This is a genomic window from Myxococcus sp. CA005 (assembly GCF_006518205.1).
Classification (GTDB): domain Bacteria; phylum Myxococcota; class Myxococcia; order Myxococcales; family Myxococcaceae; genus Myxococcus; species Myxococcus xanthus.
Map to the genome: position 1 here is coordinate 1 of NZ_SRLV01000002.1, position 57671 is coordinate 57671.

At 69.2% G+C, this 57671-nt stretch carries 47 protein-coding genes and 1 pseudogene (1 of these 48 running past the window's edge); 18 read left to right on the plus strand and 30 right to left on the minus strand.

The genetic code is table 11. The features are described from left to right. The 3 genes from FMQ63_RS00905 to thiL all read right to left on the minus strand — a co-directional run. On the minus strand, positions 1–522 hold a 522-nt coding region (locus FMQ63_RS00905; RefSeq protein WP_141276532.1), incomplete at its 3' end, for an MmcQ/YjbR family DNA-binding protein. After that, positions 519–1904, minus strand: coding sequence for a methyl-accepting chemotaxis protein (locus FMQ63_RS00910; RefSeq protein WP_020478209.1), 1386 nt, complete (start codon positions 1902–1904; stop codon positions 519–521). The genes FMQ63_RS00905 and FMQ63_RS00910, both read right to left, overlap by 4 nt. Before the next feature lie 56 nt (positions 1905–1960). Continuing rightward, on the minus strand, positions 1961–2908 hold the full coding sequence (gene thiL, locus FMQ63_RS00915; RefSeq protein WP_011556622.1) for a thiamine-phosphate kinase: 948 nt from the start codon (positions 2906–2908) through the stop codon (positions 1961–1963). Between the two features lie 129 nt (positions 2909–3037). Between thiL and FMQ63_RS00920 the strand changes: the two genes are divergently transcribed. Further along, a complete protein-coding gene (locus FMQ63_RS00920; RefSeq protein WP_011556623.1) occupies positions 3038–4567 on the plus strand; it encodes a hypothetical protein in 1530 nt (509 codons plus the stop codon). A 23-nt stretch (positions 4568–4590) separates the two neighbouring features. Here FMQ63_RS00920 and FMQ63_RS00925 read toward each other — a convergent pair whose 3' ends face one another. The 5 genes from FMQ63_RS00925 to FMQ63_RS00945 all read right to left on the minus strand — a co-directional run bounded on the left by FMQ63_RS00925 (position 4591) and on the right by FMQ63_RS00945 (position 9941). Continuing rightward, entirely contained in the window at positions 4591–5988 is a 1398-nt protein-coding gene (locus FMQ63_RS00925; RefSeq protein ID WP_011556624.1) for a di-heme oxidoredictase family protein, read from the minus strand. Between the two features lie 97 nt (positions 5989–6085). Continuing rightward, complete coding sequence (locus tag FMQ63_RS00930) at positions 6086–6916, minus strand: hypothetical protein (RefSeq protein WP_225909581.1); 831 nt, start codon at positions 6914–6916, stop codon at positions 6086–6088. A 143-nt stretch (positions 6917–7059) separates the two neighbouring features. Next, a complete protein-coding gene (locus FMQ63_RS00935) occupies positions 7060–7647 on the minus strand; it encodes an NYN domain-containing protein (RefSeq protein WP_011556626.1) in 588 nt (195 codons plus the stop codon). A 69-nt stretch (positions 7648–7716) separates the two neighbouring features. Continuing rightward, positions 7717–9225 carry an ATP-binding protein gene (locus tag FMQ63_RS00940; protein WP_011556627.1) on the minus strand — a complete coding sequence of 503 codons (1509 nt, stop codon included), beginning with the start codon at positions 9223–9225 and terminating at the stop codon, positions 7717–7719. Then, a complete protein-coding gene (locus FMQ63_RS00945) occupies positions 9222–9941 on the minus strand; it encodes an ATP/GTP-binding protein (protein ID WP_026113868.1) in 720 nt (239 codons plus the stop codon). The genes FMQ63_RS00940 and FMQ63_RS00945 overlap by 4 nt, the downstream gene beginning before the upstream one ends. Before the next feature lie 288 nt (positions 9942–10229). Here FMQ63_RS00945 and FMQ63_RS00950 point away from each other — a divergent pair, with 288 nt between their 5' ends. The 5 genes from FMQ63_RS00950 (at position 10230) to FMQ63_RS00970 (ending at position 14909) form a co-directional block, all read left to right on the plus strand. Then, positions 10230–10766, plus strand: a complete 537-nt coding sequence (locus FMQ63_RS00950; protein WP_011556629.1) for an N-acetyltransferase — start codon at positions 10230–10232, stop codon at positions 10764–10766. A 251-nt stretch (positions 10767–11017) separates the two neighbouring features. Continuing rightward, positions 11018–12742 carry a type IV pilus twitching motility protein PilT gene (locus tag FMQ63_RS00955; RefSeq protein ID WP_011556630.1) on the plus strand — a complete coding sequence of 575 codons (1725 nt, stop codon included), beginning with the start codon at positions 11018–11020 and terminating at the stop codon, positions 12740–12742. 1 nt (position 12743) lies between these two features. Then, a complete protein-coding gene (locus FMQ63_RS00960) occupies positions 12744–13853 on the plus strand; it encodes a type IV pilus twitching motility protein PilT (protein WP_011556631.1) in 1110 nt (369 codons plus the stop codon). A 36-nt stretch (positions 13854–13889) separates the two neighbouring features. Next, on the plus strand, positions 13890–14279 hold the full coding sequence (locus FMQ63_RS00965; RefSeq protein ID WP_011556632.1) for a VOC family protein: 390 nt from the start codon (positions 13890–13892) through the stop codon (positions 14277–14279). A 66-nt stretch (positions 14280–14345) separates the two neighbouring features. Next, a complete protein-coding gene (locus tag FMQ63_RS00970; RefSeq protein ID WP_011556633.1) occupies positions 14346–14909 on the plus strand; it encodes a regulatory protein RecX in 564 nt (187 codons plus the stop codon). Between the two features lie 32 nt (positions 14910–14941). On the opposite strand, the gene FMQ63_RS00975 is transcribed toward FMQ63_RS00970, so the two are convergent. The 6 genes from FMQ63_RS00975 to map all read right to left on the minus strand — a co-directional run bounded on the left by FMQ63_RS00975 (position 14942) and on the right by map (position 21429). Beyond that, positions 14942–16399 carry a S28 family serine protease gene (locus tag FMQ63_RS00975; protein ID WP_011556634.1) on the minus strand — a complete coding sequence of 486 codons (1458 nt, stop codon included), beginning with the start codon at positions 16397–16399 and terminating at the stop codon, positions 14942–14944. A 156-nt stretch (positions 16400–16555) separates the two neighbouring features. After that, positions 16556–17284 (minus strand): hypothetical protein, encoded by a 729-nt coding sequence (locus FMQ63_RS00980; protein ID WP_228556346.1) that lies wholly within the window; start codon positions 17282–17284, stop codon positions 16556–16558. A 131-nt stretch (positions 17285–17415) separates the two neighbouring features. Beyond that, positions 17416–19161 (minus strand): hypothetical protein, encoded by a 1746-nt coding sequence (locus tag FMQ63_RS00985; protein WP_011556636.1) that lies wholly within the window; start codon positions 19159–19161, stop codon positions 17416–17418. Beyond that, the gene (locus FMQ63_RS00990; protein ID WP_011556637.1) at positions 19158–19760 is read right to left on the minus strand and encodes a hypothetical protein; all 603 of its coding nucleotides are present in this window, start codon (positions 19758–19760) and stop codon (positions 19158–19160) included. Before FMQ63_RS00990 ends, FMQ63_RS00985 begins: the two co-directional genes overlap by 4 nt. 134 nt (positions 19761–19894) lie before the next feature. Then, entirely contained in the window at positions 19895–20551 is a 657-nt protein-coding gene (locus FMQ63_RS00995) for a DUF2231 domain-containing protein (RefSeq protein ID WP_216608392.1), read from the minus strand. Positions 20552–20646: 95 nt separating this feature from the next. Next, positions 20647–21429, minus strand: a complete 783-nt coding sequence (gene map, locus FMQ63_RS01000; protein WP_011556639.1) for a type I methionyl aminopeptidase — start codon at positions 21427–21429, stop codon at positions 20647–20649. A 77-nt stretch (positions 21430–21506) separates the two neighbouring features. On the opposite strand from map, the gene FMQ63_RS01005 reads away from it, so the two are divergent. Together FMQ63_RS01005 and FMQ63_RS01010 are read left to right on the plus strand one after the other, a co-directional pair. Beyond that, on the plus strand, positions 21507–21785 hold the full coding sequence (locus tag FMQ63_RS01005) for a LysR family transcriptional regulator (RefSeq protein WP_026113869.1): 279 nt from the start codon (positions 21507–21509) through the stop codon (positions 21783–21785). Further along, on the plus strand, positions 21782–24067 hold the full coding sequence (locus FMQ63_RS01010) for a TonB-dependent receptor (RefSeq protein ID WP_011556641.1): 2286 nt from the start codon (positions 21782–21784) through the stop codon (positions 24065–24067). Before FMQ63_RS01005 ends, FMQ63_RS01010 begins: the two co-directional genes overlap by 4 nt. A gap of 3 nt (positions 24068–24070) precedes the next feature. On the opposite strand, the gene FMQ63_RS01015 is transcribed toward FMQ63_RS01010, so the two are convergent. The 3 genes from FMQ63_RS01015 to FMQ63_RS01025 form a co-directional block, all read right to left on the minus strand. Continuing rightward, positions 24071–26059 (minus strand): ATP-dependent DNA helicase, encoded by a 1989-nt coding sequence (locus FMQ63_RS01015; protein WP_011556642.1) that lies wholly within the window; start codon positions 26057–26059, stop codon positions 24071–24073. Positions 26060–26222: 163 nt separating this feature from the next. Further along, a complete protein-coding gene (locus FMQ63_RS01020; RefSeq protein ID WP_020478210.1) occupies positions 26223–26978 on the minus strand; it encodes a hypothetical protein in 756 nt (251 codons plus the stop codon). Continuing rightward, positions 26975–27973: a site-2 protease family protein gene (locus FMQ63_RS01025; RefSeq protein WP_171452190.1), complete on the minus strand. Its 999-nt coding sequence runs from the start codon at positions 27971–27973 to the stop codon at positions 26975–26977. The genes FMQ63_RS01020 and FMQ63_RS01025 overlap by 4 nt, the downstream gene beginning before the upstream one ends. A gap of 211 nt (positions 27974–28184) precedes the next feature. Between FMQ63_RS01025 and FMQ63_RS01030 the strand changes: the two genes are divergently transcribed. The 3 genes from FMQ63_RS01030 (at position 28185) to FMQ63_RS01040 (ending at position 30177) form a co-directional block, all read left to right on the plus strand. Then, positions 28185–28532 (plus strand): hypothetical protein, encoded by a 348-nt coding sequence (locus tag FMQ63_RS01030; protein ID WP_011556645.1) that lies wholly within the window; start codon positions 28185–28187, stop codon positions 28530–28532. A 78-nt stretch (positions 28533–28610) separates the two neighbouring features. Beyond that, positions 28611–29414 carry a hypothetical protein gene (locus tag FMQ63_RS01035; protein WP_011556646.1) on the plus strand — a complete coding sequence of 268 codons (804 nt, stop codon included), beginning with the start codon at positions 28611–28613 and terminating at the stop codon, positions 29412–29414. A gap of 46 nt (positions 29415–29460) precedes the next feature. Continuing rightward, complete coding sequence (locus FMQ63_RS01040) at positions 29461–30177, plus strand: HAD family hydrolase (protein WP_011556647.1); 717 nt, start codon at positions 29461–29463, stop codon at positions 30175–30177. Positions 30178–30232: 55 nt separating this feature from the next. Here FMQ63_RS01040 and FMQ63_RS01045 read toward each other — a convergent pair whose 3' ends face one another. Then, positions 30233–30709: a hypothetical protein gene (locus tag FMQ63_RS01045; RefSeq protein ID WP_011556648.1), complete on the minus strand. Its 477-nt coding sequence runs from the start codon at positions 30707–30709 to the stop codon at positions 30233–30235. A gap of 338 nt (positions 30710–31047) precedes the next feature. Here FMQ63_RS01045 and FMQ63_RS01050 point away from each other — a divergent pair, with 338 nt between their 5' ends. Continuing rightward, positions 31048–31953 (plus strand): lipid kinase, encoded by a 906-nt coding sequence (locus FMQ63_RS01050; protein WP_225910002.1) that lies wholly within the window; start codon positions 31048–31050, stop codon positions 31951–31953. 79 nt (positions 31954–32032) lie between these two features. Next, positions 32033–34882, plus strand: a complete 2850-nt coding sequence (locus FMQ63_RS01055; RefSeq protein WP_011556650.1) for a carboxypeptidase regulatory-like domain-containing protein — start codon at positions 32033–32035, stop codon at positions 34880–34882. A gap of 6 nt (positions 34883–34888) precedes the next feature. On the opposite strand, the gene hrcA is transcribed toward FMQ63_RS01055, so the two are convergent. Then, a complete protein-coding gene (hrcA, locus tag FMQ63_RS01060) occupies positions 34889–35920 on the minus strand; it encodes a heat-inducible transcriptional repressor HrcA (protein WP_011556651.1) in 1032 nt (343 codons plus the stop codon). A gap of 233 nt (positions 35921–36153) precedes the next feature. Between hrcA and yedA the strand changes: the two genes are divergently transcribed. Next, positions 36154–37137 (plus strand): drug/metabolite exporter YedA, encoded by a 984-nt coding sequence (gene yedA / locus FMQ63_RS01065; RefSeq protein ID WP_020478213.1) that lies wholly within the window; start codon positions 36154–36156, stop codon positions 37135–37137. A 3-nt stretch (positions 37138–37140) separates the two neighbouring features. On the opposite strand, the gene FMQ63_RS01070 is transcribed toward yedA, so the two are convergent. The 4 genes from FMQ63_RS01070 to FMQ63_RS01085 form a co-directional block, all read right to left on the minus strand. Then, the gene (locus FMQ63_RS01070) at positions 37141–38046 is read right to left on the minus strand and encodes an NADP-dependent oxidoreductase (protein ID WP_011556653.1); all 906 of its coding nucleotides are present in this window, start codon (positions 38044–38046) and stop codon (positions 37141–37143) included. 151 nt (positions 38047–38197) lie between these two features. Continuing rightward, positions 38198–38506: a hypothetical protein gene (locus tag FMQ63_RS01075; protein WP_011556654.1), complete on the minus strand. Its 309-nt coding sequence runs from the start codon at positions 38504–38506 to the stop codon at positions 38198–38200. A 110-nt stretch (positions 38507–38616) separates the two neighbouring features. Further along, on the minus strand, positions 38617–39510 hold the full coding sequence (locus tag FMQ63_RS01080) for a dihydrodipicolinate synthase family protein (protein WP_011556656.1): 894 nt from the start codon (positions 39508–39510) through the stop codon (positions 38617–38619). Between the two features lie 180 nt (positions 39511–39690). After that, positions 39691–40473, minus strand: a complete 783-nt coding sequence (locus FMQ63_RS01085; RefSeq protein ID WP_011556657.1) for an aldolase — start codon at positions 40471–40473, stop codon at positions 39691–39693. A 176-nt stretch (positions 40474–40649) separates the two neighbouring features. On the opposite strand from FMQ63_RS01085, the pseudogene FMQ63_RS01090 reads away from it, so the two are divergent. After that, positions 40650–40973, plus strand: a pseudogene (locus tag FMQ63_RS01090) (ankyrin repeat domain-containing protein); the annotation flags it as partial. 112 nt (positions 40974–41085) lie between these two features. Here FMQ63_RS01090 and FMQ63_RS01095 read toward each other — a convergent pair. From FMQ63_RS01095 to FMQ63_RS01105, 3 genes are all read right to left on the minus strand, one after another. Next, the gene (locus tag FMQ63_RS01095; protein WP_171452189.1) at positions 41086–43068 is read right to left on the minus strand and encodes an ATP-binding protein; all 1983 of its coding nucleotides are present in this window, start codon (positions 43066–43068) and stop codon (positions 41086–41088) included. A gap of 122 nt (positions 43069–43190) precedes the next feature. Then, a complete protein-coding gene (locus FMQ63_RS01100) occupies positions 43191–50627 on the minus strand; it encodes a HAMP domain-containing protein (RefSeq protein ID WP_011556660.1) in 7437 nt (2478 codons plus the stop codon). Positions 50628–50826: 199 nt separating this feature from the next. Next, positions 50827–51711 carry a hypothetical protein gene (locus FMQ63_RS01105; protein ID WP_011556661.1) on the minus strand — a complete coding sequence of 295 codons (885 nt, stop codon included), beginning with the start codon at positions 51709–51711 and terminating at the stop codon, positions 50827–50829. 121 nt (positions 51712–51832) lie between these two features. Here FMQ63_RS01105 and FMQ63_RS01110 point away from each other — a divergent pair, with 121 nt between their 5' ends. Both FMQ63_RS01110 and FMQ63_RS01115 read left to right on the plus strand, forming a co-directional pair. Continuing rightward, a complete protein-coding gene (locus FMQ63_RS01110) occupies positions 51833–54142 on the plus strand; it encodes a TonB-dependent receptor (protein WP_225909583.1) in 2310 nt (769 codons plus the stop codon). A 260-nt stretch (positions 54143–54402) separates the two neighbouring features. After that, the gene (locus FMQ63_RS01115; RefSeq protein ID WP_020477950.1) at positions 54403–55113 is read left to right on the plus strand and encodes a transglycosylase domain-containing protein; all 711 of its coding nucleotides are present in this window, start codon (positions 54403–54405) and stop codon (positions 55111–55113) included. Between the two features lie 285 nt (positions 55114–55398). On the opposite strand, the gene FMQ63_RS01120 is transcribed toward FMQ63_RS01115, so the two are convergent. Further along, positions 55399–56076, minus strand: coding sequence for a hypothetical protein (locus FMQ63_RS01120; protein ID WP_216608390.1), 678 nt, complete (start codon positions 56074–56076; stop codon positions 55399–55401). Here FMQ63_RS01120 and FMQ63_RS01125 point away from each other — a divergent pair. Continuing rightward, positions 56075–56647: a bZIP transcription factor gene (locus tag FMQ63_RS01125; RefSeq protein ID WP_020477952.1), complete on the plus strand. Its 573-nt coding sequence runs from the start codon at positions 56075–56077 to the stop codon at positions 56645–56647. The two genes, FMQ63_RS01120 and FMQ63_RS01125, sit on opposite strands and share 2 nt — an antisense overlap. A 28-nt stretch (positions 56648–56675) precedes the next feature. On the opposite strand, the gene FMQ63_RS01130 is transcribed toward FMQ63_RS01125, so the two are convergent. The 3 genes from FMQ63_RS01130 to FMQ63_RS01140 form a co-directional block, all read right to left on the minus strand. Next, positions 56676–56984, minus strand: a complete 309-nt coding sequence (locus tag FMQ63_RS01130; protein ID WP_011556665.1) for a cyclic-phosphate processing receiver domain-containing protein — start codon at positions 56982–56984, stop codon at positions 56676–56678. Between the two features lie 102 nt (positions 56985–57086). After that, a complete protein-coding gene (locus FMQ63_RS01135) occupies positions 57087–57434 on the minus strand; it encodes a TipAS antibiotic-recognition domain-containing protein (RefSeq protein WP_011556666.1) in 348 nt (115 codons plus the stop codon). A gap of 79 nt (positions 57435–57513) precedes the next feature. After that, positions 57514–57671, minus strand: partial view of a hypothetical protein gene (locus FMQ63_RS01140; protein WP_011556667.1) — the 3' portion only. It continues 70 nt past the right edge of the window; the window shows 158 of its 228 coding nt (coding positions 71–228); the start codon falls outside the window, past its right edge; the stop codon is at positions 57514–57516.

Sequence of the window (57671 nt, forward strand, 5' to 3'; positions counted from 1 at the left end):
CTTCCCAGCACCGGCCCCCGGCTTCGCCGCCGCCGACGTCCTTGCAGGGGCCGCGGGCTTCGCCGCCGGCTTCGCCTTCCGTGCTGCCGACTTCGCCTTCCGTGCCGCCGGCTTCGCCTTCGGAGCCTGCGCCGCGCCCGGAGCCATCAGCGCCTTGAGCACCTTCTGCGGTGCCACGGCGCGGAAGCTCTCGTGAATCCACTGGGCCAGCAGCCCGATGGGGACCTCGCTGCCCGGCTTGAAGTGGGAGGACACCCAGCCGCTCTTGCCCAGGCCGTAGCCGGTGGGCGCGGTGAAGGGCAGCGTGAGCGCGGCCTCGTTGGACTCCGGGAGCTTGGTGGTGACCCCCAGCCCGTCGTTGTCCAGCACGAGGATGGCGAACATCTTCCCCTTCACCTTGGCCGTGCGGTGGCCCCAGGGGAACTCCTCGGTGACCTCGGGGAGCGCGAGCATCACCTCGCGCAGGTGGTCCTCCGCGGCCTTCAGCTTCGCGTCGACGTTGTCCGAGGGCGTCTGGCTCATGGGCCCAGGCGGAAGCTGCGCACGACGCTCTGCAGCTCGACGGAGAGGTTGGTCAGCTCACTGGCCAGCGACGTCATGCGGGACACGGCGGCGGTCTGCTCCTGGATGACGGCCTGGATGGCCTCCGTGGAGGAGGCGTTGTTGCGCGCCACCAGCTTGATTTCCTCGATGGCCGTCACCATCTCCTCGCTGCCCTTGAGCTGCTCGCGGGCGCTCTCGGAGATGAGGTGCACCTTCTCGGAGCCCTTGCGGATGGTGTCGGTGATGGCGCCCATGGAGCGCACGATGTTGGTCAGGTCCTCACGGCCCTCGGCCAGCTCCGCGATGCCTTCCTTCATGGCGCTCACGACGGAGGTGGACTGTCCGGAGATGTCGCGCGCCAGCTTGGAGATCTGCTCGGCGGAGCGGCCCGCGCTCTCGGCCAACTTGCGCACTTCATCGGCCACCACCGCGAAGCCGCGGCCGTACTCACCCGCGCGCGCCGCCTCGATGGTCGCGTTGAGCGCCAGCAGGTTCGTCTGCTGCGCCACCTGCGTAATCGCGTCGACGATCTTCGAGATTTCCTGCGTCTTCTCGCCGAAGGCGAACACCTGCTGGCTGGCGGACTCGATGCGGTTGAAGACCTTCTTCACCTTGTCGCCGGCCAACCGCGCCGCCTTGGAGCCGTCCTCGGCCGCGCTGCTCGTCTCCGCCGTCGTCCGCGCCGCGTCCTCGGCGCTGGCCGTGGTGCGCTGGATGCTGCCGGCCATCTCGGTGATGACCTTGGACGCCTTCGACACCAACTGCGACTGGGACTCGGCGCCGCCAGCAATCTTCTCCATCGACGAGCCCACCTCCTCGGTGGAGCCGTTGACGTTCTCCGCGGAGCGCTGGAGGTCGATGGCCGTGTCGGCCACGCTCTTGGCCGTCTCTTGAATCTTGCCCACCAGCTCGCGCAGGTTCTCCTGCATGCGGGTGATGGCGCCCGTCAGCTCGTCAATCTCGTCGCGCTTGCTGCCGCCCTCGGCGGCCACCGGCTTGGACAGGTCGCCCTGCGAGATTTCGTATGCGGAGCGGCTGAGCACCTTCACGCGGGTGACGCGCGCGAGCCACGAAGGCAGCAGCGCGGCGGCGGCCCCGGTGATGATGATGGCGACGCCGATGCGCACGGCGTCCTTCCCTCCCGCGCTGAGGGCAGGGAAGACGAAGTTGATGAGGCCGTCCGACGCGTACATCCAACCCGTCAGCGCCAGCCCCATCAAGACGTAGCCGTTGAGAATCTTCCGGTGAAGGGAGACCTCGCGGGTCGCGCGAGGTCCGTCCACGGCGCGCAGCAGTCGCTGCAGGGGCTCGCGGCGGGGAGTGTGTCCGGGGACTGTGTCGTCGCGGAGGGGACGGCGCACGGGTTGCTTTCGGGGGATGAGAAGCGTCTCGGGTTTAGCCTTGCTGCTCCGCAGGGTCAATCCATCGCCCGAGGTCGGAAGTGGTCGAACCCCTCTGGCGGTGGGAGAACGCGGCCTGTCCTGTCCCGGCCCACCCACCCGCGCCCCTCTGTGAAGTGGCCGATGCGGGTGATGGCGTGCCCGCCTGTAGCGCACGCGCGCTCGAATGCCCGGCTGCGTCCCGGAGGAACGGCCAGCAGCAACTCATAGTCCTCGCCCCCCGCCAGCGCGCCTTCGGGCCCCAGGGCCTTGCGCACCGCCGCCGACAGTGGCAGCCGCTCCACCTCCAGCTCCGCGCGGACACCCGAGGCGGTGCAGAGATGACCCAGGTCTTGTGCAAGTCCGTCGGAAACATCCAACGCGGCAGATGCATGGCGCGAGGCGAGCAGGCCCAGCGCCACGCGAGGCTCGGGGCGGCGCTGACGGCGCACGGCGGCACCCCGGCGCAGCCCCGCACGAAGGTGCTCCAGGCCCAGGCGCGCATCACCCAGCGTGCCGGAGACATAGAGGAGGTCCCCGGGCCGGGCCCCCGCGCGGGTAAGGGGCGCGCGTGACAGCTCGCCCGCTGCGGTGATGGTGACGGACAGCTCGCGCGCGGAGGTGAAGTTGCCACCCACCAGCGCAATGCGGTGCGCGGTGGCCAGCGCGGCCATGCCTCGCGCCAGGCCCGTGAGCTCCCGCAAGGGATAGTCCTTCGGCAGCGCGAGCGCGCAGACGAACCAGCGCGGCGTGGCCCCCATGGACGCCAGGTCCGACAGGTTCACCGCCAGCGCCTTGTGGCCGATGTCCGCGGGGGAGAACGCGGCGCGCGTGAAGTGCACGTCCTCCACCACCGCGTCCGTGGTGACGCACTGCGCCCCACGTGAGGGGGGCAGCACCGCGCAGTCGTCGCCGGGCCCCACGGGCACACGCGCGGCCGGGAAGTGCGCGAGGAACCGGCGGATGAAATCGAACTCACCAGACATGGACGCACACGTAAGACCAGACGGCGTGTCAGGGCAACGACACTTTTTGGTACCTTGGGCAGACGCAACTTTTTCCCACCAATCCAAGACAACATAAAGATTGGGACTTCCATCTCCTGGGGGAATTTCATGTCGAAGATTGGCGAGCGGCTGCCTTTCGTTTCCACGTCCAAAACCCAGACGAGCCCCACGGGCCAAAAGGACGTCAGCACCCAGCAGTGGGTGGACCTGCTCGGCTCCGTGCTTCCAACGCAGAGCGTGACGAAAGCAGCCCCCGCGAGCACCTTCGCCACGCAGGCCCCGGGGACTTCGGGCACCCCGCAGCCCCCCTTCGGCAAGGAGATTCTCCCCTCCGCCCTGGGCCCGCTCAGGGATGAGCGCCTGGCGGCCTGCATTGACAAGGCTTTCCGAGAGGTCTTCCAAGGCGAGCGCTGGCCGAGCGGGCCCGAGCGCTCCAAGTGGATGGACTTCGCACGGGAGCTCCGCAACAAGAACCCCGAAATCACCGCCGAGGAGGTCCGCTTCGCCATCCAAGACAAGCTGCGATTGGAGCGGGACGGACTGGACGCCCATTCGCCGGCGAACACTGACAGGTTCATCTCCGAGGCCATCGCGTGGGTCAACCAGTGCTACGACGAAAAGGCGCCCCCTCCCACGGAGGCGGACATGCAGCACTGGCGCGCCTTCGCCGCCGACCTGATGAGCAAGAATCCAAAGACGACCCCGGAGGAGCTCAAGTACGCCATCATCGACGCCGTCCGGGCGAAGGTGACGGGAACGGACGCGGTGACGCCGGAGAACATCGACAAGTTCATCCAGGACGCCGTCAAGTGGGTCACCCAGTGCTACGAGGACAAGGAGCGCGAGGCCACGCCCGCGGAGCTGAAGGAGTGGCGCGCCTTCGCCCAGGAGCAGTTGAAGAAGGACCCGGAAATCTCGCCGGAGCACCTCAAGTACGCCATCACCGACGCCATTCGCGCGAAGATGACGGGGACCGGTGAGGCGACGCCGCTGAACATCGACAGGTTCATCGAGGACGGCGTCAAGTGGGTCACCCAGTGCTACGAGGGCCAGGAGCGCAAGCCCACCGCCGGGGAACTGGCGCACTGGCGCGACTTCGCCCGGAAGCACCAGAAGGCGAACCCGGACATCACGCCGGAGGCGCTCAAGTTCGCCATCCAGGACGCCATCCGCGTGAAGGCGACGGGCATGGACGGCACGGGCAGCACCAACATCGACCAGTTCATCCAGGACGCCGTCAAGTGGGTGTCCTTCTGCTACGAGGGGCAGGAGCGCGACGCCACGCCCGAGGAGATGCAGCGCTGGCGCGCCTTCGCCAACGAGAAGAAGAAGGAGAACAAGGACATCTCCCCGGAGGAGCTCAAGTTCGCCATCCAGGACGCGATGCGCGACGAGAAGATGGGGACGGACGCTCCCGCCAGCAATCGCATCGAAGACCACATCCGGGCGGCCTACGGCTGGCTCATCTACCTCAACCAGGCCGGGCCCTCGCAGCCGTCGAGCGAGCCGACGCCCAACGAGCTGCACGAATGGAAGAAGTTCGCCGAAAAGAAGTTGAAGGAGACGCCTGAGATGACGAGCGAGGAGCTCCGGTACTACATCCTGGACAGCCTCCGCACCGCCATGGCCAACAGTTGACGGCGGCGCCCCTGCGCTCGCGTTCAGAGCGAGCGCAGGAAGGCCACCAATGCCTCACGCTCCGCCTTGCTCAAGGCCTTGAAGCGCTCGCGGGCACGAGCGCCTTCGCCCCCGTGCCACAGGATGGCCTCCTCGAAGCTGCGCGCGCGCCCGTCGTGGAGCATCCGCACCTGACGGTTCACCGTCTCCAGCAACCCCAGTCCCCACAAGGGCGGCGTCCTCCACTCGGTGCCGGTCGCTTCTCCGTCAGGGCGGCCGTCCGCCAGCTCCGGCCCCATGTCGTGAAGCAGCAGGTCCGTGTACGGACGGATGCGTTGGTTGGACAGCTCCGGGACATCCTCGACCGTGCCCGTGATGAACTCCCGCTGGTGGCACGCCGCGCAGCCCGTCTTCTGGAAGAGGGTCTGTCCCTTCATCACGGTGGGCTCCAACACGTCGCGCCGCGCGGGCACGCCGATGAGCCGCAGGTACAGCGTCGTCCGCTCCAGGACGTGGCGCGACAACGCGGGGCCCTTGGCGGCCACTCGCGTCATGCAGCCTTCCTGCTTCGCCGTGCAGTTGCTCTCCGGATAGAGCGGTGACGTCAGTCCCAGGTCCTCGGAGAAGGCGCTGGCGACCTGTTGCTCCAGCGTGGGCTGATTGGCCTTCCACCCGAAGCGGCCCAGCTCCACCTTGCCGGAGTGGACGCTGACCACGCGGTTCGGACGGCCGGAGACGCCGTCCCCATCACGGTCATCCGCGTCCGCCAGGGCGTGGATGGCTTCATCCGGGATGGCCGCCAGCAGCCCCAGGCCGAAGAGCTGGGAGGGGATGCGCGGCGAGAGCATCACTTCGGGAGCCAGCTTCCCATAGCCCAGTTGATTGATGCGGTAGCGCGGCTGACGCAGCGTGTACGGCGTCCCGTCCGCGTACGTCCCCTTCACGTCCGTATAGGTGACCTGGACCGTGCCCTCGGCCGGGACATCCGCGGTCCCACGGTCATTGAGCTGCACGCCGTAGACGGGTTCGTGATGCCCCGCGGGCGCGTCCTTCGCGGGCACGCTCAACCGGACGAGCAGCGGCGCCTCCGGCCCCATCTCGGGCAGCGGGCGGCCCCGGCCATCCTTGAAGTGACACGAACCACACCCGGCGGCGTTCGTCAGCGGGCCCGCCAGCCCTTCTTCATGCGCGGCCCAGTCCCGCATGAACAACACCTTGCCTTCGCGCATCTGGTACCAGCGCGTGGGCGCCAGGTTTCCCAGCGCGCGGCCATAGGCATTGTGCGAGACGTCAAACACCGTGGTGCCGCCCCCCGCCAGAGCCTCGTCGTCCGGGCGCCCGGGCACCTCCGAGACGGCCGCGCCCGGCGCGGGTGCGCCGCTCTCCTGCCTGGGAGCTCCCGCCGTGAGCAGCAGGGCCGTCAACCACCACGATGCCTTCATGGGACGCTCTTCGGAGAGAGGATTTGAAACGGGAAAGACAACGGCCCGGAGCGGGCTTCCCCCCCTGAGCCCGCTCCAGGCCGAAACGACGCGATGACTACTTGCCGGCGGGGATGAGGGACTCGCCGGTGATGACCGTCGAGCGCGCGGTGGTCTGCACGTCGATGCGGTTGAAGTTGAGGTACGGGTAGTTGGACGGGCCCGAGGTCTCCTCCTGCAACACGATCTGGTCAGCCCGAACAATCTGGCCGTTCGGCAGCCGGACCCCCGGCTCCGCGACGTTGTACTGCCACAGGCAGGCGCTGCTGAGCTGAGCGCTCGCGAAGCCCACGGTGAGGGAGCACAGCGTGTTGCAGTAGTTGCAGTTGGAGTAGCCGTTCGCGTAGCAGGCCGACTCACACTGGGCATACGTCTGGGTGCGCGGGCGGCAGTTCGGCGTCCAGCCCGGGGTGGGGAGCATGATGCCCACGGCGCCCGTGTCACCGCTTTGGATACCACCCACGGCGGCCTGGAGCCGGCCATTGTAGTACGCGAGCACGGAGTAGGTGGTCGCGTCACCGGAGCCGGTGAACGTCGCGGAGTACGAGGTGGACTCCCGCGACGAGTCGACGGTGGACGTGCTGACCGGCACATCCTCGGCGTAGGCGGTGAAGAAGTTGCGCTGCGCGCCTTCCGACTGGGTCTCCGCCGTCCAGGCCGCCGCGGGCGGCGTGTGGATGGCGACGCCGCCCTTACCGGACGGCTCCTTCTCCTGGCTGTCGATGCGAACGCCCTTCCTCAAATCACTCACCTTGACGGCGCCAAGGCCACAGTGCTGGAGCCCCTGGAACTCCACACAGTTCTCAGCGGCGTGGGCCTGGCTGAGCGGAAGAGCGAGCGAGAAGACGGCGGCCCAGAGGGCGGTTCCAACGCGACGAGACGAACGCATGAAGGCTCCTGATGACCCAGGGGGAATCCCTGAGCTCGGGAGAAGCCAGTTCAAGCGTCATGCCATGTTTTACCGCACTCTCAGAATACACCGGGCTGTGACAGGAATCACCACAGCCCAGGCGGGTCATGTGACTGCCTTTGCTACAAGAACAGCCCCGGGTCGAACTCGTCCACGTTGACAGGGAGCATGCGCGGCAGGGGCCGGTTGAACACCTTGGCGTTCAACTCCAAGTCCAGAATCTTGAGCCCGGAGGGGACGAGCTCCCGGAAGCGCTGGCTGACGTATTCACGCAGGCCGAGCACGGCCACCTGGCGTTTCTCCTCCAGCATGGGCTTGAGCGCGTCCGCGAAGTCCGCGCCGTCATGGCTGGCGAGCACCACCGCCGCGCCGGGGCGCTGGGTGCGGATGTTCTCCAGCAGCTTCAGGATGCCCAGGTCCACCACCTTCTGGTCGGGGCGGCCGTAGAGCAGGGCCACGTCGCAGCCGGCGGACTTGAGCGCGCGCACGAAGCCAATCATGACGTCCGGCAGCTGCTCTCCGCGGGCGTTGAGCACCACCACGCAGCGCACGGGCGCCGGGAAGTTCGTCTCACAGAAGGACACGAGCCGGTCGAACTGGACGCGGTCCTGGGACTCGGGCTTGCGCCCCACCACGTTGGACACAGCCCAGTCGATGTTCTCGGCGTCGATGAGTACGTAGGAGGAGGCGGGGGGGCGTCCGGAGAGCATGCGCGCGAGGATACGCGGGAGCCCTTCCGGCCGGGGAACTCAGTTCAGTCCCCGGTGCGTCAGGTCGCGTCAGAAGCGGTCGTGTCCGCTGGGCGACGGCGTGGGCGCCAGCGCGGAGAAGCCGCCGTGCTCCGACAGCGGCGGCTGGAGCGGCAGCACCACGGTGAAGCGAGAGCCCCGGCCGAACTCGCTCTCCACGGACACGCGGCCGCCGTGGCCTTCCACCAGGCTCTTCACGATGGCCAGTCCCAGCCCCGCGCCGCCGTGCTCGCGCGTGGAGCTGCCGTCCACCTGATAGAAGCTCTGGAAGATGTTCTCGAACTGGTCCTCGCGGATGCCCATGCCGGTGTCTTCCACACACACACGGTAGCCCGGCGCGGCCAGCTCATGCTGCGCGGTGGCCTCCGACATCACCACCGACACCCGGCCCCCGGACGAGGTGAATTTCACCGCGTTGGCGAGCAGGTTCACCACCACCTGGCGCAGCTTGTCCGCGTCCGCGGCCAGGCGCGGCTGAGGCAACGGCGGCAGGCGCACCTCCAGCTCCACGCCCTTGCGCTGCGCCTGGGGCGCCACGCTGGACACCGCCGTCTGGATGACGCTGCCCAGGTCCACCGGGCCCATCACCAGGCGCAGCCGTCCGGCCTCAATCTGGCTCAGGTCCAGGATGGAGGAGATGAGGTTGAGCAGCGACTCGCCCTTCTCCACGATGGTGCGCACGTAGAGCAGTTGCTCCGGGTTGAGCGCGCCGGCCAGGCCCTCAGCCAGCATCTCCGAGTAGCCGATGATGGAAGCCAGCGGCGTGCGCAGTTCGTGGCTCACCGTGCCCAGGAAGGTGGACTTCAGCCGGTCCAGCTCCTTCAGGCGGATGTTGGCCTGCGCCAACCGGGCGTTGTTCGCCTCCAAATCCCGGTGCGTCTCCAGCATCGCCTCGATGTGGAGCTGCGTCGCCAGGAAGGCGCGCTGCCCGCTGGCCACCAGGGCGGCGAGCACCTGCCCGAAGTGCACCAGCACCTGCGCGGCGGTGCGCTCGGGCACGCGCCGCACGCGGGCCACCAGTTCATGCGCGCGCGACAGGTCCACCCCGGAGATGTCCGTCAGCGACGGCGGGAAGTCCGCCAGCTCCTCCGGCGTGAAGGGGCCCAGGATGACGCGGCCCAACGTGTCGCCCTCCCAGCACACCGGCATCACCAGGTAGCGCAGGCCGGTGAAGCACGGCAGCGCGATGATGCCCGCCGCCTCCGCGCCATCACCGCGCGCGGGCCGGGCGCCCTGCACCAGGGCCACCGGTCCGTCCTTCACGCGGGCCACCGTGGCGGTGCAGCGCGAGCGGCCCTCCGGGAAGCCGAACACGTACGAGCAGAAGTCGCCGTGGCCCACCTTCACGTCGGCCAGCTTGTCGCCCGCGGTGTCCATCACCTTGATGCCCACGCGGTACAACTCACTGAAGCTCCGCACCACCTCCACGAAGGAGGGCAGGTCCAGCATGTCCGCCAGCGACAGCCTCCGCTGGAGCACGGACTCACGGCGCGATGCGCCCACGCCGTCCGACGCCCCGTTGCCCGACGCGCCGTTCATCGCCCTTCTCCGCTGCGCGCTTCACCCGCCGCGCGCCCGTACATGGAGGCCAACGCCGTGCCCGTGAGGTCCATGCGCCGGAAAATCTGCCCCAGGAACTCCGCCTCCGTCAGGCCCAGGTTGCGCGCCAGGTGGGCGCGCATGTCGAGCCGCCGGTAGGCTGCCTGCGCCACCGCGTGGAAGGTCTCCAGTACGCCTTCGCCCCGCAGCGCCACCGCGCCCACCACCGCCTCGCCGCCTCGCCGGCGCGACTCCTCGATTTCGGCATCCGTGCGCGCGTCCGGCAGGTCCTTCTTGTTGAACTGGATGACCACCGGGACCTGGCTGGGGTCCAGGTTGTTCTCCTTCATGTTCTCCTGGAGGTTGCGCCAATAGGCGTTGTTGTCCGCCGTGGCGCTGCGGCGGCTGTCCGCGATGAAGACCACCGCGTCCGCGCCCTGCAGGACGATGCGCCGGGTGGCGTTGTGGATGACCTGGCCCGGCACGGTGAAGAGCTTCACCTTCACCTTGAAGCCGGAGGACGTGGAGAAGAAGACGGGCAGCAGGTCGAAGAAGAGCGTGCGGTCGTCGTGGGTCTCCACGGTCAGCAACCGCCCCCGCACCTCCGGAGACGCCTTCGCGTGGAGATGACGCAGATTGGTCGTCTTCCCGCTGAGGCCGGGCCCGTAGTAGACGATCTTGAGCGTCAGCTCTCGCTGGGCATGGTTGAGTTGCAAGGTGGGGCTCTGGCTGACGGTCGAGCGGAGGAGTTTGACGCCTTCGCGCCCGACTACGGGTTTTATAGTGGGAAGCGGCCCGACACGGAAGGCCGGCAGGGTGCCAGGCGTGGAGGCGATGCTCATCCTTGGAATGGCCTGAACGCATGACCGGTTCGACGAAATCCGGCTCCTCACCAGCGGAGAGGAGGGCCTCTCCTCACTTCATGGGACAATGTGCGCGGAATCACCGCGTGCACCGGTGCCGCCGGAGCGGTTAGGATCGCAACTCGACGGAGGAGCAAGGCGATGACGATGAAGCAGGTGGACGCAGGCGTGGAGGTGGCCCCAGCACCGATACTGGATGTGGCTGGCCTCCCCAACGACCTGATGGCGGCGGTGAAGTTCGGCCTGCCCACCGACGAAGACATGACGGCGGTGGCGGACCTGCGCGCCGGCTCTGAGCCCTGGAAGAGCCGGGGTGAGACGCAGGAGGACAGCCTCAAGGCCCTGACGCAGCTCAAGCCCTTCATCCATGTGGCGAAGCTGCAAAGCCAGCTTGTCGGCTATGTCACGGTGGAGCGGGACGGCCCGGTTCCGGGCGCGGCATACCTGCGCAACATCGTGGTGAAGCCCGAGCTGCGCCGCAAGGGCCTGGGCAACATCCTGCTGGAGCAGGCGCTGAAGGCGGCCCGGGACATGTACCGGAAGACCATCGCCCTGCGGGTGGATCCGTCCAACTCGCCCGCGGTGAGCTTCTACCGGAAGGAAGGCTTCACCACGGTGGCCACGGTGGTCTCCAAGAAGTCCGGGAAGCTTCGCCTCCTGATGTCCCGCGAGCTCTAGAGCCCACGGAACGTAATGCCGCCGGGCGGGGGGCCCTCCTCCCGCCTGCTGCTCCGAGCGGGCCCCTGGTGGGTCCCGGAGCTCCCTCCCCCGCATTCCAGGTGACAGTCTCCGTCAGGCGCGGATGATTTCCGTCTGTCCGGAAGCAGGCGGGCAATCCTGGGACAAGGGGTGGCCGGATTCCGCGCGATGTCGTCTATCCTGCGGTTCCCCCGCGCCCGCGCGCCGTCGCGGCTGAGCCGACATCCCGCATGAAATCGCTCGCAGAACTGTTGCGGCACCTGTCGCGTCCGGGTGTCACCGAGTTGACCCTGGCCACCGGCCGGCCGCCGATGATCCGCGGCGCCAATGGCTATGAGCCGGTGGACCCCACCAACGCCACGGCCGAGGACATCACTCGCGCCCTGCAGGCCATGGTGGGCGTGGCCCGGGCCTCCACCGTCACGGAGACGCCGGTCCAGTGGTCCGTCAACGCCACCGGCCTGGGCTCGCTGTCCATCGCCGCCATGCGGCGAGGGGACCTCATCCACCTGCGCCTCAGCCGGGCCGCCGACGCGGGGGCCGCCGCCCAGGCCGCCACCGCGCGTCCCGCAGCGCCTGCGCCCGCGCAGCCCGCGCGTCCCGCTGCCCCAGCGCCCGTGCACGCCGCGGCACCGTCCTACCGCACGCCCGAGCCCGCCCCTGCTCCGGCATACCGCACGCCCGAGCCCGCTGCGTCGCAGCCCTACCGCACGCCCGAGCCCGCCGTGGCCCAAGTAGCCCGTGCGCCCGAGCCCGCGGCGGCCCGTCCGGTGGCCGCGCCGGCCCGGACCTTCACGGGCGCGGGGCGCGAGCTGGCCGTGTTGCTGGAGGAAGGCCGCCGGGGCCTGGCCAGCGACGTGCACATCATCGCGGAGCGCCCGCCCCTCTTCCGCTTCGCGGGCGAGCTGATGGCGCAGGGCCCGGTACTGGACGCGACGACGGTGGAGAAGCTGCTGCTGCCGGTGGTGCCGGAGCGGCTGCGGCCCGTGCTGGAGCGCGAGGGCAGCTGTGACTTCTCCCTGGAGACGCCGGAGATGGGGCGCTTCCGGGTCAACGTCAGCCGCCAGCGCACCGGCCTCAAGGGCACCTTCCGGCTGATTGCGCGGGAAGTGCCCACGCTGGAGTCGCTGGGCCTGCCCGCGGACATCGCCAAGGCCACGCACCACCACCAGGGACTCATCGTCATCACCGGTCCATCCGGCCACGGAAAGACGAGCACGCTGGCGGCGCTCGTGGACCTCATCAACCGCGAGACGTCCCACCACGTGCTCACCGTGGAGGACCCGGTGGAGTTCGTCCACCCGCGCAAGCGCGCGCTCATCAGCCAGCGCGAGGTGGGCTCGCACACCAAGACGTTCGCCAGCGCGCTCAAGGGCAGCCTGCGTGAAGACCCGGATGTCATCGTGGTGGGCGAGCTGCGCGACACGGAGACGGTGCGCATGGCGCTGTCCGCAGCCGAGACGGGCCACCTGCTCATCAGCACCATGAACACGCCGAGCGCGGCGAAGACCATCGACCGGCTCATCGACCTCTTCCCGCCGGGGGACCAGCAGCAGGTGCGCCTGTCGCTGTCCAGCGGCCTGCGGCTCATCGTCAGCCAGCGCCTGATGCCAAGCGCGGACGGCAAGGGGCTGGTGGCCGCGGCGGAGGTGCTGCCGGGCTCAGTGTCGCTGGGCAACCTCATCCGCGACAACAAGACGTTCCAGATTCCCTCGCTCCAGCAGCGCGGCAAGAGCCTGGGCATCATCCGCTTCGAAGACTCGCTTGCGGACCTGGTGCGCGCCGGGAAGGTGAAGCTGGAGGTCGCCAAGGGCTTCGCGGACAACCCAGACGAGTTGGAGGCGGTGGTGACGGGCAGGCGGGCCGGCGCCACCGTGGCCGCGCCGGAGACGCAGCAGGATAGCGCGAGGCTGCTCAGCAAGATGGGCTCGCTGATGGGAAGGAAGGGCTCCTGAAATGACGACGCCCCGTCTGGCGGTCCTGTTCGATGTGCTGCTGGAGCAGAAGGGCAGCGACCTGCACCTGGGCATCGGCTACCCGCCCATGGGCCGCATCCGCGGCGAGCTGGTGCCGCTGCGCGAGCAGCCCCTCACCGCGGCGGAGATGCAGGCGCTGCTCTTCGAAATCTGCTCGCCGGAGCAGCAGCGGCAGATTGTCGAGGACCTGGACCTGGACTTCGCCTACAGCTACGGGACGAAGGCCCGCTTCCGCGCCAACTACTTCAACAAGATGACGGGCCTGGCGGCCGTCTTCCGCACCATCCCCAGCAAGGTGCTGTCGCTGGAGGACCTGAAGACGCCGGAGGTGGTGCGCAAGCTGTCGGAGCGCCGCAGCGGGCTGGTGCTCGTCACCGGCCCCACGGGCAGCGGCAAGTCCACCACGCTGGCCGCGATGATCAACCACATCAACAAGACGCGGCCCGCGCACGTGCTCACCATCGAAGACCCGGTGGAGTTCGTGCACGAGTCCATGCGGGCGCAGGTGACGCACCGGGAAGTGGGCCCGCATGCGTCCAGCTTCGCCACCGCCATCCGCTCAGCGGGCCGCGAGGACCCCAACGTCATCCTCATTGGCGAGCTCCGCACCAACGAGACGATGAAGCTGGCGCTCCAGTTGGCGAGCTTCGGCGTGCTGGTGTTCGCCACGGTGCACACCAACAGCGCGCCGGCCACCATCGACCGCATCATCAACGCCTTCCCCGCGGACGAGCAGCAGCAGGTGCGCGGCATGCTGGCGGAGAGCCTGGCGGGCATCGTCGCCCAGCAACTCATCAAGACGGCGGACGGCAAGGGCCGCGTGGCCGCGCTGGAAATCCTGGTGGGTGGGCCCGCCATCGCCTCCATGATTCGCGAGGGCAAGGTGTTCCAGATTGCCTCGAAGATGCAGGCGGGCCAGGGCCAGGGCATGCAGACACTGGACATGCACCTGGAGCGGCTGGTGAAGGATGACGTGATTACGCCCGAGGCCGCGCTGGAGAAGGCCCAGGACAAGGAGAACCTGGCCAAGATCATCTCCCGCCTCAAGCCGGACTGGCAGGTGCCGGAGTCCCTGAAGTCGCTGGGCTAGCCCGCCACGGGCATTTCGAAGGACAGGAACACGGACATGAAGAAGCCAGCGGTGGGGAGCGTGGGTTGGATGGACCTCACGGTGAAGGACGCCGTGGCGGTGAGGGACTTCTACAAGGACGTGGCGGGCTGGTCCGCCACCGGCCTGGACATGGGCGGCTACGAGGACTTCGTCATGATGCCCCCGGGCGGCGGCGAGACGCCCGCCGGAGGCATCTGCCACGCGCGAGGCAAGAACGCGGACATCCCCAGTGGGTGGATGATGTACATCACCGTGGCGGACCTGGAGCAGAGCCTGGAGCGCGTCACTGCGATGGGGGGCCGGGTGCTCGGGACGATTCGCGGCTCCGCCAAGACGGGCCGCTTCTGCTTCATCGAAGACCCGTCCGGCACGGCGTGCGCGCTCTACCAGTCAGGGAGCGACTGACAGGCCGCACGCTCCTCCTCGCGTTCCTTCCGGGTGTCGGACCTGGGTGGTAGACCCAGGCCCGTGATGGATGAGGCGCGGGGAGGACCCGACAAGAAGAAGGAGCGCGGCCCGAAGCGGCCCCGGAAGGTGTCCCCCACCTACCTGGAGAACGCGGCGCTGCACTACCTGAAGCGTTACGCGGCGACGAAGAGCCAGTTGCAGCGCGTGCTGCTGCGCCGGGTGGACCGCTCCATCAAGTTCCACGGAGGTGAGCGCGGCGAGGCGCTGGCCTGGGTGGAGGCGCTGGTCGCGAAGCTGGTGCGCAACGGCCTGCTCAACGACGAGGCCTATGCCCAGATGAAGGCGCACTCACTGCGCGCCTCGGGCCGTAGCACGCGGGTGATTGCCCAGAAGCTGCGCCTCAAGGGCGTCCCCGCGGAAGTCGTGGCGAAGAAGGTCGCCGACGCCACCCACGAGGTGTCCGAGGAAGATGCCGCGCGAATCTGGGCGCGGAAGAAGCGGCTGGGTCCCTTCCGCACGCAGCCCGGCACCCGGGAGGAGAATCGGAAGCGGGACCTGGCCGCGCTGGCCCGGGCGGGCTTCTCCTTCGGCATCGCGAAGAAGGTCATCGACTCCAACCCGGCCTGAGCCAGGCCGGTGAAACAGCGGCGGCCCGCCCGCTACCGGGCGCGGTAGGCCTTCATGCGGGCATCGCTCGCCTCGCGGCGCCGCAGGGCATCCATCCCCGTCGGGAGCTGCACCGGGGCGTCCGCCCACTCCGACAGGCGCCCGAGCAGGAAGCTCCGCTGCGGCTCCGGCAGCGCGCTCAGCGTGCCGAAGAAGCCGATGCTGTCATCGGCGATGACGCGGTACGCGTCGTTGCCCGTCGTGGTGCTGAAGGCGCTGGCGGACCAGGGGCTCAGGTCTCCATAGACGAGCAGCACCCGCTTGGCCTCGAAGCGGGTCCACGCCTCCAGCAGGCCCACCGTCCACGGCTCGTACTGCTTGCGCACGCCCGTGGGCGGGAAGCGCGTGGGGAGGTGCTCACCGGCGTAGCGCAGCAACGGCCGCAGGTGAACCTCCGGGTACCCCGGGCCGCCCAGCTGCGTGGCGCCCTGGTAGTAGAGCGGCGCCGACTCCTCCAGCGCCTGGTCGGAGAAGGTGAACTCCAGCGTGGAGACGTAGCTGAAGAAGGCGAAGAGCTCCTCCGCGCTCGCCTCCGGCGAGGGCAGCCCCTCACACGTCCCCGCCATGCCGTAGTACTGCCAGAAGATGAAGGGCACCTCGATGACGGCGAACTCGAAGGCGCGGTCCTTCCCCAGCGTGTTGAAGGTGAAGCCCTGGGCGTCGTAGCCATCCATGAAGGGCAGCAGCTCGTCGCGGCGGGTCAGCGCGGCGTACTGGAGGGACGCGAGCTGCTGGCGGCAGGCCGCGTCGCCCACCTTGGTGAGGATGAAGCGCCCGTGTCGCGCGTCATGGAGGCCCCGGTTGTGCTGCGCCGAATAGGTCACCGTGGCGTGGACGTCGTTCGGGAAATAGAAGCGGTGGGCCAGGGCGGCGGTGCCGCCCTTGAAGACGCCGGTGGACAGCCAGCGCCCGCCGTACAGCGGCTTGAAGGCTTCGACGAGCCGGTGGGCGTCCGCCGCCGCCTGCCACATCGTCAGCTTCCGCCAGTCCATGTCGGCCGGCTTGGACGCGCCGTAGAAGCGGTGCTCCACGGTGAGCTGGTTGCCCTGGAGCAGGTCCGTGGGCTCGGCGGGGATGGGCTCCTCGAAGATGGCGGTGCCTTCCGTGTCCAGCACCATGGGCGCCGTCTCCGAGCGGTGCATCAGCGTCACCCGCTGCTGGAAGCGCGTGCCCCAGGGACGCAGGTGGTCCACGGGCTGCTCGTAGTCCATCGTGAAGAAGCGGAAGCCGTTGACCTCGACATCGGTCAGCACCGTGAGGCCGGCGATGGACTCCAGCCGGGTGCGGAGGTCCACGCTCGACAGGTCCACGGAGACGGACGGGGGCGGCGCGGTCCCCTGCTCCAACGACTCCAGCCCCTCCGTCGTCGAGCCGCCACAGCCGAGCACCCATGCGCCGAGCAGGCCGCCCACCGCGAACGCCGCCCAGTTCCGCTTCAGCCCGCTTCGCATGGTGTCGTCCCTCAGGTGTCCGTTGAAGCCCGCGAAGATAGCAGGCCTGGGCCCACGCCACGCATGAAGCGCCTGGGCGCGGCATGCCTACATACCGGTCCCGCACAACGAGCGGTAAGGCAGACTATTTCCAGGAACGGCATCCAGCGCCGTGATTCAGGGTCCGGACTGCCCCTGTTCGAGCAGGCCCTCGCGCATCAGCGTGAAGACAGCCTGCCCACACCGGCCCTGCATGTCCGCCGTGGCACGCGCCACCCGAACGACATAGCGCACACCGTCCAGGGTCAGCGGGGCCGGCTGTCCTACCTCGGCCGTCACGGTGGTCCCCGGGCCTTGCGAACGATTCGCGTGCGTCACACGGAGTTGGACGTCCAGCGCATGCGTCCCATCCGCCAGCGTGCAGCCCGCGTCCTCCCACTGGAAGCTCAACTCCGGGACGAGCCCTGGAGGAAGCAGCACATCTCCCGCGATGGTGGTGGGAGCACTCGGCACCGTGAGCAGCAACAGCCGGCCCTCCGCGTCCCGCAGGGTGTCTCCTGACAACAGCACGGGAACCTCACCATCCTCCTTCGTAGGACAGGACGCGGGCTCGCGATGGCTGGTCCACTCAACGACCTGCCCCGTCAGGTCCGACAGCACGTCCGGCACTTGGAGGCTGTAGCTCACGCCGCCGCGCACCGGCCCCGCCTCGTACTCCAGCACCGAGGCCCACCGGTCCTGGTGCCGGTACGCACCGCGCAACTGCCGGGCGACGGTGAAGCGACGCTCCAGCCGCGTGTCCGTGCGCTGCTGCACGGCGTCCTCGGGCTCTTCCTTGAACGCCACGTCCACCTGGGCCGCGCGCCAGACCTGGACACACGGGCTCTCGCGTTGAAGCGATGCCAAGGCATGCCCGGCGTCGGGGACCGGCTCGGAGCACTTCATCTGGCAGCCCATCAGGCCCGTCAGGAGGAGCCCAGCGGCCCCACGCGTCCATCTCGCCGGGGCGCGACAACGTCCCGGACGAGGGCGCAGGCTCATGGGCACTCAGCGTACAGCGTCGTGCCGTCGGTCGACACGAAGAAGTCCTGCCCCTCCACCTGCCCCCGCGCCCGCAGCCGCTCCCGCGTGCGCTCCACCTTCAGGCGACGCGCCGCGACGGGTGGCTCCGCGTGGGGCACGCGCGGCTGGAACCGCACCGGCCCTCCCTTGTCGTCCAGAGCGTACTTCGCCAGCAGCACGCGGTGAGTGCCGTCGTCCGCGTCGCCGTCGTCCAGGAAGTCCAGCTCCACGGCACCCCACTCATTCACATCGCAGTCGCACGAGCCGCACCCAGGGAAGCCGCATCCCAAGAAGCCGTTCCGGCAGGAGACACACTTGCTCTTGGGGGACGCGCTACACGCCGCGCACGCATTACCTCCAAACGAGTACGTGTGCGAGCCCGGCGAGCCCACGCCGAGCATCTGGTAGCGGTAGTTCATCACGCTGGCGTGCACCACGCTGGTCTGCCCCGCCACGTCGTTGCCGTTGTGGCCCAGCGCCAGGTTGTGGCCCAGCTCGTGGATGAAGGTGCCACGCTGTTCCTGGATGCTCGGGCTGCTCCAGCAGCCCAGGCTGATGATGAGGTCATTGCCCAGCACCTCCGCCTTGCCGGATGAGCACGACGTGCTGCTGCCCTGCCGGTAGGCCCACACCGCGTAGTGGAAGTAGGGCCGCCGCTCCGGGTACCCGATGGAGAACCCGCCCTGCTTCAACGAATAGAAGTCCACGCCGCCGCTGCACGCGCCGAAGCACACCACTTCATGCCAGGGCAGCGCGCTGTCGACGAAGGCATGCAGCCGCACGCCCGCGTCCCGCGCGAACACCGCCGCCGCGTCCGCCACCAGCCCGGCATAGGGCTTCCGCGTGAGATAGGGATTGGTGGGGTGCTCCATCCAATCCACCTCCACGTAGAGGTCCTTCACCGTGGGGCTGCCCCACTCGGAGAAGGAGAAGCCGTCATTGCCGAACAACTCCAGCGTGTCCGGTATCCCATCTCCGTCCGAGTCCTTCGAGTCCGGGTTCATCCCCACCAGCGGCTCCAGGGCATTGGAGATGCCGTCTTCATCCTCGTCGTTGTCGCTGAAGATGGTGGACCACAGCGCGTCGTCGTGGACGAAGCTGGCCGTGCCCGTGCTCCCGGGAAAGCGGCCCACCACCACGCGCTGGGCGCCCGCGTTCTGTGTGCTCGCCGCGACGACCAGCGGGTAGGAGCGAGGCCCACTGTCATCGTCGTGTTGCAGGTACTCCGCGTTGGAGCGCAGCAGGAAGACCAGGTGGTCCCCCGCGCCCGGCGTCGTGGACGTGGCCCGAAAGGTGTCCTTCACGTTCCAGGCGAAGCTGAGCGGCACGCCGCCGAAGGGCTGGTTGCTCAGGAGAAGCGCTCCGTTGCGATACAGGCTGGCCGTCCCGCCGCGCCCTTCCGCATAGGCGCGCACCCAGACGCGGTAGAGCCCGGAGTCCGGCGCGGTGAACGTCACGCAGGAACGCGCCTCGCCCGCGCAGTCGTCGCCCATGGCCACCTGGCTCCAGCCACCCCGGTCCCGGAGCACGTGAAGGACGGTGTCCGGCGCGGTGCCCGTCAAATCCCGCGTCTCGAAGGTGTACGTCTGCCCCGCGTCCAGCCACGTGCTCAACCAGATGAAGGTGCCCCAGTCACGAGAGGCCACGTAGTGCGGCCCGGCCAGCACCCACGCGGGCGCCAGCAACACCAGCGCGAGAAGAGTCCTCGGAAGCGTCTTCATCGCGTCTCCTCCGCGCGGAAGAAGGCTTCCTTGAAGGCGTCGTGCTGACGCGACTTTTCCTCTGGCGGAAGCGACCGCCACTTCACCTGCTCCACGGTGAGCGCCTGTTGGTAGCGCGCGTCCACTTCGCCCGCGCGGAGGTCCTCGGTCGAGGGCTCCGGCGGCGTGGCCAGCTTCGCCACCAGGTTCAGCGCCGCCAGATAGCGCCGTTCCTTCTCCATGCGTGCTTCGGGCGTGGCGTCCATGAAGGCGCGCTCCGTGCGCGTCACCAGCACCGCCAGATCGTCCACCGGCTCTTCTTGAAGCAAGGCCCGTTCGTCCGGCGTCAGCGGAACCAGCGCGCGCGCAGCGAACTGCTCCCATTCCGGCGCTTCGTCGCGAAGGCTCGCCACCTGCACCGCGCGGCCGGTGTCATCCTTCGCGGGTTCGACGTGGAAGCGCGGCTCGGCGGCGACCTTGGGTGGAGCCGCGGGCGTCCGGGCGACTTCGCGCGGTGCCCCTTGATTGCCGAGCGCCCACCGGGGGGCCAGCAACGAAGCACTCGCTCCGACCAGCATGATGCCCAGCACTACCGCTGCGACTTCCCCTCGTGTGCGCATGCGTCGTCCCCCACTCGCTGGCGCGGAGCTCTAGCGCCATTTGCCGGGGACGGCAAACCCACCCCGCAGCAGTCAGTGCGGGGGTATCCACGTCACGCCGAAGTGTCATGACGTGGACGCCGGAAGGGCGGGCACTACGCCTGAGGCATGGGACGGCCCGGGCCGTGGAACACGGCGACGGGCGAGGGCAACCTGAGCGACTCGTCCTCAGGCGCCGTGCCCGCGGCGCCCTTCGCGAGCGGACGCCCACCGGCGAGCACCTCACGCGCACGCGTCACCAGCCACTGCACTCCACGAAGCGCGTCACGCACCAGCAGCAGCGGCGCGTCGCGCGACAGCAACGCGGGGGCGTTCGCATTGCTCATTGAAGCGGGCTGTCCCACGCCCAGTTCGTAGACCATCTTTCCGCCGAGCGCCGCCGTGCCGAGCGCCAGCCCACAGGCGCCCAGCCCCAGCGCCACGGTGGCCGCGGTGGGCTCGCGCCGCAGCCGCCACACCGTCACCCCCAAGGCGCCGAGCAGCACGGAGGCGTTGCCCACGCCATGCAGGAACGTCATGTCCCGGGCACGCGGCGTCTCCAGCCGGACCTCCTGGCTCGCCGCCAGTCCCGACACGCCCGCGAGCAGGCCGCCAATGGAGCCCACCACCCAGATGCGGCGCGCCACCCGGGCCCAGGCACCTTCGCCTGTCGTCACTGAGATGAGGTCCGCCACCGCCGCCGTGGGAAGCAAGGCCAGTGGCATGTGCACCAGTGCCGGGTGCAGTTCGTACAACAGCATTTCCTTCTTCATCGCGCGGCCTCCTGCCCTCGTCCTCCAAGGGTAGGCACCCCGAGGACCCATGGCAGGCACGGCTGCCTGCCCGCCCTCCCAGGGCGGGGAATCGTTCAGCAGGCGATTTCGAGCGAGAGGGCGAGCTCGGGCTGGGTGAGCACCTCGCAGCCGTCAGGGGTCACCAGGATGGTGTGCTCGAACTGCGCGGACAGGCTGCCGTCCTCCGTCACCACCGTCCAACCATCGGCCAGCATGCGAATGTCCGGCCGTCCCAGGTTCACCATGGGCTCCACGGTGAGGACCATGCCCGAGCGAAGCTTGATGCCCGAGCCTCGCTTGCCGGTATGGGGAACGGTGGGCGGCCCATGCATCTGGTGGCCGATGCCATGCCCGCCGAACTCCTCCACCACGCTACAGCCCTCCTTCTTCGCCAGTTCCTCGATGGCAGCGCCGATGTCCCCCAGCCGCGCGCCATGGCGAACGACGGCGATGCCCGCGTCACGGCACCGGCGCGCCACGTCCACGATGCGACGAGCGTCTTCGGACACCTCGCCAATGAGGAAGGTCGCGGAGGTGTCCCCGTGGAAGCCGTCCAGGCACGTCGTCACGTCCACGTTGATGATGTCCCCACGGACCAGTTGCTCGCCTTCGTTCGGGATGCCGTGACAGACGATGTGGTTGCGGCTGGTACAGACGGTGGCCGGGTAGCCCTTGAACCCCAGTTGGCTGGGCTTGCCACCCCGGCGCGCCGTGTCCTCGCGAACCCACTGGTCGATGTCCGCCGTGGTGACACCGGGGGTCAGCTTCGAGGCAACGAAAGCCAGCGTACCGGCGGCGGCCTGACTCGCTCGGCGCAGACGTTCGACGTCCGTGCCCTTGAACAAGGGAATGCTCATGGCCGGCAAGGTGAGGGTCCAGGGTGCCTGGCGTCCAATGCTGTTTCGGTATGGCCGACAGCGCTAGAGTGGCGGACGTGAGCCTTACGCACATCCAGTCCTTCGTCGCCGTTGCCGAGGAGTGCAACGTGGGCCGGGCCGCGCGCCGCCTGCACCTGACGCAGCCGCCGCTCAGCCGTCACATCCAGGCGCTCGAGGACGAACTCGGAGCGCGCCTCTTCGAGCGAACCCGGGCTGGCATGCGCCTGCTCCCCGCGGGCGAAGCCTTCCTGCGGCACGCGCGTCGCATCCTCGCGGAAGTGGACGCCGCCGTGCTCACCGTGCGGGACGTAGCGGGCAACCGCGCCGGCGGATGACGCAGCCGGGCTTGGTGCGTGCGTTCAGCATCGGACGGACAGTCGCCACCTTCGGCGGCGTCATCCGCCCGACGACCTGGAACCGGGGCGTCGGGCTGCTAGAGCGAGCATCGATGCCCGACCTCCTCGTGACTCATCGGAGTCCTCACGTGCGCCGCATCCGGGTGCTCGCGCCCCTGCTCTGGGCCCTCGCCTCCTCCACGGTGATGGCGGCGCCGGCTCCTGAGACCCAGGAGGTTCCCGACACGAACGGGCAGCCGCCGACGGATGCGCCCACGCGGGAGCGGACGAAGGCAGAGGACGCTGGGCGGACCGTCGTCACGGGCTCGCGGCGTCCCCGGCCCGCGAGGGACGTGCCCGCCACCACCACGGTCCTCCCCCGTCCGGAAATCGACCGGAGCCCCACGCTGACGCAGGACTCGCTGGTCCGCACCGTGCCCTCCGCCGCCACCTTCCGCCGCACGCCCAGCCTCGTCTCCGACCCGACGGCGCAGGGACTCAACCTGCGCGGGCTCGCGCCTTCGGGCGTGGCGCGCAGCCTCGTGTTGCTCGACGGCATTCCCGTCAACGACCCGTTCGGTGGCTGGATTTTCTGGCGCTCGCTGCCACGGCTCGGGCTCGAGCGCATCGAGGTCGTCCCCAGCGGAGGCTCCGCCCTCTACGGCAGCGGCGCGCTCGGCGGCGTCGTACAGCTCGTGTCGCGCGACATCACCGGAACGCAGCTCGACGCGGATGCCACCTATGGCAACGCGCATACGGGCATGCTCGCGGCACGCGGGGCGGAGATGTGGGGGCCCGTCCGCGCCTCGCTGGAGGCAGAGCTGCTCGACAGCGACGGCTACTCCATCGTCAGTGCCGCCCAGCGCGGCGCCATCGACGCGGACACGCCCAGCAGCCACGCCGTCCTCAACGGGCGCGTCGAAGCGGATGCCACCGATTCGCTCACCCTCTCCGCCCGCGCCGGTCTCTTCCGCGAGGACCAGAACGGCGGCACCCGGCTCACCACCGCGCGCGTGGAGCTGGCGCACTTCGGCGCGGGCGCACGGCTGCGCACCGCGCACGGCGGCACATTCACGCTGGACCTCTTCGGCCGCGTGCAACGCTTCGAACAGGACCGCGCGCGCATCACCCAGGACCGCTCCTCCGAGGCGCTGGCCGCCAGCCAGGATGTGCCCGCCAACGACCAGGGCGCGTCCCTCATCTGGACCGGCCCGTCCTGGACAGCCCTGGGCACGCACGTCCTCACCGCCGGCCTGGATGTGCGCCGCATGGCGGGCACGTCCCGGGAGCAGCTCTTCCCGCCCTCGCCCTCGGAGACCTCCCTTCGCCTGCGCGACACCGGAGGCACCCAACTGTCCGGCGGTGTCTTCATCGAGGACCTCTACACGCCCTCGCCCGTCCTGGAGCTCAGCGCCGCGCTCCGGATGGACGTGTGGCGCAACCAGAACGGTGAGCAGCGCCTGGAGCGCGCCAACGGCGCGGTGGACACGACGCGCTTCGACGACCGCACCGAGCAGCAGCTCAGCCCCCGTCTGGGCCTGAGAGTGCGTCCGCTGGAGGGGCTCACCCTGCGCGCCTCCGCCTACCGTGCGTTCCGCGCCCCCACCCTCAACGAGCTGTACCGCCCCTTCCAGGTGGGCACCATCCTCACCGCCGCCAACGCCCACCTGGGCGCGGAGCGACTGTGGGGCGCCGAGGCCGGCGTGGAAGCCGAGTCCTCCTCGCTGGGCCTCACCACGCGCGTGACGGGCTTCTGGAACGTGCTCGACGACCCCATCACCAACGTCACGTTGGAGCAGCCGCTTCCGGATGGCTCCACGCGCCAGCGGGAGAACCTGGGACAGGCGCGGGTGCGCGGCGTGGAGGCGAGCGTGGACTGGAAGCTGGCACGCCAGTGGACGGCGCTGCTCGCGTACACCTTCGTGGACCCTGTCGTGACGCGCTCGCCCGGGCAGCCCGGGCTGGTGGGCAAGCAGCTCGCCCAGGACCCACGACACCGGGGCACCGCCATCCTCACCTTCCACGACCCCGACATCGTGACGGCCACGGTGCAGCTTCGCGTGACGGGCGCGCAGTTCGAGGACGACCTCAACGAGCGCCCCATGGGTGGCTACGCCGTGGTGGACGTGTCCGCCAGCCGCCGCCTCTTCTGGAAGCTGCACGTCTTCGGCGCGGTGGAGAACCTCTTCGACCGCGAGTACCTCGCGGGCCGCGCCGGAGTGGACACGTTGGGCCCGCCCCTGCTGGCGCGCATCGGCCTGCGGCTGCGCGACGCGCCCTGAGGCTCAGCGGATGGTGCGCACCGGCCGCACCGGGCCGTTGAACCAACGGCTCAGCGACACCACGTCCTCCATGCGGCGCGCGGGCGGGAGGCTGTCGAGGAAGACACGGCCATACGCCTTCGTCACGATTCGCCGGTCCAGCATCGCGACGATGCCCCGGTCCGACTGCGTGCGGATGAGCCGGCCGAAGCCCTGCCGCAGCGCCAGCGCCGCGTGCGGGAGCTGGTACTGCTCGAAGGGCTCCTCGCCTCGCTGCTGGAGCTGATTGATGCGCGCGGCCACCAGCGGGTCTCCTGGCGACGCGAAGGGCAGCCGGTCGATGATGACCAGGCTCAGCGCGTCGCCCGGCACGTCGACGCCCTCCCAGAAGCTGTGCGCCGCGAAGAGGACGCTCGGCGTCTCGCGGAAGGCCTCCAGCAGTTGCTGCTTGGGGCGCTCGCCTTGCAGCAGCGACTGATAGGGCAAACGGGGCGCCACCAGCTCATAGGCCCGCACCATGTTGCGCAGGGACGTGAAGAGCACGAAGGCGCGCCCACCCGTGACTTCGCAGAGGCGTTCAATCTCCTCCGCCGCCTCCTCGATGAAGCCCGGCGCGGACGGGTCCGGCAGGTGCGTGGGCAGGTACAGCGCCGCCTGCGACGGGTAGTCGAAGGGGCTGGGCACCGCCAGCGTCCGCACGCGCGTCACCGGCTGGCCGTCCTCGCCGTACAGGCCCATGCGGTTGGCGAAGAAGTCGAAGCGGCTGTCGGCCGCCAGCGTCGCGGACGTGTACACCACCGTGTCCAGCGCGCCGTACATCCGCTCGCGCAGCTCCTTCGCCACGTCGATGGGGCTGGCGCGCAGGAAGAGGCCCTTGCCCCGCTGCTCCGCCCAGTAGACGTGGTCCGAGGACTCGGCCTTCTCCAGGAAGGAGAGCTGCTCCTCCATCTCGTCCGAGCGGCGGGTGATGGCGGCCAGCTCCGGTTCGCGCTCGCCCACCGTGAAGGCGGACAACGCGGCCAGCGCGTCCCGCACGCCCTCCAGCGGCGTGGACAGCTTCGCCATGACCTCCGCGCGCAGCGCCACGGAGGCCTCGTGGCCGGACAGCCCCAGCGCCCGGGGCGCCTGCGCGAAGAGCGCATCCGCCCCCGCGCGCAACCGGGCCGCCAGCGCGCGCAGCATGGCGTGGCGGGCGTCGTCCTCCTTCAGCGACGCCACCGCGTCCCGCGCCAACTCCTCCAGCCGGTAGTTGGACACGCTGCAACCGAAGTGGCCGCTGGCCGCGTCTTCCAGCGCATGGGCCTCGTCGAAGATGACGGCCTCGTACCAGGGCAGCACGCCCTCGGTGCGCTTGCCGGAGCTGCGCAGCGCCAGGTCCGCGAAGAAGAGGTGGTGATTGACCACCAGCAGGTCCGCCTGCTCCGCGCGCTTGCGCATGCGCGTGACGAAGCACGTCTCGTACTGCGGGCACCTGGTGCCCACGCACGTCTCGGACGTGGTGGACAGGCGCGACCAGGCGCTGAAGGACTCGGGCAGGTCCAGCTCGCTGCGGTCGCCGGTGTCCGTCTCCTCCGCCCACGCCTTCAACTTGGGCCAGTAGCGCGACTCCTCGCGCGAGCCGAACTGCGGCGCCTTGGAGAAGGCGTCATACCGGTGCAGGCAGAGGTAGTTGCTGCGGCCCTTGAGGTACGCGGCCTCGAAGCGCAGGCCCATCTTCTCCCGCATCAGCGGCAGGTCCTTGAAGAAGATCTGGTCCTGCAAAGTCTTGGTGGCCGTGGACACGACCACCCGGCGTCCCGACAGCAGCGCGGGCACCAGGTAGGCAAGCGTCTTGCCCGTGCCGGTCCCCGCCTCGGCCAGCAGGTAGCTGTGCTCGGCGAAGGCCCGCTCCACGGCGCGCGCCATCTGAAGCTGCTCTGGGCGGTGCTCGTACGCGGGCAGCGCAACCTCGAGCGCGCCTCCCGGACCGAGCAGGCTGTCGACGGACGGAGGGGTGGAGACGGAGAGCGACATCGGCACCGAGGGGGAGACGGGAAGCGGCCGGACAAAATAGCAGCGACCGCCGTTTCAAGCGCGTTTCCGGCCGCGGTCGCGCCGCCTGGCCCGGGGGGCCGCCTGCTCCTCCGCCAGCGAGCCGCACCGCCCTCGGCGGCACGGCGCCCGGACAGCCCAGCCCTCAGTACCCCGCGCTCAGCGTGCGCAGGTGCTGGAAGACGAGCACGGCCAGCACCAGCACCACGATGAAGCCCACACCCACCGCCACCGTCTTCAGGCGTCGGAAGACGTTGGGGGTTCCGGCGGGCTCCACCGATGATGGCACCACCAGGGTGGCCCTGCGCACCACCTCATCACGGCCCCGCCGGGCGACGGCATCGTCGGGCGCGCGCGCCAGGCGAATCCGATACAGCCGCCCCACCATGGCCAGCTCGCCCCGCCCCACCGCCAGCGTCATCAGCCGGTCATGGGCGTCCCAGTCCTCCCAGCGCGCCGCCAGCTTGCGCCACGCGTCCGCCAGCACGTCCGACAGGGGGTGCTCCTCGGGCTGGTAGTTGACGTAGACGAGCCCGCACTGCGGACAGGACAGGGCCTCCTCGCGCCGAGGCGCCACGCACTTGGGACAGACGCCAGGGGGTGGCTCGAAGAGCGCGTCGTCCGTCAGCGGCGCCGACTCCGAACGCACCACCCGCAGGGCCGGCGTCACTGGCGCGGAAGCGCTCCAACTGTCGGAGGGCGGCGCCACCGGCACCAACGGCGCTGGCGCCGCCCCTGCGGCGAGGACAGCCGGCACCTCCGTTCGCGGCGCGGTGGTGGCCGGCGGGCCCACGCGGCTGTCCGCGCCACAGCGGCCACACGTCACCACGAGTCCCCCGGCCTCCGTCCGGTAGGTCTCCAGCGGCACGAGCCGCTCGCACGCGTCACACTGGAACTTCATGTCATCACCTGGCGCAGGGGAATGGGCATGGCGCAGCCGATGAGTGCCAGCAGGCACAGCGCGCAGATCCACTTCCGCAGTGGACTGAGCGGTTCCTGGGGTTCCACCACCTCGGGATGGCCGAAGCCTACCAGCTTGCTCGTCACCAGGAGCCACAAGCCCCAGGACGCGGTGACGAAAAGGGTGAGAACCAACAGCACCAACGCCACCGCGCGGCCCACCCAGTGCGCGCGCCGGCCCCACAGCGCATAGGCCAGGTGCCCGCCGTCGAGCTGCCCCACGGGCATCAGGTTCAGCAGCGTGACGAGCAGCCCGAACCAGCCAGCGATGACCACCGGATGGACCAGGATGTCCTTGCCCTCCGGAAGCGGCCCCAAGGCCAGGCGCGTCAGGCCCTGCATCAACAGGCTGTCGCCGAAGAGCGTCTGCACGCCGTTGAAAGGCGTCTCCGGCGCGGGCGGCGCGTTGGTGACGCGGTCCATCACCCAAGTGAAGACGTCCCGGCCAATGACCCACAGCGAGCCGTCCCCCGGGAAGAGGGTGGACGGGATGTCCGGCGCATCCACCACGGTGGAGTGAGCCAACCCCCAGAAGAGGATGGGCAGGGCCACCACCAACCCCGCGAGCGGTCCCGCCGCGCCAATGTCCACCAGGGCGTTGCGGTTCGGGATGCGGTCGCGAATGCGGATGACGGCGCCCAGCGTGCCCACGCCGAGCACCGGCAGCGGGATGAAATATGGCAGGGATGTTTCAACCCGGTGCCAGCGCGCCAACACGTAGTGCCCCATCTCGTGGGTCCCCAGGATGGCCAGCAGCGACAGGCTGAAGGCCAGCGCGCGGAAGGCCGCTTCGGGGGACACCTCTCCCAGTGAGTAGGGCCGCTGGAAATGGAAGTAGAGCAGATACGAGGTGAAGGTGGTCCCTACCGTCAGCACCAGGAGCAACAGGTGCACCCAGTAACGCGGCGCGGGGCGGGCAGCAGAGACGGTGTCCATGAAGGGAGCCTCGAGGTTGGCTAGCAAGAGGAGATGTGCATTGCAACGCGCAGCCGCCCAACCGGAGCGATACCAAGTGTCTCGGACGGACCTTGACATGGAGTCGACATCTGCTACGACCCCGCCCGCTTGAAGGTCTCAAGACAACGGCCGGTTGCTCTCCAAGGCGTCCGGCCGCCACACAAGCATCCAATTCAAGAGGGGAAAGAACATGAAGAAGCTCGTCCTGTCCGCCGTTGCCGCCAGCAGCATGGTTGCCTGCACCAGCGTTGAGAGCGCCGTTGTCTCCGGCACGGAGATCGCCTCCAACGGTGAGGCCGTGGCCGTTGTTCAGGCCAACGCCCTGGGCCTGACCGCCATCTTCCACATCGTCGACATCGTGCAGAGCGACCTCGACACCGTCATCAACAAGCTGCTCATCGCCGAGGCCAAGGCCATGGGCGCCTCCAAGGTGGAGCTGCTGACCGCGGGCACCACCGCGCGTCACGGCATCTACGCCCTGACCGGCACCATCATCGGCGTGACCAGCTCCAGCGCCGTGGGCGTGGCGGTCAAGTAGTCCACACCGCGCAAGCCGCGCGGTTCATGCGGAAGGCCCCCTGGCGACAGGCGGGCCTTCTTGCTTTTGTGCCCTCCCATGCGTGAACGCCTCCTCCTGTTGTGTGCCCTGACGGCCCTCACCGGCTGCCCCAAGAAGGGCGGCGATGACGCGGCCATGCTGCTGCCCGAAGTCAAAGCCGGGCTCGCCACCCGCGAAGCGAAGCTGAAGAGCTACCGCATCGCAGGCACCGTGCAGGACGCGGGGCTGGAGCCGGTGACGTTCACCTTCGAATACCGCGCGCCACAGCGCCTGCGTGGCACGCTGGGCCCGCCCGCCTCGCGCACCTTCGCGTGGGACGGCGCGCACTTCTTCCAGCAGTTCGATGGGGAGAAGCGCTTCGCAACCTTCACCTCGGAGCTGCCGCCCGCGAAGCTCGCCGGCTTCCTGTCGGAGACGTTCCACCCCTTCATGCCGGAGGGCTTCCGGACGCCGCTCTTGCTGAGCCATGCGACGGTCCGCCGCGCCACGCACCCGCTGGCGCCGCAGGCGGTGGAGCTGGTGCAGAAGCTGGACGGTGACGCCGCGGGACTGGAGATGGTCTACGTGCTGCGCTGGCCCCAGCTGGACTTCCTGGGCCGGCGCACCGTCTCACCGGACGGCGCCGCGGCCGAGGAGCGCGTGGAGGAGGAGCACTGTGACGCGGCCTTGTCGCTGTGCGTGCCCAAGCGCCTTGGCCGGTGGCAGGGAGGCAAGCGCGTAGGTGAGACGGTGCTCACGCGCGTGGAGCTGAACGCGGCCCTGCCCAACGACGGCTTCACCCTCACCGCCCCCGAAGGCTACGACGTACAGACGCGGACACTGGTGGAGTCCACCCCCGCCACCCAGCCCACGGACGGTTGACCGCCACCCTCGGCATCCCCACCTTCGGGGCCGAGGGACAAGGCACATGGTGGAAAACGTCATCTTCGACGTGGATGGAACCCTGGTGGATTCGGTGGACGAGCACGCCGAGGCATGGCGGCGCGCCTTCCTTCACTTCGGCCGGGACATCCCGTTCGCGCACGTGCGCAGCCAGATTGGCAAGGGCGCCGACCAGCTCATCCCCGTCTTCTTCAATGACGAGGAAGTGGAGCGCTTCGGCAAGGAGCTGGACGAATACCGCGGCAAGCTGTTCCTGGACGAGTTCCTGCCGAAGGTGCGTCCCTTCCCCCGCGTACGGGAGCTCTTCCAGCGGCTGCGCGCGGGCGGCATCCGCATCGTGCTGGCCTCCAGCGCGAAAGAGCAGGAGCTGAAGCACTACGTGAAGCTGTGCGGCATCGAAGGCCTGTTCGAGACGAAGACAAGCGCGGACGAGGTGGACAAGAGCAAGCCCCACCCGGACATCTTCGAGGCCGCCCTGGCGCGGCTGGGCAAGCCCTCTCCGGACGTGACGGTCGTCGTGGGCGACACGCCCTATGACGCGCTCGCCGCCAACAAGTCGAGCCTGCCCTCCGTGGGCGTGCTCGCGGGCGGCTTCCCTCCGGATGACCTGCGCGCCGCGGGCTGCCGCACGCTGGTGAAGGACCCGGCGGCGCTGCTCGCGCGCTACGAGGCGTCCCGGCGCGAATGGCCCTGGAACGAGTCCGGCACCAGCCAGGTGGCCAAGGACGACGAGCGGCGCTGAAGCCGCGCCCCCGCCCTTCCCCACCCCACGAGAGGGATGGGGAAGCGGCCGCGTGCTAGGTACGGGTGCGTCCGCGCGAGCCGCGGCTGCTGGTTCCGCGACGCGTACCGCTCCGGGACTTGGAAGCAGGCCGCTTCGCGGTGGAGGTGCGACGGGCGGTGGCGCGACGGGCCGAGGTGCCCCGGGCGGCGGTGGACTTGGAACCCGAACGCATGGCTCGAGCAGCGGGCTTGCGCGTGCGGCCGGTGGCGGCGCGGCGACGGGTGCCGGCGCGCTTCGCGGCGGTGGCCTTGCCTCCCTTGCGGCCCGCCTTGCGCGCGTTCTTCCGCGCCAGGGGACGGCTGCGCGCGACCTTGGCCTTGCCGCCCGAGCCGCCCTTCTTCATCCCGCCGCCCGTGAGCTTGTTCACGGTAGCCCAGGCCCGGGACTCGGCCGTCTCGTCGGAGACGCCGCGCTTCTCGTAGCCCTCTTCGATGTGCTCGGCCATCCGCTTCTGCTTCGCCGTGTACTTCGCCTTGCTTCCTCGTGCCATGCGACTTGCTCTCCAGGCCTGACTGACACCTGCATGGGGCCAGCTCCAGCGCAGAGGTGAGCAGTCACCCACCCATCCGGAAGCGCGCAGCCGGATGGACTTGTTCACCCGCCGACGCACGCATGCACGCCCACGTGGCACCCGACATCGGGAATGCACCGAAGCACGGGGCGACTCGCGGCGAGGCTGCGCGCACGACACCACCTCGCGTCCCGCTGGCCGGACGGGCAGTGCGTGCACAAATTGGCGGGCGACACGAAAGAGGAGGCACCCTGGAACCCGCCCTCATCAAGCCCCCATGCAGGCCCGTCCTGAATGACGGCCCCGCGGTGTTGGTGGTGAATACGCGCTCGCGTTCAGGGCGTGAGGCGTTCGAGACCGCCAGGGAAACACTCGTGGCGCGGGGTGTCTCCATCGTCGAATGCCACGCGCTGTCCCGAGCGGATCGGCTGGACGCGGTGGTGGAACGGATGGTGGCACGGGGCACCCGCCGCCTCATCGTGGGAGGAGGCGACGGCACCCTGAGCCGCGCGGTGGTCCGGCTGCTGGGCCGCGACGTGACGCTGGGCGTCCTCCCGCTGGGCACTGGCAACGACTTCGCGCGCTCGCTGGGAATCCCGCCCGACATCGAGGCCGCCTGTGACGTCATCGCCCAGGGCTACACGGCCCGCGTGGACGTGGGCCTGGCCAATGGGCGCCCCTTCCTCAACGCCGCCAGCCTCGGACTGGCCACCGGCATCGCCAAGCGGCTGACGAAGCGGCTGAAGCAGCGCGCGGGCAAGCTGGCCTACCCCGTGGCGGCCGCGGCGGAGATGAAGGACCTGCGCCCCTTCCACATCCGGCTGAAGGCGGATGACCAGGAGCTGGCGCTGGACGTGCTCCAGTTGGTGGTGGGCAACGGCCTCTACCACGGCGCCGGAAACATGGTGGCGCCCGATGCCCGGCTGGATGACCGGCGGCTGGACATCTACGCCATCGCCGCGCCCTCCGCCGCGTCGGGGCACGAAGGCACCGGCCTGGGCCAGCTCCAGGACATCGCCACGTTGATGCGGGTGGCCCTGTCCCTGCGCTCGGGCGAGCACGTGGAGCACCCCGCCGTCACCGCTCTGCGCGCCGCGCGGCTCTACGTGGAGGCCGCCCCCGTCCAGGAGGTGAACGCGGACGGCGAGCTCGTGGGCAAGACGCCCATGCGCTTCGAGGTGGCCCCCGCGGCCCTGCGCGTCTACGCGCCCGCGCCCTCCTGAAGTTTCGGTTCACTGCGAGGCTGGCCTACACTGTGGGCAGCCGCGACGGCGACGGCCGGACGCGGGGGAGGCCGAGCTCGTGCGCCATCGAACCCCCTTCTTGATTGCCTTGTGCCTGGCCATCGCGGCTGTGCTGCTGCTGTGGTTCCGCATGCCCGTCCCCGCGGCCCCCGCCGGCGCGCGCCCGGAGGCCGCGGCCTTGAACGCGCCAGCGCCCGTCACCAACGGCGCACCGTCCCGCGCCAGCACGCCGCCCACCCCGCCGCTGGAGACCGCCCCCGACGCCGAGCTGGGCGCCTTCGTGGTGCGCGTGGTGAACGCCCAGGGGCCCGTGACGGGCGCGCGCGTGCGGGCCTACCTGCGGGTGGGCGCGGACGGCACCGGGGCCACGCCGTGGCGCCGCGCGGGCGAGGGCACCACGGCGGATGGCGGCGTGCTCCGCCTGCCCGCGGCGCCCGGCGACTACCTGCTGTCCGCGCATGCCCCGGACCACGGCCCCGTGCGGCTGGAGGCCACGCGTCCGCTCGGCGAGGCGGAGACGGCCGTCGAGCTGCGCCTGCCCGACGGCGTGACGCTGAGTGGGCGCACCGTGGCGGAGGGGCGAGAGGAGCCGGTGCCGCTCGCCACACTGACGCTGCGGCCCTACCCCGGAACGCCCACGGCCTGGGCGGCCCCCACCGGCTTGCCGGAAGAAGTGGCGGAGACGGCGAGTGACGCCCAGGGTCGCTTCGCCTTCACGCAACTGGCGCCCGGACGCTACGAGCTCACCGCCGAGGCGCCGGGCTTCAGCCGCCGCACCTTGCGCCTGCTCCAGGTGCCGCGGGCCGGTGAAGTCGTCGTGGGGCTCTGGGGCGCGAGCACCCTGGAGGGCTTCGTCGTCGACGCGAAGGGACAGCCCGTCGCGGACGCGGAGGTGGTGGCGGCGGGAGGCACCGCGCCGGTGCGCGTCACCACCGGGGAAGGCGGCGGCTTCGCGCTGGAGGTCAACGCCGGGACGTGGGTCGTGTCCGCCCGCCGTGGGGACCAACTGGGCCGCGTGCCGGGGCCGCTGTCCGTCGCGCCGGGCGAGACGCTGCGCGGGCTCATGGTGACGCTGGGCGCGGCCAGTGGCCTGACGGGCACGGTGTCCACGGTGGAGGGTGCGCCGGTGCGCGGGGCCATCCTGGTGGCGTCTCCCGCGGGCGGCCAGGGCGAGCTGGGCCGGGCGGCGTCCGAGGAAGATGGCGAGTGGCGGATGGACGTCCCTCCCGGCGAGTACGACGTGACGGTGCGCGCGGTGGGAATGACGGGCCGCGTGTTCGAAGCCGTGGTGGTGAACCCGGGCGGCCACACGCCCCTGGACGTGCGGCTGGAACCCGCAACGGCGGCGCTGGAAGGCCTGGTGGTGGACGCGGAGGGACGACCGCTGGGAGGCGCGCAGGTCCGCGCCGAACCGGCGTCCTTCTCTGGCGTGGCGCACACGGCGCTCACCGACGCCGAGGGCGCCTGGAAGCTGGAGGGGCTGGAAGCGAGGCCCACCTCCGTGCGCGCGCGGCGCGAGGGCTCGCAGCGGTGGACGTCCCGCATGGAGACGCTGAAGGCGGGAGTCGTCACCCGCGCGGACTTCACCCTGGCGGACTCCGGCTCCGTGTGGGGACAGGTGACGCGCGCGTCGGGCGGGCCGCTGACCGAGCCCGCGCTGGTCCACGCCGTGCCTCGGGGCGGCTCGGGCACGGCCTCCACGGAGACGGATGCGCAGGGCCAGTTCCAGTTGGAATTGCCCGCGGGCGTCTACCAACTGGTCGCGCTGCTCCACCAGACGCCCGCCATCTACTTCCACATGGAGAGCGACCCGTTCGTGACGGTGCCTTCGGGCGGCGCCGTGCGGCAGGACCTGCTGTTGAAGGAAGACTCCGTGTTGTCCGGCGTCGTGCTGGAGCCCTCCGGGGTGCCCAGCCCGCTGGCCATCGTGGCCGCCATCCAGGGCGGGGACTTCCCCATGACGCGCAAGGAGCGCGCGGACGAGGCGGGCCAGTTCGCCATGCCGCCGCGCCCCCAGGGCGCCCAGCCCCTGGAGCTGGTGGCCCACAACGCGGGGCGCGTGGGGCGGCTGCCCGCCGCGCATGAGGACCAGGCACCGCTCACGGTGCGGCTGGAGCCCGCGGCCACCCTGCGCGGGCGCGTGGTGGCGGGCAGCGGCGCGGCTCCGGATGGCTTCACCCTGGAGCTGCTCGAGGCCAACGGTGAGGCCCTGCCCTGGGCCGGCGCCTGGCCCACCACGCGGCGCTTCGCTGGCAGCACCTTCTTGCTTCCAGACGCGCCCGCCCAGGCGCTGAAGGTGACGGTGCGCACCGAGGACGGCCGCACGGGCGAAGCCCAGGTGACGCTGCGGCCCGGGGGTACCTCGGACGTGGAGGTGCCGCTCACCGGCGGCGTGGCGTCCATCTCCGGCCGCGCGGTGTGGAGCCGGGGGGGAGGCCCTGCGCCAGGGGTGGCGGTGTTCCTCGACAAGGCCGTGGGCGGGCGCTCGGATGCCTTCACCGGGCAGGACGGACGCTTCCGCCTGAGCGACGTGCGCCCGGGCATCCACACCGTGCGGCTGCTACCGCCGGAGGGCCGCGTGGAGACGCGCACCGTGAAGGTGGCGGAGGCGGAGGCCACCGACGTGGGTGACGTCACGGTGTCCCCGCGCCGGGCCACGCCGGGCACGCTGGGCGCGGGCTTCAGTGAGGACCGGGGCCACGTCGCCTTCGCGTGGCTGACGCCGGACGGGCCCGCGGCGCGCGCGGGCGTCAACGTGGGGGACCGGCTGGTGGCGGTGGATGGCCAGGTGGTGCGCGACAGCACGGAGGCGGAGTCCCGCACCCGGGGGGCGCCCGGCACGCCCGTGCGGCTCCACGTCCGGCGCGCGAATGGTGAGCAGGAGGTGCTCGTCACCCGCGCGGAGTGAGGCCCGCTACACCTTCTCCAGCACGCGCGACAGCACCTGCGCGGTGAAGTTCACCAGGGGAATCACGCGCCGGTAGTCCATGCGCGTGGGGCCGATGACGCCCACCGTGCCCAGCACCTGCTCCTGGTTTCCGTAGGGGCTGGCGATGACGGTGACGTCGCCGGCCGCGGAGAAGTCGCTCTCCGCGCCAATGAAAATCTGCATCTCGTTGGCCACCTGCACCCGGTCCAGCAGCGACAGCAGCTTGTGCTTCTCGTCCAGGGCCCTGAAGAGCGCGCGCATGCGCTCCACGTCCGCGAACTCCGGCTGCTCAAAGAAGGAACCCGTGCCCTGGATGAGCATCCGCTCCGTGGACGCCAGGTCCGTGGCCGCCGCGCCCAGCTTCAACGCCTTGGCCGTCAGCGCGTTGTAGAGCGCCTGCTCCTGGTCCATCTCCGCGCGGATGCGCTCGCGCGCCGACTCCAGCGGCACCTCCCGCAGCAACTCCGACAGGTAGTTGCTCGCCTTGAGCAGCTCGTCGGAGGTGATGGGGAACTCCACGGTAATCGCCTTGTTGTGCACCTGGCCGCTCTGCCCCACCAGGATGGCGAGCACCCGGTCCTCGCGCAGCCGGACGAACTCGATGCGCCGGAACACCGCCGACTCCGGCCGCGGCGCCACCACCACGCCCGCGTGACGCGTCAGCGAATGGAGGATGCGGCTGGCCTCGCCCAGCATCTCCGCCAGGTCGGCCTCGTGCGCGAGCCCCGCGTGGATGAGCTCCCTGTCCCGGGGCGTCGGGTCCTTCAGCTTCACCAGCGTGTCCACGTAGAAGCGGTAGCCCTGGTCGGTGGGAACACGCCCGGCGGAGGTGTGGGGCTTCTCCAGGAAGCCCAGCTCCTCCAGGTCCGCCAGCACGTTGCGCATGGTGGCGGAGGACACCTCGAACCCCGGCCTGCGGGTGAGCTGCTGACTGCCTACCGGCCCGCCCGTGGAGATGTACTCCTGGACGACCGCCCGGAGGACTTCCTTCTCACGCTCACCCAGCTCTTCGGACATCCCTGGCGCTCACTCCGGAGCCACGGTGCGGCGGCACCTCCGCCCTGGCTCCCTGGGAAAGTCTAAGGAAGCGGCCCCGGGCATTCAATCCGGGAGCCGCCCTGTCCCTACGGGCGACCCGGCGCGACATTCCCGACGCCGCCATTCCGGCCAGCCGGACGGCCGCCCCGACGCACGAGTGCGGTGCCCGCCACTGTACTGCTCCGAAAAGGACCCGGCTGTGAGGTGCGGCAATGCCCACATGGCTGGCGAAAATCGCCAGCGATACAAGCCGCGCCGTGCTCGCCTCGCGTGCCGCGCCGCTCCCCGTTTCACAGCCAGCCCCCGTCAGTCTGCCCTCCGGAGACGTCCTTCCCGGTGGCCCCCAGCGCGGGTGGCTCGTCGCCAGCATCCTGTCCCTTTATATTATTTGGGGCTCCACCTATCTGGCCATCCGGTGGGCGCTGGAAGGCGGCATGCCGCCGTTCCAGATGTCGGGGGTGCGCTTCGTGCTCGCCGGCGCCCTGCTCTTCGCGGTGCTGTGGCTGCGCGGGGCGCCCGTGCCCACGGCCCGTCAGTGGGGCGCCAGCGCGCTGGTGGGGCTGTTGCTGCTGGGCGTGGGCAACGGGGGGCTCGTCTTCGCGCAGCAGTCGGTGCCGTCGGGCGTGGCCGCGCTGGTGGTGGGCAGCCTTCCCTTGTGGACGGCGCTCTTCGGGGGGCTCTTCGGCCAGTGGCCCCGACGCGCGGAGCGCTGGGGACTGGCCGTCGGCTTCGGCGGCATCGTCCTGCTCAACCTGGGCGGTGACGTGGGCGGCGGCCTGCTGCCGACGCTGGCGATGCTGGTGTCGCCCATGAGCTGGGCGCTGGGCTCGGTGTGGAGTCGCCGGCTGCCCATGCCGCGGGGGCTGATGTCCACCGCGGCGCAGATGCTGTGCGGTGGCGTCGTCATGCTGGGCTTCAGCCTGCTGATTGGGGAACGCCCCACGGCCATGCCCACGCCCAAGGCCGTGCTCGCGTTCTTCTACCTCGTCGTCTTCGGCTCGCTGGTGGGCTACAGCGCCTATGGCTACCTGCTGCGCAACGCGCGCCCGTCGCTGGCCACCAGCTACGCCTACGTCAATCCGGTGCTGGCGGTGTTCCTGGGCGGCCTGCTGGCGGGCGAAACGATGACGCCCACGGCTTGGCTGGCCATGGGCGCCATCCTGGGCGCGGTCGTGTTGCTGACGCGCGGGAAGTGACGCTCAGTTGACGAGCAGCACCTTGCCCACGCCGCCCTGCTCCGCGAGCTTCTGCGCTTCCTTCACCTGCTCCAGCGGGAAGCGCTTGCTGACGGGGATGACCAGGTCGCCCTTGGCGACGGCCTGCCCCAGTTGCGTCAGGCGACGCGAGTCCGGGTGCGAGAGGATGGCGCGCACGGTGATTTGCCGCCCCTTGGCCTCGGGAGGCTCACCCAGGACGCTGCCCAGGGTGCCTCCGGGCTTCACCTTCTCCAGCACGCGGGCCACCACCTGGCCGCCCACGGTGTCCGCCACCGCGTCCAGCATGGGTAGCTTGGAGAACTCATCCGCGACGTCGAGCGCGAAGACGCCGTCCACGCCCAGCTTCTGCGCCTCCGCCTTCTGGCTGCCGCGCACGCCGGCCAGCACCTTCGCGCCCCGGGCTTTCGCCGCGAAGACGGCGGCGCGGCCCACCGCTCCCAGCGCGCCGATGACGAGCACCGTGTCCCCCTTCTTGGGGTTCACCGCCTCTTCCATCAGTTGCACGCCGGTGAGCGTGACCAGGGGGAGCGCGGCGGCGTCCTTCAGGTCCATGGACTCGGGGACCTTCGCCCAGGACTCCACGGGCGCGACGACCTTCTCCGCGTAGCCGGCGTTCACCACGCCCATGACGCGGTCACCCGGCTTGAAGTCGCTGACGCCCGGGCCCACCTCCATGACCTCGCCGGCCACGTCCCGTCCGAGGATGGTGGGGAACTGCAGAGGCATCATCGCCTTCATGTCCCCGCGTCGAATCTTCCAGTCCACGGGGTTGATGCCCGCGGCGGTGACGCGGACCTTCACCTCGCCCGGTCCCACCTTCGGCTCGGGCATGTCTTGAACGGCGAGCGCATCCACGTCTCCATAGGACTTGAGCACCACGGCTTTCATGAGCACCTCCCAACGCGAAAGAGCTGACGTCGCGCGAAGGGTAATCACCCATGGAGGCCGCCCACCGCGGCGCCTGCCCGGCCCTACCTCCCCCTTGCTGGAAGGGCAGCCGGCAGGCGCCAGGCAGGCGAGCTTCACGAGGCACGGCCGCTCATGGCGCGCGTCCCTCGCCGAGCGCTGCACCGACGAGCAGCAAGAGCGTCGAGCCCAGCTCGCCGACGACGAGCAGCGCGCCCCCTGGCCCCGTCACGAGGTTGCGCTGCGTGAACATCGTGCGCTCGGTCCGACGAATACCGTGGAACGCGTACACCATGAGGGTCACTACGAAATAGAAGTACGCCGTCCAGAACGCTCCTCGGTTGAGCGTGGCAGAGAACGCGCTCGCTGCCGCGAGATGACCGAGCACCAACGTCGCGCTCGCGTAGAGAAGCGACGCGCGATGCAAGATGTCGACGTACATCGGGGCTCGTCGTTCGGGACTGCGCACCATCGCGCGCCACTTCCAGACACCGGAAGCCATCCCCACCGCGAGCAAGGCACCCGCGGCGAGGATGGAGGTTCCCTCTATCCTCATTCGCCGGGAATGACTTCGAGCCCGACGAGGATTCGACGGAGCTCCTCGACACGCTCTGCAGGGAGCGCCTGCAGGGGCGCGCGGAGCGGCCCGACAGACGTCCCCTGTAGCTCGAGCGCCGCCGAGATTGCACGCGGGAGGCCGTGAGCGACGATGAATTGCAGGAAAGGAAGCTGCCGATAGAAGCTCTGACGCGCTGCCGCGACGTCACCTCGCTGGATGGCGTCGTAGAGCTCGATGTTGAGCTTCGGGATGATGTGGGGCGCCGCGGTGCACCAGCCGCGCGCACCGGCCACGAAGGCTGCCAAGGCGAGCGGGTTGCTCCCATTATAGAACGCCACATCCTCGCCGCAGAGCTGGACGAGGCGGTGCATGCGGTTCACGTCGCCGGTGCTCCCCTTGACCATCGTGACGTTCGGGATCTTCAGCAGCCGCGAGATGACGTCGGGGCTCAGGTCGAGGCCACCCGTTGCGGGGTTGTTGTAGACCGCGATGGGGATGGCGATGCGCTTCGCCACCGTCTCGTAGTGGGTGATGATTTCGGCGTCGCTCAGCTTCCAGTAGCTCATCGGGATGATCATCACCGCGCTGGCACCGAGCTTCTCGGCGTGCTTCGCGTGGTGGACGGTGCGCTCGGTGGTGAGGCTCGAAACGCCGACGAGCGTGGGGACGCGCCCGGCGACCCGCTTGATGACGATTTCCGCAACCTGCTCCCTTTCGTCATCGGAGAGGTACGGCAGCACGCCGGTGCTGCCGAGAGGCGCGATGGCGTGGACACCCGCCTTCACCATGTCGTCAACGATCTTGCCGAGGAGCACCTCGTCGACACGTCCCGTCGACGTGAAGGGAGTGATTGGATACGCGACGATACCGCGAAGCAGCGCGCTCATCGTGCTCCCCCCGCCGCCTCGTGGCTCATCTCGATGTCTGTGTAACGGTTCTCTGTCATGTTGGTCTCCACGTGTGCCGTGCGTGTCGTTGCGCACGGTTCGTTCATGTACCGGGCAACTGGACCCTGAACGACATCCAGAAGAGAAAGAACGAAGGGTCCAGTGCTGCATGCATGCCGCTCAAGCCAGGGCGTCCCCGTGCTTCTTCAGCACTCGGCGCGCGAAGTAGGCGAACGTGATCGCGCTGCGCGTGGGCCGCAAGATCCAGTCGTGCGCCTCCTTTCCCAGCTTCTCCGGTATGGGCTTGATGTCGCCAGCCGCAGAGGCGAGGAGCTGCAGGCGAGCCGCCCTCTCGAAGAGCTCGGCCAGCACGCACGCCTGCTCGATGCTATCGCCGGCCACCAGTTGACCGTGATGGGAGAGGAGGAGCGCGCGCTTGGAGCCGAGCGCCTTGGAGATGAGCTCACCTTCCTCGTTGCCGACCGGTACCCCCGGCCAATCTTTCAGGAAGGCGCAGTCATCGAAGAGGGGGCACATATCCATGTGCGAGACCTGCAGGGGGACCTCGAGCATGGAGAGCGCGACGATGTGCGTCGGGTGCGTGTGGATGATGCAGTTGACGTCGGGCCGCGCCTCGTAGACCCAGCTATGGAAGCGGTTCGCCGGGTTGGCCATCCCTTTGCCTTCGAGAACCTCAAGGTCGCTGTTGACGACCAGGAGGTTCGACGCGGTGATCTCATCGAACCCAAGGCCCAACTGCTGCGTGTAGTAGGTGCCGGGCTCCGTAGCGCGGGCGGTGATCTGCCCGGCCAACCCCGAGTCGTGGCCGCCCTCGAACAAAATTCGGCAGGTCAGCGCCAGCTTCTGACGCACGGTCCAGTCACCCTGGCCGAAGGTGGTGTCCATCTGCTTCTTCGCTTTTCCGACCAGCTCCTCCTTCGTCTGCGTAAAGGTCTTCGACATCTCAGCTCCTCGTTCGTGTTGGTGCGCGTCGCTACGCAACACGGGTGTAAGGGCATGCTGGACCCCGTGCATCATCCAGAACAGAAACGACTACGGGGCCAGTTGGCCGAGCCCAAGGACGACGCTCCCGAGGATGAGCGCGACCACGAGGACCGCGCCGACGAGGGCGCGACGACGCGGTGCAGAGCATCCTCCCGCTTCGGCCCGAGCAGGACGTCAACCCACGGGACGACAGCGGCGCCACGGCGCTGTTCCTCGCCGCCTGGAAGGGACTGAGCGCGAGCGTCTCGGCGCTGCTCGGACGGGGAGCGAACCCAGACCTGGCGGACGAGGGCGGCAACACGCCGCTGCACACCGCGGCCCGCAACGGGCATGCCGAGGTCATCGAGTTGCTGCTGACGGGTGGTGCCGATGCGCGGCTGCGCAACGCGGCCGGTGAGAGCGCGGCGGACCGTGCCCGCCAGCAAGGCCACACGAAGCTGGCGGAGCGGCTGAGCTGACCCTCCCCCCTCCCAGCCGGGCCCTGAGCGCGAAAGGCGCCGGAGCGTCACGGAGACAGCCCCCGACGCCCTTCCACCGCGCGGACGCCGGGACACTTCGCGTGGGACGCGCTCAGTTGGCGGAGCGCGTCGCCGCGTCCGGATGCACGCCGCCGGTAGGCGCCTCCGTCTCGCGCGGCAGCCAGACGTGGAAGGTGGAGCCTTCCCCCGCCACACCCGGAGACTCCACCCAGATACGGCCGCCGTGCTGCTCCACGATGCCCTGGCTGATGGTGAGCCCCAGGCCCAGACCGCCGTACTTGCTGCCGTGCGCGCGGCCGAAGCGCTCGAAGATGAGCCCCTGCTTCTCCTTGGGGATTCCCACGCCGGTGTCCGTCACCGACAGGTGGACGCCCTCGTCGTGCTCACCCTGCACCCGCACCCACACGGGCCCGCCCTCGGGCGAGTAGCGCAACGCATTGGACAGCAGGTTCGTGAGCACCTGGTCCAACCGGCCCCGGTCCCACGTCCCCTCGAGCTGATCCGACGCCTCGACGTGGATTTCATGGCCTTGCGACAGCACCGCCATGCGGTCCCGCGTCTCGTGCACCAGATGGCTCAGGTCGAAGCGCTCCAGCTCCAACGACAGGCGCCCCGCCTGGAGCCGGCTGATGTCCAGCAGGTCCTCCACCAGCTTGGCCATCCGGTCGATTTGCCGGTTGATGATTTTGAGCGACTTGCCCGGCCCGGCTTCTGTCTCACCGCCCAGCTTCAGCAGCGCCAGGTGCGCGTGGCCCTTGGCCGCGGCCAGCGGCGTGCGCAGCTCGTGGCTGGCCGCCGCGAGGAAGGAATCCTTCGCCTCGCTGGCCAGCCGCAGCGCCGTCTCCGCCCGCTGCCGCTCCGTGATGTCGCGCGCCACGGAGATGAAGCGCCCGGGGCCGCCGTCCGCCGCCACGTACTGGAGCACCACCTCCACCGGCACCTCCGAGCCATCCCGCCGGCGGTGGCTGGTGGAGTACGTCTGGCTGGGCAACGTGCCGCTCACCAGCGGCGCCAGCAGCTTGCGGAAGCCGGCCTCGTCGAAGGCGCCCTCCACCTCCAGCACCGACAGGCCCACCAGTTCATCGGTGCTGCTGGCCAACTGCTTGGCAGCGCCCGCGTTGGCGTAGGTGAGCGTCAGCGAGTCCGGGGAGAACATGAGGACGCAGTCCAGCGTCGCGTCCAGCGTCGCCTTGAAGCGCCCCAGCGCCTCCTCCGCCCGGCGCTTGTCGTCGATGTCCGTGGCCACGGCAATCCAGCCGGCCAGCAGGCCATTCTCGTCCCGCTCCGGCACCGCGCGCGCCAGGTGCCAGCGGTACACGCCGTCGAAGCGGCGCAGGCGGAACTCGCGCTCCACGCGCTGTCCCATGCGGATGGCCTGCACCCACGCGGCGCGCATGGCCTCGCGGTCCACCGGGTGGACGAACTCCAGGAAGGTGTTGAGCGACAGCGGCTGTTCCGCCTGGATGCCGGTGTAGTCCCGCGCGGCGCGGTTGGCGTAGGTGAAGCTGCCGTCCGAGCGCGCCGCCCACATCACCTCCGGCAAGGACTCCGTGAGCCGCAGGTGGCGCAGCTCGCTCTGCCGCTCCAGCGCCTCGCGCTCGCGCTGCCGGAGGAGCACCGCCTGCCGCTGAATCTGCTGCTCCTTGAGGAACAGGTCCACGAAGACGCTGACCTTGGAGCGGAGGATTTCCGGGTCGAACGGCTTGAGCAGGTAGTCCACCGCGCCGTGCGCGTAGCCCTTGAAGACGTGGGCCGCGTCGCGGCTGAGCGCGGTGAGGAAGATGATGGGGATGGTGCGCGTGCGCTCGCGCTGCTTGATGAGCGTGGCCGTCTGGAAGCCGTCCAGCCCTGGCATCTGCACGTCCATCAGGATGACGGCGAAGTCGCGCTGAAGCAGGAACTTGAGGGCCTCCTCACCGCTGGTGGCCTTCACCAACTCCTGCCCGAGCGGCTCGAGAATGGCCTCCAGCGCGAGCAGGTTGGACGGATGGTCGTCCACCATCAGGATGCTCGCTCGGGGCTGGGAAGCCCTTTCCTGGTTGCGGTCCGCGGAGATGTGTTCGCTAGGCGTCATTGAAGTCGGCGGATGAATCTGCCCCGGTCCCACCTGTTCTCAAGGTGGAAGAGGCTAGGTGGCCCCTCGACCGGACCCAAGCCCGGAAGAGAGGCGCCGTACGGTAACCATCACTCAGCGAATCAAGCCGTCACCCACAGACGGATGAGCTCCAGAAGCTTGTCGGTGTCCACCGGCTTGGGCAGGTAGTCGCTCGCGCCGGCCGCCATGCACTTCTCCCGGTCGTCCTTCAGCGCCTTCGCCGTCACCGCGATGATGGGGAGGCTGGAGTACTTGAGGTCCTTGCGGATGGCCCGCATGGTCTCATAGCCGTCCATCTCCGGCATCATCACGTCCATGAGGACGATGTCGACGTCGCGGTGCTGTTCGAGCATCTCGATGGCCGCGCGCCCGTTCTCCGCGAACACCACCTGCATGCCGTGGTTCTCCAGCACGCTGGTGAGCGCGAAGATGTTGCGCATGTCGTCATCCACCACCAGGACCTTCTTGGCGGACAGCTCCGCGTCCTTCTCGTTGCGCTGAGCCAGGGCGGCGCGGGCGCGAGGCGGCAGGTTCTGGTCCAACCGGTGGAGGAACAGCGCCGTGTCGCTGAGCAGTTGCTCCGGACTCTTCGTCCCGCTCTTGAGGATGACACTGCCGGTGTAGCGGCGCAGCCGGGCCTCGTCCTTGGGCGTCAGCTCCTTGCCGGTGTAGATGACGATGGGCAGGTCGCGGAAGCGGTTCTGCGTCTTGACCTCCTCCACCAGCCGGATGCCATCGGTGTCGGGCAGCATCAGGTCGATGACGACGCAGTCGAACTCGCCCGTCTCCAGGTGATGGAGCACCTCCTCGCCGGTGGCCACGGCCGTCACCTCGACATCGCCGCCTTCGCTCAGCAGCTTCACCAGGCTGTCGCGCTGGACGTCGTCGTCCTCCACCAGCAGCAGCCGGCGCTCCTTGCGCTCCAGGAAGCTGGCCAGTTGGTTGAACACCCGCTCCAGGCCCTCCTTGCTGACGGGCTTGGTGAGGTAACCGAAGGCGCCCTGTGAGTTGCCCTGGTTCTTGTCCATGACGCTGATGACGTGCACGGGGATGTGGCGCGTGCGCGGGTTGCGCTTGAGCCGGTCCAGCACGCTCCAGCCGTCCACGACGGGGAGCTGGATGTCCAGGGTGATGGCGTGCGGCTGGAACTCGTTGGCCATGGACAGGCCGGTGTCGCCGCGCGTGGCCACCAGGGCCTTGAAGCCCTTCTCCCGCGCCATCTGCACCATGATGCGGGCGAACTTCACGTCGTCCTCGATGAGTAGCAGGACGCGGTCCCCTTCGCGGATGTGGTCGCGGTCATCCTCCACGGCGACGGGCGTCAGCAGCGACTCGATGGGCGGCGGCAGCGCCGCGTCCAGCACGTGGCCACTGTCCGCCACCGGCGGCGCGGGAGGCGGCTCCGCGCGCGGCGACTCCGGCGTCGGAGGAGGCGGCAGCCGGGGCGGAGGCTCGTACGGGGACGGAATGGACGGCAGGCCCTCCTCCTCCGGACTGATGTACTCAGGCGGCAGGTAGAGCGTGAAGGTGCTGCCGCGGCCGGGCTCGCTGGTCACCTGGATTTCACCGCCCAACAGCTTGGCGATTTCGCGGCTGATGGACAGGCCCAGGCCCGTGCCACCGTACTTGCGCGCGGTGGAGCCGTCCGCCTGCTGGAACGCCTCGAAGATGAGGCGCTGCTTGTCCCGGGCGATGCCGATGCCCGTGTCCGACACCGCGAAGCCGAGCACGTACCGCGAGCGCCGCAGAACCTCGTGGTCGAAGTGCGTGCCTACCTCGGCCAGCTTCACCTTCAACTGGACGCTGCCCTCGTCGGTGAACTTGAAGGCATTGGACAGCAGGTTCTTCAGCACCTGCTGGAGCCGCTGCGGGTCGGTGCGGATGTGGCGCGGCGCGCCGGGGCCCACCTCCACGGTGAAGGACAGGCCCTTCTGCTCCGCGACAGGGAGGAAGCTGCGCTCGATGAACTGATTGAGCTCGGTGAGGACGATGTCCCGCGGCTCCACCTGCATCTTCCCGGCCTCCACCTTGGACAGGTCGAGGATTTCGTTGATGAGGCTGAGCAGGTCTCCGCCGGAGGCGTAGATGGTGTTCGCGTACTCCACCTGCTTGGTGCTGAGGTTGCCGTCCTTGTTGTCCGACAGCAGCTTGGCCAGGATGAGCAGCGAGTTGAGCGGCGTGCGCAGCTCGTGGCTCATGTTGGCCAGGAACTCGCTCTTGTACTTGGAGATGACGGTGAGCTGCTCGGCCTTCTCCTCCAGGCTGACGCGGGCGCGCTCCACCTCGTTGTTCTTCTCCTCGACGCGGCGGTTCTGCTCCTCCAGCAGCGTCGCCTTCTCCTCCAGCTCGATGTTGCTGCGCTTGAGGGCCTCCTGCTGCTGCGTCAGCTCCTTGGACTGGCTCTGGAGCTCCTGCGTCAGGTCCTGCGACTGGAGCAGCAGTTGCTCCGTGCGCATGTTGGCGATGATCATGTTCAGCACCACGCCAATGGTCTCCGTGAGCTGATCCAGGAAGATTTGGTGGATGGCGCTGAACGCGTGGAAGGAGGCCAGCTCGATGACGGCCTTCACCTCGCCTTCGAAGAGGACGGGCAGGACGATGATGTTGAGCGGCGCGGCCTCGCCCAGTCCGGAGGAGATGGTGATGTAGTCCTCCGGCACCTGGGTGAGCAGGATGGTCTTCCGCTCCAGGGCGCACTGGCCGACCAGGCCCTCACCGAAGCGGAACCGGTTGGCGATGTGCTTGCGCTCCCGGTACGCGTAGGTGCTGGTGAGCTTGAGCAGCGGCGTGCCGGCCTCGGCGCCGTCCACCAGGAAGAAGGCGCCGTGGTGCGCGGAGACCAGCGGCGTCAGCTCGCTCATGATGAGGCGGCTGACGGCGTCCAGGCTCTTCTGGCCCTGCATCATGCCGCTGAACTTCGCCAGGTTCGTCTTGAGCCAGTCCTGCTCCTGGTTCTTCTGCGTCGTCTCACGCAGGTTGACAATCATCTGGTTGATGTTGTCCTTCAGCGCGGCGACCTCGCCCTCGGCCACGACGGTGATGCTTCGCGTGAGGTCACCCTTCGTCACCGCGGTGGCCACGTCGGAGATGGCGCGCAGCTGGCTCGTCAACGTGCCGGCCAGCTGGTTCACGTTGTCGGTCAGCTGCCGCCACGTGCCGCGCGCACCCGGCACGCGGGCCTGGCCGCCCAGCTTCCCTTCGATACCCACCTCGCGGGCCACCGTCGTCACCTGGTCGGCGAAGGTGCCCAGCGTGTCCGTCATGTTGTTGATGGTCTCCGCCAGCGCGGCGACTTCGCCCTTCGCCTCCACGGCCAGCTTCTGCGTCAGGTCGCCGTTGGCCACCGCCGTCACGACCTTGACGATGCCGCGCACCTGCGTGGTGAGGTTGGAGGCCATGAAGTTCACGTTGTCCGTGAGGTCCTTCCACGTCCCCGCGACCCCGGGCACGCGGGCCTGGCCGCCCAGCTTCCCTTCGACGCCCACCTCGCGGGCCACCGTGGACACCTGCTCGGCGAAGGTGCCCAGCGTGTCCGTCATGTTGTTGATGGTCTCCGCCAGCGCGGCGACCTCGCCCTTCGCCTCCACGGCCAGCTTCTGCTTCAAGTCGCCGTTGGCCACCGCCGTCACGACCTTGACGATGCCGCGCACCTGCGTGGTGAGGTTGCGGGCCATGAAGTTCACGTTGTCCGTGAGGTCCTTCCACACGCCGGACACGCCGCGCACTTCGGCTTGACCGCCCAGCTTGCCCTCGGTGCCAACCTCGCGAGCGACGCGCGTCACCTCCGCGGAGAAGCTGTTGAGCTGGTCCACCATGATGTTGATGGTGTCCTTCAGCTCCAGGATTTCGCCCTTGGCGTCGACAGTAATCTTCTTGGACAAATCGCCATTGGCCACCGCCGTGGTCACCAGCGCGATGTTTCGCACCTGCGCGGTGAGGTTGGAGGCCATGCTGTTCACGTTGTCCGTGAGGTCTTTCCATGTACCGGCGACCCCGGGCACCGCGGCCTGGCCGCCCAGCTTTCCGTCCGTCCCCACTTCCTTCGCGACGCGCGTCACCTCGGCGGCGAAGGCGCGGAGCTGGTCCACCATCGTGTTGATGGTGCTCTTCAGTTCCAGGATTTCGCCCCGGGCCTCCACGGAGATTTTCTGTGACAAGTCGCCGTTGGCGACGGCCGTCGTCACCTTGGCGATGTTGCGCACCTGGTCCGTGAGGTTTCCGGCCAGCACGTTCACGTTGTCCGTGAGGTCCTTCCAGGTGCCGGCGACGCCGGGCACCGCGGCCTGACCGCCCAGCTTGCCTTCGGTGCCGACTTCCTTCGCGACGCGCGTCACCTCGGAGGCGAAGGCACGGAGCTGGTCCACCATGGTGTTGATGGTGTTCTTCAGCTCCAGCACCTCGCCCTTCACGGAGACGGTGATTTTCTGCGACAGGTCGCCGTTGGCGACGGCCGTGGTCACCTTGGCGATGTTTCGCACCTGGTCCGTGAGGTTTCCGGCCAGCACGTTCACGTTGTCCGTGAGGTCCTTCCACACGCCGGACAGGTCCTTCACGTCGGCCTGACCGCCCAGCTTGCCCTCGGTGCCGACTTCCTTCGCGACGCGCGTCACCTCGGCGGCGAAGGCGCGGAGCTGGTCCACCATCGTGTTGATGGTGCTCTTGAGCTCCAGCACCTCTCCCTTGGCGTCGACCGTGATTTTCTTGGACAGGTCACCATTGGCCACGGCCGTGGTGACCTCGGCGATGTTTCGCACCTGCGCCGTGAGGTTGTTGGCGAGCAGGTTCACGTTGTTGGTGAGGTCCTTCCAGGTGCCCGCCACGCCCGGCACTTCCGCCTGGGCGCCCAGCTTGCCTTCCACGCCCACCGTGCGTGCCACGTCCGTCACCTGCTGCGCGAAGATGGACAGCGTCTGCGTCATCGCGTTGATGGTGTCGGCGAGCGCGGCAATCTCGCCCTTGGCATCCATCGTCAGCTTCTGGTTCAGGTCGCCGTTGGCCACCGCCGTCACCACGCGCACGATGCCCCGCACCTGCGTGGTGAGGTTGACGGCCATGAAGTTCACGTTGTCCGTGAGGTCCTTCCACACGCCGGACACGCCGCGCACTTCGGCCTGGCCGCCCAGCTTCCCTTCGGTGCCGACTTCCTTCGCGACGCGCGTCACCTCCGCGGCGAAGCTGTTGAGCTGGTCCACCATCGTGTTGATGGTGCTCTTCAGCTCCAGCACCTCGCCCTTGGCGTCGACGGTAATCTTGCGGGACAGGTCACCCTTGGCGACAGCCGTGGTGACTTCGGCGATGTTGCGGACCTGGTCGGTGAGGTTGTTGGCAAGCAGGTTCACGTTGTTGGTGAGGTCCTTCCACGTGCCCGCCACGCCCGGCACCACCGCCTGGGCGCCCAGCTTGCCTTCCACGCCCACCGTGCGCGCCACGTCCGTCACCTGCTGCGCGAAGATGGACAGCGTCTGCGTCATCGCGTTGATGGTGTCGGCCAGCTCGGCCACCTCGCCCTTGGCCTCCATCTTCAGGCGCTGGGTGAGGTCACCGTTGGCCACCGCCGTCACCACCTTGGCGATGCCGCGCACCTGGGTGGTGAGGTTCACGGCCATGACGTTCACGTTGTCCGTGAGGTCCTTCCAGGTGCCGGACACGCCGCGCACCTCGGCCTGGCCACCCAGCTTGCCGTGGGTGCCGACCTCGCGCGCCACGCGCGTCACTTCCGAGGCGAAGCTGTTGAGCTGGTCCACCATCGTGTTGATGGTGTTCTTCAGCTCCAGGATTTCGCCGCGCGCGTCGACCGTAATCTTCTTGGACAGGTCGCCATTGGCCACCGACGTCGTCACCAGCGCGATGTTGCGCACCTGCGTGGTGAGGTTGGAGGCCATGTAGTTCACGTTGTCCGTGAGGTCCTTCCACACGCCCCCCACGCCCTTCACGTCGGCCTGGCCGCCCAGCTTTCCGTCGGTGCCCACCTCGCGGGCCACGCGCGTCACCTCGGAGGCGAAGGCGCGGAGCTGGTCCACCATCGTGTTGATGGTGTCCTTGAGCTCCAGCACCTCGCCGCGCACGTCGACGGTGATTTTCTTGGACAGGTCGCCCTTGGCGACGGCCGTCGTCACCTCGCCGATGTTGCGCACCTGGGCCGTGAGGTTGTTGGCCATCAGGTTCACGTTGTCCGTGAGGTCCTTCCACGTCCCGGCGGCGCCGGGCACCTGGGCCTGGGCGCCCAGCTTGCCTTCCACGCCCACCGTGCGCGCGACGCTGGTCACCTGCTGCGCGAAGACGTTGAGGGTGTCCGTCATCGCGTTGAGCGTGGCGCCCAGCGCGGCAATCTCACCCTGCGACGGCACCATCAACTTCTGGGTGAGGTCGCCGTTGGCGACGGCCGTCACCACCTTCACGATGCCCCGCACCTGCGTGGTGAGGTTGGAGGCCATGAAGTTCACGTTGTCCGTGAGGTCCTTCCACGTGCCGGACACGCCAGGCACCGCGGCCTGACCGCCCAGCTTGCCTTCGGTGCCGACTTCGCGCGCCACGCGCGTCACTTCGGAGGCGAAGCCGTTGAGCTGGTCCACCATCGTGTTGATGGTGCTCTTGAGCTCGAAGACCTCGCCGCGCGCGTCCACGGTGATTTTCTTGGACAGGTCGCCGTTGGCCACCGCCGTGGACACCTCGGCGATGTTGCGCACCTGGGCCGTGAGGTTGTTGGCCATCAGGTTCACGTTGTCCGTGAGGTCCTTCCACACGCCGGACACGCCGCGCACTTCGGCCTGACCGCCCAGCTTGCCGTCGCTGCCCACCTCGCGCGCCACGCGCGTCACCTCGGCGGCGAACGAGTTGAGCTGGTCCAGCATCGCGTTGACGGTAGTGCCGATGCGGAGGAACTCGCCCTTGACGGGCTGGCCATCAATCTCCAACGCCATCTTCTGGGTGAGGTCGCCCTGCGCCACGGCCACCAGCACGCGCGCCACCTCCGTGGTGGGCTGCACCAGGTCGCCGATGAGCGAATTGATGGAGTTGATGCTGTGGGCCCAATCGCCGCGCACGTCGCCCAGCGACACGCGCTCGCCCATGCGGCCCTCGCGGCCGACCACGCGCTCCACGCGGACCACTTCCTGCGTCAGGGTGGCGTTGAGCGACACCACGGCGTTGAAGGCACTGGCGATCTCCTCCATCACCGGGTCGGCGCCGCCGCCCGGGAGCCGCACGGAGAAGTCTCCGCCGTGCACCGAACGAAGCGCGGCGAGCAGGGGTTGCAGCGGATGGCCGCCGCGTCCCTGGCCACGCGGGGTGGACGCGCGAGCGCCACGGCCCCGGCCGTTGCGGCGGGCGGGCTTCGGTGCCGCCACTTCAAGGTCCGCTGGCGAGGTGGAGCGGGGTCGTCCCCGGTCACCGCTCAAGCGGTTGGCCGCGGGGGGCTCGGAAGGGGCCACCTCGCGGGTAGGCGCCTCCGGGCGGGAAGTGCCGTTCCCCGAAGGCTTGCGCGCGGAGGCACGCTTACGGCCGTTGGAAGGAGACTGGGGAACCTTGGTGTCGTCCACGCGAGAAACCTCTGATCGGGATGAACGCTGCTGGCTGCGCTGAGCGGCGCCCGGGCTGGGACGAATCTCCAGGGAGTTCGCGGGCTTGTCGATTCAATGCAGGCCCCGCGGAACCCTGAACGTTCACCAATGAACGCGGTGGTTCAGAGGCCCGGACCGCCCGTGAAAGGCACCCGGCGCCGCACCTCCTACCAACATCTCAGGGGGCAGGGGCCGTGCACGGAAATCCGTCGCAGCCGTGCACATAGAGGGGCCGTCCGAGGAGCCTCCGAGCAGGCGCCCCTGGCGGGCGCTGCGCCGGCTCGTACCGGGCGGTCTGGAGATCCACCGCGAAAGCCTGCTCGTTCCCCTGGGCGCAGGCGATCAGGACGCGCTCGGGGCGCTCGAGCCACCACAAGCCCGCTACTTCACACGGCAACTCCACGGGGAGTGGAGTGAGGGTTCGCGCTTCGTAGAAGCGGAGCGCGGCCTCGTCGAGCACGGCGGCGAAGGTGCCCTCCGCTCCCACGGACAGCCGCGCTTCCGCCCCGGATACCGGCACCTGTCCCAGCACCGCTCCGTCAGGCGCCACCGAGACGAGCTGCCCCTCCGCGTCGAGCGCCAGCACTCCGCCCCCGTGGCTGACGAGTGATACTGGGGAGAAGTCGCCCATGCGCCTGGGCTCGGCCCCGTCGTCGCGCCAGAGCTGTCCGGCCTGCGACCACCAGAGGCGATTCTCCCGGTCGAAGGTGACGGCGCGTACGCCTGCCAGGGGGAACCGCTGGGAGCCCTCCGGCAGGGTACAGACCGCCATGGCCTGGGCGCCGTAGACGGCGGCGCGCGAGGCATCCGGCGAGACGGCCCAGCCCAGCAGGGGGCGTTGCAGGAGGCGGGCGAGACAGTGGTTCAGCGCGCCGAAGTGCGGATCCGAGGTGGGCGCGGAGATGAGGTAGGGCAGGCTGGTGGTGGCGACGTAGATGAGCAACCCGAGCGCGGCGGCGGTGGCCACGGTGAGCGGCCATGGGCCGGCTCGGCGCAGGCGAGCCTCCTTCGCGGAAGCGCGCGCCGCCTTGCCTCCTGACACCGGACTCTCGCGTCCACTCACGGCGGCTCCTCGCGGCGGTGTTCCCGACCTTGCCGGGTGATGGTGTCAACAGCGGCCCGGCGCCACGTCCCAGTTCGTTTCCCCACGACAGCACAGAACGGGGCCGAAGGGTGGCCGTGCCATGATGTTCTCGAGGGGAGACAACGCCCGCATGGTGGGGGAGAAGGCGCTGCGAATCGTGGGAGTCGCCCTGGCCGCGTTGCTGACGGCCGGCGCCGCGGAGAATCCACGGAGTGCCATTCTGGGCACGGTCATCGATGCCCAGTCACGGCAGCCCGTCGCGGAGGTCGTCGTAACGGCGAGCCTGTCCGCGCAGGGCGGTGAGCGCATCGCCGTGACCCAGCCCGACGGAAGGTATCGGATTCCCGACCTGCCCCCGGGCGACTACGCGCTCCGCTTCGAGCGCGAGCTGTTCGAGCCCTACTCCCTCCCCCTCTCCGTCAGTGAAGGGCGCACCTTACGCGTCAACGTCGAGCTCCAGCCGACGGAGCCAGGAGAGGCCGTTGGATTGTTCTGCGGAGGCCCGACTGTCGACACGAGCAGTTCGACACTTCGGTTCATCCAGTGGCGAGAAGACGTCTCGCGCGTTCCGGTCAGCCGCCCAACGAAGTGGGCTGGCGCCATGCGCACCTCGGACAGCCTCGCGGAGTGGGTACCCGGCACGGTGGACAGCGTGGACGGAAGGTCCTTCAGCGGTGCCACTCCCTTTGAAAACGAATACCTGCTGGATGGGCTTTCGACTCGCGATCCGACCACGGGCCGCAACCTGCTCCCGCTGAGCCAGGAACTGGTCAGCGACATCAGCGTGCTCACCGGCGGATACATGCCGGAGTACGGACGTACCACGGGGGGTATCATCGACCTGGAGCCAGTGGTCATCTCCAATGAGCTGCATGGTGAGGTCTTCGCGAACTGGGCACCGGGCGCGCTGGAAGGGGCATGGAGGCCTGCGACAGGCCCCCGCCCCGCCCTCTCCTCGGACGGCGCGCTCCGCCACCTGGGGGATTTCGGCGGGACACTGGGCGGACCGCTGCTCAAGGACCGGCTCTGGTTCTTCGCGGGCATCGTCCCCGCGCTCAGCCGCGTCGAACAGGACGCCGGCTTCATGGACCAGCGCAGCCTCCAGGCACTGGCCAGGCTGACGTATGCCCTCAAACACAGACATTGGACATCGCTGACGGTTGTCACCACTCCCGCGTTGATGCGGGGGATGGAAGGCGCGCAGGCTCCGCGGGCGGTGGACAGCGACACGGTCATGACCGTGCTCGCCTACAACGCCATGGTCCTCGACGGACGCGTCACGCTCGATGCCAAGGCGAGTTGGCTGGGCCACGATGTCACCCGGCTGTCGCCTGTTGCCCCTGCGAGCGTCGACACGGACCGATTCCAGGCGAAGACGCAGGCCTCCTATTGGCTGAAGGCCCTGGGACACCATGCGCTGGAAACAGGCCTGGAGCTCGAACATGTCGTCCAACGCCCATCGCAGGTCGCCGACATCACCAGCAGCAACTTGAGCGGGTTCGTGCAGGACCGATGGACCTTGAACGACCGGCTCACGCTGAATGGAGGTCTTCGCTACGACGCGCAGTTCCTCGATGCGGACGTGCGTGGAAACATGACGCATCACCAGCTCTCACCACGAGTCGGACTCGTCTTCGACCCCGGCGGGAACGGCCGGATGAAGCTGTTCGCGCACGCCGCGAAGTATCAGGGGATGGTTCCCCTGGGGTTGCTCACGCCGGACGCGCGCATCGCTTCGCGGCTCGGCCCGACGTCGTCTTCCGAGTTCATCGCGGGCGCGGAGCATGAGCTCTCGCTGTTCGCGAAGGCGGGTGTGACCTACACGCGCCGCCGCCTGGATGATGCGCTCGCGACCATTGCGGACGACGGTGCGGGCGGGTTTCTCATCGTCAATCCCGGCGCGGGCCCTGCTGCCAGCTTGCCGAAGGCAACGCGCACCTATGATGCCGTCACGGTGGAGCTTGGCCGCAGCTTTTGGGACGGCTGGCAGGCCCAGCTCCGTTACACATGGTCTTGGCTCCATGGGAACTACGCAGGCCCCTTCGGCACTGATGGCGGACGGCCGCTGTCACAGTCGCGATTGCTCGCAGCGGACCGGCCCCATGTCTTCAAGGCCTTTGCATCCAAGGAGTTCACGCTCACGCGGAAGCTCACGCTCAACGCGGGCCTCGCCTACCTGGGCGCGGCTGGGGCACCGCGCGAAGCGGCCAGCACGCGGACGCCGTGGGTACACACCATCGATGCCCAGCTGAGCGCGCGCTACGACACTGACGACCAGCACATCGTGACGCTGAGGATCGACGCGTTCAATGTGCTCAATGCACAAACAACTCTCCGTGAGGAGACGTTGCTGCCCTTGCAGTACCAGACGCCACGACAGCTCCGCCTAGGGGTTCGCTACTCCTTCTGAGGCAGAGCTCCCCTGGCCGAGGGTGCCGGCTGCTGTTCGGAAATGTCGGGACATTTCGCCGCTCAAAAGTCCCGACATTTCCGAACAGCAAGCTCTGAAGCCCGTCCAGGGCCGGGCTCGCCACGCGCGCATTCGCTTGGGCACCGGAGTCCCCATGGGAATGTGGCCAGGACAGAGGCAGCGGTGCTCACGGGTGGCTTCGCTGGCCTGAAGGTTGCTCATGCACCTGGGCCATGCGCTGGAGACGGGCTTTCAAGGTGATGATGTGGCTGTTGAGCCTCGGGCTTGTGGTGCCGCTGGCCACTGTGGAGTGCGTCTACCAGGCCATGCTCGCGCGGGTGCCCTCCCTTCCCCAGAAGGTGGAGGGCCCGTCGCCCCCGGCCTCCTGGAATCAGGTGCGGTGGGCGCAGAGCGAACACACGTCGGCGCTTCGCGTGCAACCGGTCTGGCCGACCACCCTCCTCTTCACCCTGATGAAGGTCACGCTGAGTCGCCCCGCGGCAGGAGGAATGCGCGGCACAATGCCTCACGGGTTCAGGCTTGCCGGCAGTGTGGCTCACACATGGTCACGCATTCAGGACGGGGCTGGCGAAAGGCGGATACGCGTCTTTGGAACACTTGCCCTGACCATCTGGCTCACCCGAAACTGGACCGCGGAGGAGTTGCTTGCTTTCGAAGCGAGGCACCTCTGGTTGGGTCGTGACCTTATCGGCGCACATGCCGCCGCGCCTGTGCTGCTGCGCAAGGAGTGGGCACAGCTCGACGCGACAGACGCAGCGTTGCTCCTCGCCGTTGCCGAGAACCCTCGAGACGTCGGGTGCGCTCCAGACCGGCTTCGACAGCGGCGAGACAGACTGCTGGGGCACCTGTCCGACGCCGGCGTCGTCAGTGCGGCTGAAGCTGAAGCAGCGCGCACGTCGCTACCGGCACTGAGCTCCCCCGCTCGTGAGCCGTCATGTCCCCGGCGCTGAGAGGCCCGAAGGGTGGACTCGACAGTGGCTTCCTGACGTCAACGCTCCCTACATGCGGCCATCCTCCTGGCTGTTCGCCTGTTCCCGCGCTTGCCGCCTCGCCCCCGGACCGCACCTTTTCAAAGAAAAGGGAAAGGAACCGACCATGCGACGCGCCATTACCCATGCCGCCCTGACCTTCAGCCTCCTCACGTCGTCGGCCGGGCTCGCCCAGTCAGCAGGCGGTGGCTCGGCCGGAGGCGCGGCGTCTGGCGGAGCGCCGGGCATCTTCCAGCCACAGGACGCCTACGAACCAGGCAACTTCTCACCTCCGCCGCAAACGGCTCCCGGCGACTCGGGAAGAAACTCGATGGACACGATTGAGACCAACACCGGCGCGGAGCCCGTTGCCGCGCCACCGGCGGGCGCGACACGCGGGTACACCCCACAACCGGGTATTGGCGGGAGCGGACAACCTGACACATCCGCGAACGCCGCCGACGGCACCTGGGGAACTGGAATGAACGCTCCTTCCACGAGCACGACCGGCACAGGTGGGTCGGGCGTGAGTGGCACCGGTGGAACGGGCACGACCAGCGGAAGCACGAACACGGCAGGCGCGAACTCCGGCGTTAGCGGTACGGCGACCGGCGGCAGCGGCCTGACGACAGGCTCCAGCTCCGATGTCGGCGGTACGGCGACCGGCGGCGGCTTGACGACAGGCTCCAGCTCCGATGTCGGCGATACGGCGACGGGCGGCAGTGGCATGTCGACGGACTCCAGCTCCGATGTCGGCGGTACGGCGACTGGCGGCAGTGGCATGTCGACAGACTCCAGCTCCGATGTCGGCGGTACGGCGACCGGCGGCAGTGGCATGTCGACAGGCTCCAGCTCCAATGTCGGCGGTACGGCGACCGGCGGCAGTGGCATGTCGACAGACTCCAGCTCCGATGTCGGCGGTACGGCGACCGGCGGCAGTGGCATGACGACCGGCTCCGCGACGGACGGCGCGGCCGGCAGCAGCACGATGGGAACCCAGCCCTCTACGACGGGCCCGGGCAGTTCGACGGGTGGCAGTGAAACACCGGCTGGCGCGCCCACGGGCGGCGCGGCCAGCGGCGGCGCAGCAAAGACTCAGGCAGCCAGCAGCGCGCGGCCCGAGAACCTCGAGCAAGAGGTCGCGCGGCTTCGCGACCAGGTCCAGCGACTCGAAGCCGAGGTGAACACCTTGCGGCGCGAGGGCACGGGGACGGGCGGCTCGGGGACGCAGGCCACGGCGTCTGACGCGGACACGGGGACCACGGTGCTGGCCAGCGTCGTCATGCAAGGGCGGGTGGCCTCCGTCGGAAAGGACCACGTCGTGGTCCGCGACGCGGAGTCCGGAGACACCTTCAACCTCTTTGTGACCAACACCACCCGCATCAGCGCCAACGGCAAGCGCGTCTCACCACAGCAACTCTCCGAGGGCACGCCCGTGCAGGCCGCGTTCAACTACATCGCGGATGGTGACACCTACGCCACGCAGATTCGGGCCTATCCCGGCCGCAGGCGCTGAAGCCCCGCCCCTTCACCAGGGGACGAGCTCAACCACCCTGCCCATCCTGGACGAAGCGCTCGATGCGGGCGATGGCCAGCGTCATCTTCTGTCGCGCGGAGCTGTTCGCCGAATGCACCTGGACGACCCGTGGCGGCACGAAGCCACGGGTCGCCACGGCCTCTTCCAGCCACAGCAAGACGTCGTATCCGGTGCCATGCGTGTCATCGCCCAGGTCATGGTCCAGGCTCAGCTCCGTCACCTGCCCGGACGCCAGCAGCGAAATCGCCTCTTCGGGCCACCGCACACGCACCCAGCCGTCGGGAGTGGCCCGCTCGTCATCCAGATAGACCTTCATGGCATCCACGCCTCGCGTTCGGTGACACAGGGCCCCAGGGACGCGCCTGGAGCGCCGTGACTGAATCCAGCGAAGACAAAGAAGCAAGCAGCCTCACCACGGCTACGCCTGCTCCTCCAGACTGGCCATTGCCTTGCCGATGTACGCGAAGAGCGCGGGGTCCAACCCGTGCTTCACCGCGACCTCGGGTTCCTGCTGATGCGTCGCATTCAGCGCCCCTTCGATGCCAGGGTCGCCCCCCGTGAACGCCTTCAGCAGCTCCCGCCAGCGCATGGCCAGCGAGCGCACCGGCTCGCTCGTGGGGTCCGTGCCCTGGTCCATCTCCGCGCGGACGCGAGCGATGAGTTGGGGCCACTCGGCCTCGACCTGGCGGATGGCCTCCTCGCCCAGTGCCTCGCGGCGGGCCTTCAACTGCTGGAGCTGCTCCGGCGTGTAGTGCTTCTCGAACATGATTCACACCTCATCCCGCCACGGCAGTGTGGCGTGATGAGATGGGTACGGCCTCACGCGGCGTGAGGCTCAAGCGGATTCAACGCTCGTCATCCGAAGCGCCGCCCGCGAGCTTCCGCAGCTTCGCGGCGAACGGGCTCTCCTCCCCAGCCCGCAGCGTCCCGCCCGCCATCCGCTGCCGCCGAGCCATCGCGAGGCCGCCCTCCGCGGGCCCTTCCAGCCCCTCCTTCTCGAAGC

Coding starts and splice junctions, on each gene's coding strand:
- thiL (WP_011556622.1), bottom strand. CDS start 2,908: ATGTCTGGTGAGTTCGATTTCATCCGCCGGTTCCTCGCGCACTTCCCG.
- FMQ63_RS00920 (WP_011556623.1), top strand. CDS start 3,038: ATGTCGAAGATTGGCGAGCGGCTGCCTTTCGTTTCCACGTCCAAAACC.
- FMQ63_RS00925 (WP_011556624.1), bottom strand. CDS start 5,988: ATGAAGGCATCGTGGTGGTTGACGGCCCTGCTGCTCACGGCGGGAGCT.
- FMQ63_RS00930 (WP_225909581.1), bottom strand. CDS start 6,916: ATGCGTTCGTCTCGTCGCGTTGGAACCGCCCTCTGGGCCGCCGTCTTC.
- FMQ63_RS00935 (WP_011556626.1), bottom strand. CDS start 7,647: ATGCTCTCCGGACGCCCCCCCGCCTCCTCCTACGTACTCATCGACGCC.
- FMQ63_RS00940 (WP_011556627.1), bottom strand. CDS start 9,225: ATGAACGGCGCGTCGGGCAACGGGGCGTCGGACGGCGTGGGCGCATCG.
- FMQ63_RS00950 (WP_011556629.1), top strand. CDS start 10,230: ATGACGATGAAGCAGGTGGACGCAGGCGTGGAGGTGGCCCCAGCACCG.
- FMQ63_RS00955 (WP_011556630.1), top strand. CDS start 11,018: ATGAAATCGCTCGCAGAACTGTTGCGGCACCTGTCGCGTCCGGGTGTC.
- FMQ63_RS00960 (WP_011556631.1), top strand. CDS start 12,744: ATGACGACGCCCCGTCTGGCGGTCCTGTTCGATGTGCTGCTGGAGCAG.
- FMQ63_RS00965 (WP_011556632.1), top strand. CDS start 13,890: ATGAAGAAGCCAGCGGTGGGGAGCGTGGGTTGGATGGACCTCACGGTG.
- FMQ63_RS00970 (WP_011556633.1), top strand. CDS start 14,346: ATGGATGAGGCGCGGGGAGGACCCGACAAGAAGAAGGAGCGCGGCCCG.
- FMQ63_RS00975 (WP_011556634.1), bottom strand. CDS start 16,399: ATGCGAAGCGGGCTGAAGCGGAACTGGGCGGCGTTCGCGGTGGGCGGC.
- FMQ63_RS00985 (WP_011556636.1), bottom strand. CDS start 19,161: ATGAAGACGCTTCCGAGGACTCTTCTCGCGCTGGTGTTGCTGGCGCCC.
- FMQ63_RS00990 (WP_011556637.1), bottom strand. CDS start 19,760: ATGCGCACACGAGGGGAAGTCGCAGCGGTAGTGCTGGGCATCATGCTG.
- FMQ63_RS00995 (WP_216608392.1), bottom strand. CDS start 20,551: ATGAAGAAGGAAATGCTGTTGTACGAACTGCACCCGGCACTGGTGCAC.
- map (WP_011556639.1), bottom strand. CDS start 21,429: ATGAGCATTCCCTTGTTCAAGGGCACGGACGTCGAACGTCTGCGCCGA.
- FMQ63_RS01010 (WP_011556641.1), top strand. CDS start 21,782: ATGACGCAGCCGGGCTTGGTGCGTGCGTTCAGCATCGGACGGACAGTC.
- FMQ63_RS01015 (WP_011556642.1), bottom strand. CDS start 26,059: ATGTCGCTCTCCGTCTCCACCCCTCCGTCCGTCGACAGCCTGCTCGGT.
- FMQ63_RS01020 (WP_020478210.1), bottom strand. CDS start 26,978: ATGAAGTTCCAGTGTGACGCGTGCGAGCGGCTCGTGCCGCTGGAGACC.
- FMQ63_RS01025 (WP_171452190.1), bottom strand. CDS start 27,973: ATGGACACCGTCTCTGCTGCCCGCCCCGCGCCGCGTTACTGGGTGCAC.
- FMQ63_RS01030 (WP_011556645.1), top strand. CDS start 28,185: ATGAAGAAGCTCGTCCTGTCCGCCGTTGCCGCCAGCAGCATGGTTGCC.
- FMQ63_RS01035 (WP_011556646.1), top strand. CDS start 28,611: ATGCGTGAACGCCTCCTCCTGTTGTGTGCCCTGACGGCCCTCACCGGC.
- FMQ63_RS01040 (WP_011556647.1), top strand. CDS start 29,461: ATGGTGGAAAACGTCATCTTCGACGTGGATGGAACCCTGGTGGATTCG.
- FMQ63_RS01045 (WP_011556648.1), bottom strand. CDS start 30,709: ATGGCACGAGGAAGCAAGGCGAAGTACACGGCGAAGCAGAAGCGGATG.
- hrcA (WP_011556651.1), bottom strand. CDS start 35,920: ATGTCCGAAGAGCTGGGTGAGCGTGAGAAGGAAGTCCTCCGGGCGGTC.
- yedA (WP_020478213.1), top strand. CDS start 36,154: ATGCCCACATGGCTGGCGAAAATCGCCAGCGATACAAGCCGCGCCGTG.
- FMQ63_RS01070 (WP_011556653.1), bottom strand. CDS start 38,046: ATGAAAGCCGTGGTGCTCAAGTCCTATGGAGACGTGGATGCGCTCGCC.
- FMQ63_RS01075 (WP_011556654.1), bottom strand. CDS start 38,506: ATGTACGTCGACATCTTGCATCGCGCGTCGCTTCTCTACGCGAGCGCG.
- FMQ63_RS01080 (WP_011556656.1), bottom strand. CDS start 39,510: ATGAGCGCGCTGCTTCGCGGTATCGTCGCGTATCCAATCACTCCCTTC.
- FMQ63_RS01085 (WP_011556657.1), bottom strand. CDS start 40,473: ATGTCGAAGACCTTTACGCAGACGAAGGAGGAGCTGGTCGGAAAAGCG.
- FMQ63_RS01095 (WP_171452189.1), bottom strand. CDS start 43,068: ATGACGCCTAGCGAACACATCTCCGCGGACCGCAACCAGGAAAGGGCT.
- FMQ63_RS01110 (WP_225909583.1), top strand. CDS start 51,833: ATGATGTTCTCGAGGGGAGACAACGCCCGCATGGTGGGGGAGAAGGCG.
- FMQ63_RS01115 (WP_020477950.1), top strand. CDS start 54,403: ATGATGTGGCTGTTGAGCCTCGGGCTTGTGGTGCCGCTGGCCACTGTG.
- FMQ63_RS01125 (WP_020477952.1), top strand. CDS start 56,075: ATGACGACCGGCTCCGCGACGGACGGCGCGGCCGGCAGCAGCACGATG.
- FMQ63_RS01120 (WP_216608390.1), bottom strand. CDS start 56,076: ATGCCACTGCCGCCGGTCGCCGTACCGCCGACATCGGAGCTGGAGTCT.
- FMQ63_RS01130 (WP_011556665.1), bottom strand. CDS start 56,984: ATGAAGGTCTATCTGGATGACGAGCGGGCCACTCCCGACGGCTGGGTG.
- FMQ63_RS01135 (WP_011556666.1), bottom strand. CDS start 57,434: ATGTTCGAGAAGCACTACACGCCGGAGCAGCTCCAGCAGTTGAAGGCC.